55 protein-coding genes and 1 pseudogene (2 of these 56 only partly in view) are annotated in these 56,049 nt (G+C 65.8%); 38 read left to right on the top strand and 18 right to left on the bottom strand.

From position 1 onward, the window contains the following. The 3 genes in view from ACQCVD_RS00510 to ACQCVD_RS00520 are tightly spaced (each overlapping or abutting the next) and all read right to left on the bottom strand, a layout consistent with a single transcriptional unit that may run on beyond the window. Positions 1-546, bottom strand: the beginning of a protein-coding gene (locus ACQCVD_RS00510; RefSeq protein WP_426821730.1) for an ABC transporter permease. 1,089 nt of this gene lie to the left of the window's left edge; the window shows 546 of its 1,635 coding nt (coding positions 1-546); the start codon lies at positions 544-546; the stop codon falls past the left edge of the window. Next, positions 546-1,457: an ATP-binding cassette domain-containing protein gene (locus ACQCVD_RS00515; RefSeq protein WP_426821731.1), complete on the bottom strand. Its 912-nt coding sequence runs from the start codon at positions 1,455-1,457 to the stop codon at positions 546-548. Before ACQCVD_RS00515 ends, ACQCVD_RS00510 begins: the two co-directional genes overlap by 1 nt. Further along, positions 1,454-2,167: a TetR family transcriptional regulator gene (locus ACQCVD_RS00520; protein WP_426821732.1), complete on the bottom strand. Its 714-nt coding sequence runs from the start codon at positions 2,165-2,167 to the stop codon at positions 1,454-1,456. The genes ACQCVD_RS00515 and ACQCVD_RS00520 overlap by 4 nt, the downstream gene beginning before the upstream one ends. 131 nt (positions 2,168-2,298) lie before the next feature. On the opposite strand from ACQCVD_RS00520, the gene ACQCVD_RS00525 reads away from it, so the two are divergent. Further along, a complete protein-coding gene (locus tag ACQCVD_RS00525) occupies positions 2,299-3,189 on the top strand; it encodes a VOC family protein (RefSeq protein ID WP_426821733.1) in 891 nt (296 codons plus the stop codon). A gap of 8 nt (positions 3,190-3,197) precedes the next feature. On the opposite strand, the gene ACQCVD_RS00530 is transcribed toward ACQCVD_RS00525, so the two are convergent. After that, positions 3,198-4,667 carry a protein adenylyltransferase SelO gene (locus tag ACQCVD_RS00530; protein ID WP_426821734.1) on the bottom strand — a complete coding sequence of 490 codons (1,470 nt, stop codon included), beginning with the start codon at positions 4,665-4,667 and terminating at the stop codon, positions 3,198-3,200. Positions 4,668-4,780: 113 nt separating this feature from the next. On the opposite strand from ACQCVD_RS00530, the gene cobA reads away from it, so the two are divergent. The 5 genes from cobA (at position 4,781) to ACQCVD_RS00555 (ending at position 9,138) form a co-directional block, all read left to right on the top strand. Next, complete coding sequence (cobA, locus tag ACQCVD_RS00535; protein WP_426821735.1) at positions 4,781-5,539, top strand: uroporphyrinogen-III C-methyltransferase; 759 nt, start codon at positions 4,781-4,783, stop codon at positions 5,537-5,539. Between the two features lie 60 nt (positions 5,540-5,599). After that, on the top strand, positions 5,600-6,730 hold the full coding sequence (locus ACQCVD_RS00540) for a sensor histidine kinase (RefSeq protein ID WP_426821736.1): 1,131 nt from the start codon (positions 5,600-5,602) through the stop codon (positions 6,728-6,730). Continuing rightward, positions 6,727-7,407 carry a response regulator gene (locus ACQCVD_RS00545; RefSeq protein WP_426821737.1) on the top strand — a complete coding sequence of 227 codons (681 nt, stop codon included), beginning with the start codon at positions 6,727-6,729 and terminating at the stop codon, positions 7,405-7,407. The genes ACQCVD_RS00540 and ACQCVD_RS00545 overlap by 4 nt, the downstream gene beginning before the upstream one ends. Before the next feature lie 61 nt (positions 7,408-7,468). After that, on the top strand, positions 7,469-8,374 hold the full coding sequence (locus ACQCVD_RS00550) for an ABC transporter ATP-binding protein (protein ID WP_426821738.1): 906 nt from the start codon (positions 7,469-7,471) through the stop codon (positions 8,372-8,374). A 32-nt stretch (positions 8,375-8,406) separates the two neighbouring features. After that, complete coding sequence (locus tag ACQCVD_RS00555; protein WP_426821739.1) at positions 8,407-9,138, top strand: ABC transporter permease; 732 nt, start codon at positions 8,407-8,409, stop codon at positions 9,136-9,138. Between the two features lie 394 nt (positions 9,139-9,532). Here the strand turns inward: ACQCVD_RS00555 and yaaA are convergent, their stop codons facing one another. Beyond that, positions 9,533-10,270 carry a peroxide stress protein YaaA gene (yaaA, locus tag ACQCVD_RS00560; protein ID WP_426821740.1) on the bottom strand — a complete coding sequence of 246 codons (738 nt, stop codon included), beginning with the start codon at positions 10,268-10,270 and terminating at the stop codon, positions 9,533-9,535. A 153-nt stretch (positions 10,271-10,423) separates the two neighbouring features. On the opposite strand from yaaA, the gene ACQCVD_RS00565 reads away from it, so the two are divergent. Then, positions 10,424-12,181 (top strand): proline--tRNA ligase, encoded by a 1,758-nt coding sequence (locus ACQCVD_RS00565; RefSeq protein WP_426821741.1) that lies wholly within the window; start codon positions 10,424-10,426, stop codon positions 12,179-12,181. A 112-nt stretch (positions 12,182-12,293) separates the two neighbouring features. Continuing rightward, positions 12,294-12,653: a DoxX family protein gene (locus ACQCVD_RS00570; protein ID WP_426821742.1), complete on the top strand. Its 360-nt coding sequence runs from the start codon at positions 12,294-12,296 to the stop codon at positions 12,651-12,653. 44 nt (positions 12,654-12,697) lie between these two features. Here ACQCVD_RS00570 and ACQCVD_RS00575 read toward each other — a convergent pair whose 3' ends face one another. Beyond that, positions 12,698-14,692 (bottom strand): MMPL family transporter, encoded by a 1,995-nt coding sequence (locus tag ACQCVD_RS00575; protein ID WP_426821743.1) that lies wholly within the window; start codon positions 14,690-14,692, stop codon positions 12,698-12,700. 139 nt (positions 14,693-14,831) lie between these two features. Here ACQCVD_RS00575 and ACQCVD_RS00580 point away from each other — a divergent pair, with 139 nt between their 5' ends. Next, the gene (locus ACQCVD_RS00580; protein WP_426821744.1) at positions 14,832-15,353 is read left to right on the top strand and encodes a MarR family winged helix-turn-helix transcriptional regulator; all 522 of its coding nucleotides are present in this window, start codon (positions 14,832-14,834) and stop codon (positions 15,351-15,353) included. Here ACQCVD_RS00580 and ACQCVD_RS00585 read toward each other — a convergent pair. Then, on the bottom strand, positions 15,335-16,183 hold the full coding sequence (locus ACQCVD_RS00585; RefSeq protein WP_426821745.1) for a hypothetical protein: 849 nt from the start codon (positions 16,181-16,183) through the stop codon (positions 15,335-15,337). The two genes, ACQCVD_RS00580 and ACQCVD_RS00585, sit on opposite strands and share 19 nt — an antisense overlap. Positions 16,184-16,221: 38 nt before the next feature. Here ACQCVD_RS00585 and rimP point away from each other — a divergent pair, with 38 nt between their 5' ends. The 10 genes from rimP to ACQCVD_RS00635 all read left to right on the top strand — a co-directional run bounded on the left by rimP (position 16,222) and on the right by ACQCVD_RS00635 (position 26,693). Then, a complete protein-coding gene (gene rimP, locus ACQCVD_RS00590; RefSeq protein WP_426821746.1) occupies positions 16,222-16,776 on the top strand; it encodes a ribosome maturation factor RimP in 555 nt (184 codons plus the stop codon). Then, positions 16,773-17,774 carry a transcription termination factor NusA gene (gene nusA / locus ACQCVD_RS00595; RefSeq protein ID WP_426821747.1) on the top strand — a complete coding sequence of 334 codons (1,002 nt, stop codon included), beginning with the start codon at positions 16,773-16,775 and terminating at the stop codon, positions 17,772-17,774. Before rimP ends, nusA begins: the two co-directional genes overlap by 4 nt. Before the next feature lie 362 nt (positions 17,775-18,136). After that, complete coding sequence (locus ACQCVD_RS00600) at positions 18,137-18,466, top strand: YlxR family protein (protein ID WP_426821748.1); 330 nt, start codon at positions 18,137-18,139, stop codon at positions 18,464-18,466. A 102-nt stretch (positions 18,467-18,568) separates the two neighbouring features. Further along, on the top strand, positions 18,569-21,421 hold the full coding sequence (infB, locus tag ACQCVD_RS00605) for a translation initiation factor IF-2 (protein WP_426821749.1): 2,853 nt from the start codon (positions 18,569-18,571) through the stop codon (positions 21,419-21,421). Position 21,422: 1 nt separating this feature from the next. Then, positions 21,423-22,217, top strand: a complete 795-nt coding sequence (locus ACQCVD_RS00610) for a metallophosphoesterase family protein (protein WP_426821750.1) — start codon at positions 21,423-21,425, stop codon at positions 22,215-22,217. A 219-nt stretch (positions 22,218-22,436) separates the two neighbouring features. After that, entirely contained in the window at positions 22,437-22,874 is a 438-nt protein-coding gene (rbfA, locus tag ACQCVD_RS00615; protein ID WP_426821751.1) for a 30S ribosome-binding factor RbfA, read from the top strand. 4 nt (positions 22,875-22,878) lie between these two features. After that, positions 22,879-23,865, top strand: a complete 987-nt coding sequence (locus ACQCVD_RS00620; protein WP_426821752.1) for a DHH family phosphoesterase — start codon at positions 22,879-22,881, stop codon at positions 23,863-23,865. Beyond that, entirely contained in the window at positions 23,862-25,235 is a 1,374-nt protein-coding gene (locus ACQCVD_RS00625) for an MATE family efflux transporter (RefSeq protein ID WP_426821753.1), read from the top strand. Before ACQCVD_RS00620 ends, ACQCVD_RS00625 begins: the two co-directional genes overlap by 4 nt. Further along, entirely contained in the window at positions 25,235-26,044 is an 810-nt protein-coding gene (locus ACQCVD_RS00630; RefSeq protein ID WP_426821754.1) for a metallophosphoesterase family protein, read from the top strand. The genes ACQCVD_RS00625 and ACQCVD_RS00630 overlap by 1 nt, the downstream gene beginning before the upstream one ends. Further along, positions 26,037-26,693, top strand: coding sequence for a 4'-phosphopantetheinyl transferase family protein (locus tag ACQCVD_RS00635; protein WP_426821755.1), 657 nt, complete (start codon positions 26,037-26,039; stop codon positions 26,691-26,693). Before ACQCVD_RS00630 ends, ACQCVD_RS00635 begins: the two co-directional genes overlap by 8 nt. 7 nt (positions 26,694-26,700) lie before the next feature. On the opposite strand, the gene truB is transcribed toward ACQCVD_RS00635, so the two are convergent. Next, positions 26,701-27,594, bottom strand: a complete 894-nt coding sequence (gene truB, locus ACQCVD_RS00640; protein WP_426821756.1) for a tRNA pseudouridine(55) synthase TruB — start codon at positions 27,592-27,594, stop codon at positions 26,701-26,703. Positions 27,595-27,623: 29 nt separating this feature from the next. On the opposite strand from truB, the gene ACQCVD_RS00645 reads away from it, so the two are divergent. The 4 genes from ACQCVD_RS00645 to ACQCVD_RS00660 all read left to right on the top strand — a co-directional run bounded on the left by ACQCVD_RS00645 (position 27,624) and on the right by ACQCVD_RS00660 (position 32,648). Continuing rightward, complete coding sequence (locus ACQCVD_RS00645; RefSeq protein WP_426821757.1) at positions 27,624-28,583, top strand: bifunctional riboflavin kinase/FAD synthetase; 960 nt, start codon at positions 27,624-27,626, stop codon at positions 28,581-28,583. A 69-nt stretch (positions 28,584-28,652) separates the two neighbouring features. Further along, complete coding sequence (locus ACQCVD_RS00650; RefSeq protein ID WP_426821758.1) at positions 28,653-29,609, top strand: nucleoside hydrolase; 957 nt, start codon at positions 28,653-28,655, stop codon at positions 29,607-29,609. Positions 29,610-29,777: 168 nt separating this feature from the next. Continuing rightward, a complete protein-coding gene (gene rpsO / locus ACQCVD_RS00655) occupies positions 29,778-30,047 on the top strand; it encodes a 30S ribosomal protein S15 (RefSeq protein WP_426821759.1) in 270 nt (89 codons plus the stop codon). A gap of 354 nt (positions 30,048-30,401) precedes the next feature. Further along, positions 30,402-32,648, top strand: a complete 2,247-nt coding sequence (locus tag ACQCVD_RS00660) for a polyribonucleotide nucleotidyltransferase (RefSeq protein WP_426821760.1) — start codon at positions 30,402-30,404, stop codon at positions 32,646-32,648. A gap of 143 nt (positions 32,649-32,791) precedes the next feature. Here the strand turns inward: ACQCVD_RS00660 and ACQCVD_RS00665 are convergent, their stop codons facing one another. Then, on the bottom strand, positions 32,792-33,520 hold the full coding sequence (locus ACQCVD_RS00665) for an AMIN-like domain-containing (lipo)protein (protein ID WP_426821761.1): 729 nt from the start codon (positions 33,518-33,520) through the stop codon (positions 32,792-32,794). A 309-nt stretch (positions 33,521-33,829) separates the two neighbouring features. On the opposite strand from ACQCVD_RS00665, the gene dapB reads away from it, so the two are divergent. From dapB to ACQCVD_RS00695, 6 genes and pseudogenes are all read left to right on the top strand, one after another. Next, positions 33,830-34,576 (top strand): 4-hydroxy-tetrahydrodipicolinate reductase, encoded by a 747-nt coding sequence (dapB, locus tag ACQCVD_RS00670; RefSeq protein WP_426821762.1) that lies wholly within the window; start codon positions 33,830-33,832, stop codon positions 34,574-34,576. Between the two features lie 52 nt (positions 34,577-34,628). After that, positions 34,629-35,381: an FAD-dependent thymidylate synthase gene (thyX, locus tag ACQCVD_RS00675; protein WP_426821763.1), complete on the top strand. Its 753-nt coding sequence runs from the start codon at positions 34,629-34,631 to the stop codon at positions 35,379-35,381. Between the two features lie 56 nt (positions 35,382-35,437). After that, a complete protein-coding gene (gene dapA / locus ACQCVD_RS00680; RefSeq protein WP_426821764.1) occupies positions 35,438-36,343 on the top strand; it encodes a 4-hydroxy-tetrahydrodipicolinate synthase in 906 nt (301 codons plus the stop codon). Between the two features lie 224 nt (positions 36,344-36,567). Continuing rightward, a pseudogene (locus ACQCVD_RS00685) lies at positions 36,568-38,472 on the top strand (ribonuclease J); the annotation flags it as partial. Positions 38,473-38,534: 62 nt separating this feature from the next. Further along, positions 38,535-39,149 carry a TIGR03085 family metal-binding protein gene (locus ACQCVD_RS00690; protein WP_426821765.1) on the top strand — a complete coding sequence of 205 codons (615 nt, stop codon included), beginning with the start codon at positions 38,535-38,537 and terminating at the stop codon, positions 39,147-39,149. A 99-nt stretch (positions 39,150-39,248) separates the two neighbouring features. Then, complete coding sequence (locus ACQCVD_RS00695) at positions 39,249-42,476, top strand: DNA translocase FtsK 4TM domain-containing protein (RefSeq protein WP_426821766.1); 3,228 nt, start codon at positions 39,249-39,251, stop codon at positions 42,474-42,476. 91 nt (positions 42,477-42,567) lie between these two features. Here the strand turns inward: ACQCVD_RS00695 and ACQCVD_RS00700 are convergent, their stop codons facing one another. Next, complete coding sequence (locus tag ACQCVD_RS00700; protein WP_426821767.1) at positions 42,568-42,708, bottom strand: hypothetical protein; 141 nt, start codon at positions 42,706-42,708, stop codon at positions 42,568-42,570. Here ACQCVD_RS00700 and ACQCVD_RS00705 point away from each other — a divergent pair. Next, complete coding sequence (locus ACQCVD_RS00705; RefSeq protein WP_426821768.1) at positions 42,708-43,814, top strand: TerC family protein; 1,107 nt, start codon at positions 42,708-42,710, stop codon at positions 43,812-43,814. The two genes, ACQCVD_RS00700 and ACQCVD_RS00705, sit on opposite strands and share 1 nt — an antisense overlap. Before the next feature lie 183 nt (positions 43,815-43,997). On the opposite strand, the gene ACQCVD_RS00710 is transcribed toward ACQCVD_RS00705, so the two are convergent. Further along, positions 43,998-44,300, bottom strand: coding sequence for a YciI family protein (locus tag ACQCVD_RS00710; RefSeq protein ID WP_426821769.1), 303 nt, complete (start codon positions 44,298-44,300; stop codon positions 43,998-44,000). 73 nt (positions 44,301-44,373) lie between these two features. Between ACQCVD_RS00710 and pgsA the strand changes: the two genes are divergently transcribed. The 4 genes from pgsA to ACQCVD_RS00730 all read left to right on the top strand — a co-directional run bounded on the left by pgsA (position 44,374) and on the right by ACQCVD_RS00730 (position 46,843). Continuing rightward, complete coding sequence (gene pgsA / locus ACQCVD_RS00715) at positions 44,374-44,967, top strand: CDP-diacylglycerol--glycerol-3-phosphate 3-phosphatidyltransferase (RefSeq protein WP_426821770.1); 594 nt, start codon at positions 44,374-44,376, stop codon at positions 44,965-44,967. Continuing rightward, positions 44,964-45,530 carry a CinA family protein gene (locus ACQCVD_RS00720; protein ID WP_426821771.1) on the top strand — a complete coding sequence of 189 codons (567 nt, stop codon included), beginning with the start codon at positions 44,964-44,966 and terminating at the stop codon, positions 45,528-45,530. Before pgsA ends, ACQCVD_RS00720 begins: the two co-directional genes overlap by 4 nt. An 8-nt stretch (positions 45,531-45,538) precedes the next feature. Further along, complete coding sequence (locus ACQCVD_RS00725; RefSeq protein WP_426821772.1) at positions 45,539-45,877, top strand: helix-turn-helix domain-containing protein; 339 nt, start codon at positions 45,539-45,541, stop codon at positions 45,875-45,877. A gap of 123 nt (positions 45,878-46,000) precedes the next feature. Beyond that, positions 46,001-46,843: a PspA/IM30 family protein gene (locus tag ACQCVD_RS00730; RefSeq protein ID WP_426821773.1), complete on the top strand. Its 843-nt coding sequence runs from the start codon at positions 46,001-46,003 to the stop codon at positions 46,841-46,843. A 277-nt stretch (positions 46,844-47,120) separates the two neighbouring features. On the opposite strand, the gene ACQCVD_RS00735 is transcribed toward ACQCVD_RS00730, so the two are convergent. The 3 genes from ACQCVD_RS00735 to ACQCVD_RS00745 all read right to left on the bottom strand — a co-directional run bounded on the left by ACQCVD_RS00735 (position 47,121) and on the right by ACQCVD_RS00745 (position 49,115). Then, a complete protein-coding gene (locus tag ACQCVD_RS00735) occupies positions 47,121-47,732 on the bottom strand; it encodes an energy-coupling factor transporter transmembrane component T family protein (protein WP_426821774.1) in 612 nt (203 codons plus the stop codon). Next, on the bottom strand, positions 47,729-48,421 hold the full coding sequence (locus tag ACQCVD_RS00740; protein ID WP_426821775.1) for an energy-coupling factor ABC transporter ATP-binding protein: 693 nt from the start codon (positions 48,419-48,421) through the stop codon (positions 47,729-47,731). The genes ACQCVD_RS00735 and ACQCVD_RS00740 overlap by 4 nt, the downstream gene beginning before the upstream one ends. A gap of 76 nt (positions 48,422-48,497) precedes the next feature. Then, on the bottom strand, positions 48,498-49,115 hold the full coding sequence (locus tag ACQCVD_RS00745) for a biotin transporter BioY (RefSeq protein ID WP_426821776.1): 618 nt from the start codon (positions 49,113-49,115) through the stop codon (positions 48,498-48,500). 170 nt (positions 49,116-49,285) lie between these two features. Between ACQCVD_RS00745 and ACQCVD_RS00750 the strand changes: the two genes are divergently transcribed. The 3 genes from ACQCVD_RS00750 (at position 49,286) to recX (ending at position 51,552) form a co-directional block, all read left to right on the top strand. Next, complete coding sequence (locus ACQCVD_RS00750) at positions 49,286-49,492, top strand: DUF3046 domain-containing protein (protein ID WP_426821777.1); 207 nt, start codon at positions 49,286-49,288, stop codon at positions 49,490-49,492. 294 nt (positions 49,493-49,786) lie between these two features. Beyond that, entirely contained in the window at positions 49,787-50,926 is a 1,140-nt protein-coding gene (gene recA, locus ACQCVD_RS00755) for a recombinase RecA (RefSeq protein WP_426821778.1), read from the top strand. Between the two features lie 20 nt (positions 50,927-50,946). Next, positions 50,947-51,552 carry a recombination regulator RecX gene (recX, locus tag ACQCVD_RS00760; RefSeq protein WP_426821779.1) on the top strand — a complete coding sequence of 202 codons (606 nt, stop codon included), beginning with the start codon at positions 50,947-50,949 and terminating at the stop codon, positions 51,550-51,552. Between the two features lie 170 nt (positions 51,553-51,722). Here the strand turns inward: recX and ACQCVD_RS00765 are convergent, their stop codons facing one another. From ACQCVD_RS00765 to gluA, 4 genes are all read right to left on the bottom strand, one after another. Then, positions 51,723-52,661 (bottom strand): amino acid ABC transporter permease, encoded by a 939-nt coding sequence (locus ACQCVD_RS00765; protein WP_426821780.1) that lies wholly within the window; start codon positions 52,659-52,661, stop codon positions 51,723-51,725. After that, positions 52,661-53,347: a glutamate ABC transporter permease GluC gene (gene gluC / locus ACQCVD_RS00770; RefSeq protein ID WP_426821781.1), complete on the bottom strand. Its 687-nt coding sequence runs from the start codon at positions 53,345-53,347 to the stop codon at positions 52,661-52,663. Before gluC ends, ACQCVD_RS00765 begins: the two co-directional genes overlap by 1 nt. An 80-nt stretch (positions 53,348-53,427) precedes the next feature. After that, complete coding sequence (locus tag ACQCVD_RS00775) at positions 53,428-54,300, bottom strand: transporter substrate-binding domain-containing protein (RefSeq protein ID WP_426821782.1); 873 nt, start codon at positions 54,298-54,300, stop codon at positions 53,428-53,430. Between the two features lie 54 nt (positions 54,301-54,354). Then, positions 54,355-55,083 (bottom strand): glutamate ABC transporter ATP-binding protein GluA, encoded by a 729-nt coding sequence (gene gluA / locus ACQCVD_RS00780; RefSeq protein ID WP_426822073.1) that lies wholly within the window; start codon positions 55,081-55,083, stop codon positions 54,355-54,357. A gap of 412 nt (positions 55,084-55,495) precedes the next feature. On the opposite strand from gluA, the gene miaB reads away from it, so the two are divergent. Next, a protein-coding gene (miaB, locus tag ACQCVD_RS00785) for a tRNA (N6-isopentenyl adenosine(37)-C2)-methylthiotransferase MiaB (RefSeq protein WP_426821783.1) crosses the window boundary here: on the top strand, positions 55,496-56,049 show its 5' portion. 1,030 nt of this gene lie beyond the right edge of the window; 554 of the gene's 1,584 nt are visible here — the first part of the coding sequence; its start codon is at positions 55,496-55,498; its stop codon lies beyond the right edge, outside the window.

Here is a 56,049-nt window from a genome sequence, read left to right on the forward strand (position 1 = left end):
AATCAAGGTGGTGGCGACCCCGAAGGCCAGGGAGTCCGGAACCGCCAGCCCGGTGGCGATCAGCGCCAGGAACACCGCGGTGCCGACCAGGGTGGACAGGATCAGCACGAGCAGGAAGGCCGCCGACGGCGGTGCATAACGGCCGACGGGGAGGGCCCGTAGAATCTCCAGGCGACCGGACTCCTCCTCGGCGCGGGTATGCCGGGTCATGAACAGCACACCCATGATTCCGGCGGGCAGGAAGGTCCACAGGGACAGCTCATTGGCCACCATGGCCCCGAAAGTGTAGTCGTCCGCCCCGAACAACGGACCTGTCATCATGATCGCCGCTGGGTTGTTCAGCAGCATGGCGCGGGCCTGCAGGGATTCCCGGTCCGGGTAGGCCACCTCCATGGCCGCCACGGAGGCGTACACCAGGGCCAGGAAGGATAGCATCCAGACGATCAGCCGAACCCGGTCCCGGCGCAGATTCAGCCGCAGCAAGTGGGCGGTGCCGGTGAAATTCCCGCCACGGGACGGGCTTGCCGGCGCAGTTGGGGTGAACATCAGACCGTCTCCCGGTCCCCGGCGTCGCCGCCGTAATGGCGGAGGAAGAGATCCTCCAGCGAGGGCGGGGTGATGCGCAGGTTATCGACGCCCAGCTCGGCCAGCCGTGCGATCACGGCCGTGACGTCGTCGTCATCGACATCGAAGCGGATGTTCCGGCCGTCGACGCGGAACTCGTGCACGCCGTTGAGTTCGCCGAGGCCTGTGGGATCCGCCTGAGTGGTGGCGGTGACCGCGGAACGGGTCAGGTGGCGCAGTTCGTCGAGGCTGCCATGCTCGACGTCGGTGCCTTCCCGGATGATGGTCACCCGGTCACAGAGCTTTTCCACCTCGCCGAGAATGTGGCTGGACAACAGGACGGTGCGTCCCTGTTCCCGGAGACTGCGCACCTCCTTGGTGAAGATCGCCTCCATCAGGGGATCCAGGCCCGATGTCGGCTCATCGAGCAGGTACAGATCCACGTCCAGGGACAGGGCTGAGATGAGTGCGACCTTCTGCCGGTTGCCCTTGGAGTAGGTGCGTGCTTTCTTCCTGGGATCGAGCCCGAAGCGTTCGATCAGGTCCTCGCGTCGGCGCCGTTGGTGCTTCGAGCGCTGATGGCGGGTGAGCACATCAATGGCTTCGCCACCGGTGAGATTGGGCCAGAGGTTGGTGTCACCGGCCACGTACGCCAGACGCTGGTGCAGTGCCACCGACTCCCGCCGGGGATCCATGCCCAGGACGCTGGCGGAGCCGGACGTCGCCCGCAGCATGCCGAGCAGGACCCGGATCGCGGTCGACTTGCCGGCGCCGTTCGGACCCAGGAAACCGTGGACTTCTCCGGAACGCACCGTGAAGTTGAAGTTGTCCAGGGCCCGGGTGGAGCCGAAGGATTTGGTGAGGTCGGTCGTGGTGATGGCGGTGTCGGTCATGAGGGCTCCCGGTCTCGGTTCTCGGGTTTTTCTGCGGTGGACCGGCCATGCGGATTTTTCCGGTCCCGGTTCGCCAGATAGGCGTCGAGCAGCGTGGAGTCGGTCAGGAGGGGTTCTGTGTAGTACTCCAGGGCGGGCCCTACGATCCGGTCGGCGTAGGTGCTCAACCTGATCGGTAGCTCCGCCAAGTCCAGGGGCTCGCCAGGGGCGGGGAGCTGCAGCAGGAGCCCACCGAGGGCCTGCTCAGTGAGCAGCCGGGCGCGGGCGTCGGTGTCTCGGCTCCGGCTCACGGTGCCTTCGCGTTCCGCCTGCCGGAGGTACCGGCCGGCCTCGGCGACGAATCCATCCACCAGTGTCCGGGCCGGCGGGCCCCCGGCCTGGAGTCGGCGCAATACATAACCGATCAGCGGGACGTATTCGGTGAGCTGAGCCAGTTGGGCCAGCAGCGCCGCCGCCCCGATTCCGGGGGTCAGTACCTCTGCTTTGCTGCGCCCGGTCTCCGTGACCACGTGGTGGTCACACGCCTGACGCAGGCCGTCCGCGGAGGTGAAGTGGTGGATGATCAGGCCCGGACTGACCCCGGCGTCCGCGGCGATGCTGCGCAGGGGCGCACCGAGCCCGTCGGTGGCGAAACGTTGGAGCGCGGCACGCAGGATACGGGCCCGGGTGGACAGCTCGGGGGATCCGGAGGACTGGCGTGTTGAACCCATGTTCAATATGTTAAACGCTTGTTCAGCCCCTGTCGAGAGGGAGATATGACCTAGTCACAGAGGTCGACCAGTGCCGCGGTCAGGAGTAATGTGGTCTGCATCATAATCGCCGACAGTAGGGAGGACGTGCCATGCAACGGATCGTTCCCAACATCTGGTCCAACCGGGAGGCTGACGAGGCAGCGGCGTTTTACCTCAAGGCCTTCCCCGAGGCTCGCGTGGTGGAGAAAACCACCTATCCGAGCGAGGGGCTCCTGGACTTCCAGGAGGAGTTTGCCGGACAGACCCTGACCGTGACCATCGAGATCAACGGCTACCGATTGACTCTGATCAACGCCGGTGATGAATTCTCCCCTAATCCGAGTGTGAGCTTCTTCCTCAACTTCGATCCGGCGTTCCGGGCCGACGCCCGCGGCGACCTGGATCGCGTGTGGCAGAGTCTGTCCCGGGACGGCTCCGTTTTCATGGAACTGGGGGAGTACCCGTTCAGCAAGCGGTACGGATGGGTGGAGGACAAGTACGGGGTCAGCTGGCAGATAATGCTGACGGACCCGGCGGGCGAGGAAAGACCCTTCATCCTGCCGTGCCTGATGTTCTCCGGGGAGGCGCAGAACAAGGCCACGGAGGCCGTCGACTTCTACCTCTCGGTCTTTCCCGATGCCCGGTTGGGCACTCGCGTGACCTACCCACAAGCCCAGGGGCCGGCAGAGGCTGGCGCAGTGATGTACTCGGACTTCCAGCTCTACGGGGAATGGCTCACCGCCATGGACTCAGGTGCTGAGCAGTCCTTCAACTTCGGCGCCGGCGTGTCACTCCAGGTCAATGTCTCCGGCCAGGCGGAGCTGGACCGGATCTGGGGGTCGTTGTCCGCTGTGCCGGAGGCCGAGCAGTGTGGCTGGCTGTCCGACCGCTACGGATTGAGTTGGCAGATCACCCCGGACAACCTGGAGGAACTGATGCAGCGCCCAGGTGCCTACGGAAAGTTGATGGCGATGCACAAGATCGAAATTGACCGGTTCTAGCGGGCCCGCTAGGTTCCGCAGTAGGTGATGAAATCCCCGAAGTCCTCGGGGGCGGGGAACTCGAACCGCTCCCATCCCGTCCGCCGCTCGAAGGGTGAGGTGACGGCCGCCAATAGCTCACGGAACAGCTCGTAGTCCCCGGTCTCCGCGCCCTTCAGTGCCTCGTCCACCAGGTGGTTGCGGGGGATGTAGACCGGATTGGTCTGCCGCATGGCGGCGGTGTCCGGGTTTCTCCCCCACCAGCGCTGCAGCCAGACGGCGGCCGCCTCTGCGGCCGCTTCCTGGGGGAACAGGTCCAGCACCGGGGAATCCGCCGGGGAGGTGGTTTCCGCGAGCAGCCGGTGGAAGCGGGTGAGGTCGGGGGAGTGGGCGTTCAGCAATTCCAGGAGATCATCCAGCAATTGCGCCTGCTCCGTCGAAATGTCCGTCCGGGGCAGCCCGGTCGCCTTCGACATCTCCACCAGCCAGGCTTCGCGATAGCGCTGGCCCAGGGAATTCATGACGGGCTGGAGGATTTCGGCGGCCTGGTTGAAGTCGGGGTCGATCAGCGGCAGCAGGGATTCCGCGAAGCGGGTGAGGTTCCACCCGATGACGGCCGGCTGGTTCTGGAAGGCATAGCGGCCCCGCTGGTCGATCGAGCTGTAGACCGTGGCCGGATCGAAGGCGTCCAGGAAGGCGCATGGCCCGTAGTCGATGGTCTCCCCGGAGGTCGTGGTGTTGTCAGTGTTCATCACCCCGTGGATGAAACCGATCCGGCTCCACTGGGCGATGAGCCGAACCTGCCGCTCCAGCACGGCCTCGAAGAACAGTCGGTACCGATCCGTGCTGTCGGCCAGCTCCGGGTCGTGGCGCGAGATCGCATGGTCGGCGGTCCGGGTCAGCACCTCCGGCTTGTCATCCTCGTCGAGCAGGCGGGCGTACTGGAAGGTCCCCACCCGCAGGAGACTGGAAGCCACGCGCACCAGGAGCGCGCCGGGCTGGACATACCCGCGGACCACCTTCCGGCCCGTGGTCAGCACCGCCAGGGAGCGGGTGGTGGGGATACCGAGGGCATGGACGGCCTCGCTGACCAGGTATTCGCGCAACATCGGGCCAATCACGGCCCGCCCGTCGCCGCCCCGGGAAAAGGGCGTGGGTCCCGAGCCCTTGAGGTGGATGTCGCGGAGGTGGCCCGCGCGGTCAGCGATCTCGCCCAGCAACAGGGCGCGCCCGTCGCCGAGACGGGGGACGAACTGTCCGAACTGGTGCCCGGCATAGGCCTGGGCCACCGGGCGGGCGTCCTCCGGCAGTTTCCGGCCCAGCAGGAATTGGATCCCCTCCGGCGTACGGAGCCAGTCCGGATCCAGTCCCAGTTCCGTGGCGAGATAGTCATTGAGCACCACCAGCTCGGGGTCCGGGCCCGGCTCGGCCTGCCACGGGACCGAGAGTTCCGGGAGATCGTCGGCGAAGTGGGAGGTCAGGTGCGGCAGTGCGGTCATGCCTGCAGTCTAGTCGCGCAGATCGGGGACGAACAGGGCGGAAGCCACCTTCCGGACGGGATGAGAAACACTCGGTTCATAAAAAGCATACCGCATGGTCTAGAGTGATCTCCATGAACGCTACTCTCCACGGAAGACAGTCCAGCGATCCGGCGGGGGTGACTCTGGTCGGCGGGGGGCCTGGCGCATGGGACCTCATCACCGTGCGCGGTATGCACGCGCTGCAGGAGGCGGATGTCATCCTGACGGACCACCTGGGGCCCACCGCGGAGCTCGAGCGCCTCTGTGACACCGCCGCCAAGAAGGTCATCGACGTCTCCAAGTTGCCCTACGGCCGGCAGGTGACCCAGGAGAAGACCAATGAGTTGATCGTCTCCTACGCGCGGGCCGGGAAACGGGTTGTCCGGCTCAAGGGCGGGGACCCGTTCGTGTTCGGTCGCGGCTTCGAGGAACTCACCGTCTGCCGGGAGGCGGGCATCCCCTGCGAGGTGGTGCCCGGAGTCACCAGCGCGGTGTCGGTTCCCGCGGCGGCAGGTGTGCCCGCGACTCAGCGGGGGCTCGTCCACTCCTTCACGGTGGTCTCGGGCCACCTCCCACCGGAACACCCGAAGTCGCTGGTGGACTGGTCGGCGCTCGCCCGGGTCGGCGGCACCGTCGCGGTCATCATGGGGGTCCGGCACGCCGCAGCGATCGCCACCGCGCTGCTCGCGGGAGGGCTGAGCGCTGAGACCCCGGCCGCCGTGATCCAGGAGGGCACCACGGCCGGGCAGCGGGCCTTCCGCTGCACCCTGGCCACGCTCGGGGAGACGATGCGGCGTGAGCGGATCGCCGCCCCGGCCGTCTACGTCATCGGTGAGGTCGCGGGCCTGTAACCGCCGGAATCATCCCCAGGGCTGAGGGAACCCGTAGGGGAAGCGACTAACTTGTAGGACATGAACAAGCTGCGCTGGCCGAGGACCTGGGTGGGCGGCCCCCTACGGGTGCTGCTCATCCTGGCGGTGAGCTTCCAGGCCGGCAATGCCATGCGCGTGTCCGGGGGGCTTTCGCTGCCGGAGATTCTTTTCCTGGTGGTGCTCACGGCCGCCTTTCTGCTGCATCCCAGACGGCCCGACGCCGCCATGGCGGTCATCGCCTGCGGGTTGACTGCGGCGGCGGTGCTTCCCACCCTGAGCGAGACCCCGGAAGTCGTACTGCCGACCCTCTACGCCACCTACCTGGCCAGCGCCTATGCCACGGTGCGGCTGCGCCCGGTGTGGCTGGTCTGGCTGCTGGCCGGAACCGCCTTCGTCGCCGCCTCCGATGCCGCGGCCGTACGCTCCGGTTCGGCCGCCCCATCCGGATGGTACGTCCCGCTTCTGCTGGTTGGCGCGGTGTGGTGCGCGGTGGGGTTCTTCTGGATGCTGGGTGCGCAGACCCGCCGCCGTCGCTCGAACCTGCGCACCCTCAAGGAGCAGGCGGAATTGGCGGGAGTGGTGGAACGCACCCGGATCGCCCGGGAGATGCACGACATCGTCGCCCACAGCCTGTCCGGGGTGATTGCGCTCGCCGACGGCGCACGGTTCGCCGCGGCGAAGAACCCACAGGTGGCCGTGGATACACTGGAGACCATCTCGCAGTCCTCCCGGGAGGCGCTGACCCAGATGCGCGGCCTGCTCTCCGTCCTCCGCGATGACACGGACCGAGAGGTGCAGGCGGCTCCCGGGGTGGTCGACCTCCATGGGCTGATTGACGACGCCCGCCGCTCCGGGCTGGGTATCGAGGTCACCGGGCTAGCCGAGATCCCCGAAGAACTACCTACTCTGACCCAGTTCACCGTCTACCGCATCATCCAGGAGATGCTGACCAATATGCTCCGTCACGCCAGCGCACCGGAAGGCACCATCATGATCCAGGCCGCCGGCAGAGACCTCAAAATCACCGCCCGAAACCCCGCCACCGCCGCAGATTCCCCGGGCGGCTTCGGACTGGTGGGCATGCGCGAACGCGTTCGCGCCCACGGCGGGCGGTTGCGCCGGGATCACTCCGAGGACTACTTCACCGTCACTGCGGAGATCCCGGCATGATCCGCGTGGGATTGGTCGACGACCAACCGCTGGTCCGCGCCGGGTTCGGCATGCTCATCGGCTCACAGGAGGACATGACCGTGGCCTGGGAAGCCGGTGACGGTGCGGAAGTTCCTGACAGGACACCCGTTGAGGTGGTGCTCATGGACGTGCAGATGCCCGTCGTGGACGGCATCACCGCCACCCGCCACCTACTGGCCGCTGACGATCAGGTGAAAGTGATCATGTTGACCACCTTCGATGACCGTGAGTTCGTCTCCGGGGCTATCGAAGCCGGGGCCAGTGGTTTCCTGCTCAAGGACGCCCAGCCCGAGGAACTGCTCGAGGCGGTACGGGTGGTGCACGGGGGCGACGCCGTCCTCGCCCCGAAGGTCACCGCCCAGGTGCTGCGTGGCCTGCGCAGCCCGGAAATCTCCACGGGAGAGAGCATGCCCCGCAACCACGGTGCGCTGTCGGCGCTGACCCCGAGGGAGCTGGAGATCCTCCGTCTGATCGCGCTGGGGCTGAGCAATGAGGAGATCGCCGCCACCGAGTTCGTGTCCATGGCCACGGTGAAGACACACGTCCGCCACCTTCTGCTCAAGACAGGGTCCCGGGACCGCGTCCAGGCGGTGCTCTTCGCCTACCGCACCGGACTGGTCTCCACCGCCGAGCTGCTGGATCATCCCCAGGGCTGAGACCCGGGATTCATCCCCGGGGGCGATGTTTTGGGTCGGCGCCTCGACGAGCATGAAACGCATGCTCAAAGTTGAAAACCTGACCAAGACCTACCGAAACCACGCGGCAGTCAACGATCTCTCCTTCACCGTCCCCGACGGCCAGGTGACCGGCTTCCTCGGCCCCAACGGCTCGGGCAAGTCCACCACCATGCGCATGTGCGTCGGTCTGGAGAAGCCCACCTCCGGCAGCGCGACCTTCGACGGCGCGGAGTTCCGTGGCCTGAGCGATCCCGCCGCGGTCGTCGGCACGCTGTTGAACTCCACCTGGTTCCACCCGGGACGCACCGCCCGAGCACACCTGATGGTCATGGCACGCCTGGCCGGGATCTCGGGTGAGCGCGTCGACGAGGTTCTCGATCAGGTCGGCATTCTCCAGGTGGCGGGCCGCAAGGTCGGGGGCTACTCGCTCGGCATGAAACAGCGCCTGGGCCTGGCGTGCGCCCTGCTGGGCGATCCCCGGCACATCCTGCTGGACGAGCCGGTCAACGGCCTCGACCCGGAAGGCGTGCACTGGATGCGGGACAAGATCCGCGAGTTCGCGGCCGAGGGCCGGGCCGTGCTCGTCTCCTCCCATCTGCTGTCCGAGATGTCACTGACCGCGGACCGCCTGGTCGTGATCGGCCGGGGAGAACTGATCGGCACCGGCACCGTCAGCGAATTCATCGGCGCCGCCGGGGAGGCGGTGATTGAGGCGAAGGTGGACAAGCCCGAGATGCTGCGTTCCGCACTCGCCGCCCAGGGCATCTCCGCCGCGCAGGACGGCCGATCCGTCACCATCACCGACTCCGGCATTGACCCTGCCACCATCGGAGAGCTCTGCCTGGAGTATCACATCGTCCTCAGCTCCCTGACCCGTACCACCCCGAGCCTGGAGCAGGCCTTCCTGGGGGCCACCTCCCAGGCAGTGGATTACCGCGCCATCTGATCGACCCCCGCCACCACCTAAGTGAAGGAATCATGTTCAACACCATCGCCAGCGAAACCATCAAACTATTTTCCCTGCGATCCACCTGGATCTACCTCATCCTGAGCGCCGGAGCCATGTTCGGCTCCGCCCTGCTGACCGCCCTCGCCTTCGGGCCCGACACCCCGCTCGACCTGACGTATCTCTTCACCGGAGCCGATCTGTCCCTGATCATCGTCATCTTCGCGGCCGCCATGATGGCCAGCGCCGACCTGACCAAGGGCACCGTCGCCTGGTCGTACCTGATGAGCAATAACCGCCTGGGGCAGCTGGGTGCCCAGGTGCCCATCATCGCCCTGGCCGTCACCCTCGCAGCGACGGTCGGCGTGGCCCTCTCGGTGCCGGGAGTCTATCTCCTCGGCGGATCCCTCGATTTCACCGTGACCACGGACGTACAGGCCGTGATCACGTCCTCCTATGCACAGTGGCTGATCTTCACTCTCCTGGCGGCGATGCTGGCCGTGCTGCTGCGCAGTGGCGCCTTCTCCGCGATGATCCTGATCGCCGATATCTTCGTGGTGGAAGCCATGCTGGGCATGGCCGGTATCGCTGCCCTCAAACCCTTCCTGGACCTGTTGCCGCTGGCCAATATCCGGGTGCTGGCGGCCGGCGAATTCGGCGACGTGAGTCATGGCCCGCTGGCCGCCGGGATCATCCTGGCCATCACTGTCGCGGTGTTCTTCGGCGTGACGGGATGGGTGGCCAATCGCCGCGCCGTGCGCTGAACGAACCTCCCCGGTCAGTACAGCTGGCGCAGCCTCTTGATCCGCACGGCCACCACCGCCCCGAGGGTGGACAGGATCGACAGCTCCGGCCCCGCCCCGGAACCACGCGGATCAAGGTGGCCGGCAGCGGGATGAACCCGGTCAGCAGCAGCACCAACGAGAAATACCTCGCCTGCTCACCGGGATAGCGACTACCGATCGGGCAGACCACCAGCATCGGCAGAACTCCGCAGGCCAGTACGAGGGGATCCGGCCAGTGTTAGCGCTGCGGCTCCTCTCGCGGGGCCGGAGGCGCCGCCGATTGCCCGTGTGATACGCGTTGGTTCATACCCCGAAAGGTAGTGGATGCCGAGGAGACGGGCAGCGGGTGCTGCACCCAGCCCGGGCCACCCCGTCACACCACGAGAGTCAGCGTCTCTGTCTTCGCCGTGCCTTCCTCGACCGTCATGCCGGCCTGCCGGGCGATCTCGGCCACACCGGTCGCGTCCACGGGAGCTTTGTCCGCCTGCGCCAGAACCCGGGCCAGCTGCCCCTTGTAGAACTTGTTGAAGTGGCTGACCACCTTCCGGGTGCCGTCCGCACGCAGCGATTCCACCCGGACCGTCACGGCGTCGGCAAGCTTTCCCAGCTGCTGATAGGCGCCACTGCGCAGATCCACCACCAGGCCGTCCACGCTGGCCAGGGCCTCGGTGATCGCCGTGCCCCACCGGGCCTTCATCGTCGGGGTGGCACCGTCGGCGGTGGGGAGTTTCGTGCTCCCGGACAGCCGGTAGTGCGGAATCAGGTCAGCAGCACCGACCACCCCGAACAACGCCGAACCGATGGCCAGCCGCGACAGCGCGGCATCGGACAGCGTCGCCGCATCCAATGCGTCATACAGCACCCCGGTGTAGCGGTGGATCGCCGGCATCGTCGGCGACTCCCGCAGGGAGTGGTTCGCCTCGACCTCCGGACGCAGCCGGTCGCTGAGCTCCAGCACCTCCTGCATCCGGTCCGGTGACAGCGCCACCAGATCCGTGGCGATGGCGTGCCGGGTGTCATTGAGCTCGGGGAAGGTCAACGACGCCGCGGACAGCGCCGGTCCGTGGCCACCGAAGGCCTTGGTTTCGGAGGGGGGAAGCACGATGAGCATACCGCTGAGCCTAGTTTCCCGGCCCGTCCGCTCTGCACCGGCCTCCCGTTGGCGGCCCATGGAATGGAGACAGAATTTCCACCCGGGGAAACGCCGGGGAAAAAGTGCCCCCGTACGCGGCACACCCCAGCTAAGGCGGTATATTAATGCTTCATGATCTCACGTCTGTCCACCCTGTTCCTGCGTACGCTGCGAGAAGATCCAGCGGACGCGGAAGTGCCGAGCCACAAGCTGCTCGTGCGAGCTGGTTATATCCGACGGGCGGCCCCCGGTGTCTACACCTGGCTGCCCCTGGGACTCAAGGTGCTGCGCAAGGTGGAACAGGTTGTCCGCGAAGAAATGGACAACATCGGCGGCCAGGAGCTGAGCTTCCCGGCACTGCTCCCGCGTGAGCCCTACGAAACCACCAACCGGTGGACGGAGTACGGCGACGAACTGTTCCGGCTCAAGGACCGACGTGACGTCGACATGCTACTGGGCCCCACCCACGAGGAGATGTTCACCTCCGTGGTCAAGGACCTGTACTCGTCCTACAAGGACTTCCCGGTCACCCTCTACCAGGTGCAGACCAAGTACCGGGACGAGGCCCGCCCACGCGCCGGGGTGCTCCGGGGCCGCGAGTTCATCATGAAGGATTCCTACTCCTTCGACATGTCCGACGAGGGCTTGGACGCGTCCTACCTCCGCCACCGCGGTGCCTACCAGCGCATCTTCGACCGCCTGGGACTGGACTACGTCATCTGTGCCGCCACCTCCGGCGCGATGGGCGGCTCGGCTTCCGAGGAGTTCCTGGCCGTCTCCGCGACGGGTGAGGACACCTTCGTGCGCGCCACTGACGGCCCCTACGCCGCCAACGTCGAGGCCGTGGTGACCCAGCCCGGCCAAGAGCTGCCGATCGCGGGGCAGCCCGAGGCCGTGGACCATGTCACCCCGGACGCCGAAACCATCGATGCCCTGGTGGACTGGGCCAATGATGCGGGCGTCACCGTCGGTGGCCGGGCCGTCACCGCCGCCGACACCCTCAAGTGCGTGATCGTCAAGCTGACCCGACCGGGCGAGGAGCCGGAACTGGCCGGCATCCTCGTCCCGGGGGACCGCGAAGTGGACATGAAACGTCTGGAGGCGGCCGTGGAGCCCGCCACGGTGGAGCTGGCCGCCGACGCCGATTTCGCCAGGTCCGGCTTCCTGGTCAAGGGCTATGTCGGTCCCCGCGGCCTGCAGGCCAATGGTGTGACGGTGTTGGCCGATCCGCGGGTGGTCACCGGCACCTCATGGATCACCGGCGCCGACGCCAAGAACCGCCATGTCGTCGGGCTGGTCGCCGGCCGTGACTTCACCCCGGACGGCTTCATCGAGGCCGCGGAGGTCAAGGAGGGGGACCCGGCACCGGCGGGCCAGGGCACGCTGACTCTGCGCCGCGGCATCGAGATCGGACACATCTTCCAGTTGGGGCGTAAGTACACCGAGGCATTTGACGTCCAGATCCTGGACGAGAACGGCAAGCGCTCCATCCCGACCATGGGTTCCTATGGCATCGGGGTTTCCCGCCTGGTGGCGGCCCTGGCTGAGCAGCGCCACGATGACAAGGGGCTGAGCTGGCCGGTCGAGGTGGCCCCGTTCGAGGTGCACGTGGTCATCGCGAACAAGGATGAGGCGGCGCGGGAGGCAGCCGAGCGGCTGGCCGGGGACCTGGACGCCGCGGGCATTGAGGTGCTGCTCGATGACCGTCCCAAGGTCAGCCCGGGTGTGAAGTTCAAGGACGCCGAGCTACTGGGAATGCCGTTCGCCGCGATCCTCGGCCGCAGTTTCGCCGACGGCATCGTGGAGCTGCGCATCCGTGGGGGAGAGACCCTGGAGGTACCTGCCGGCGAGATTGTCGCGAAGATCACGGAGCTGGTGCGCGAACGCTGACCGGCGCATGGAATCACCACTGCAGGGAGGAGCCGGACCGGTTCCTCCCTGCAGTGTTTCCCGCGGGGTGCCGCTGGCACAATGGCGTGGTTTCGGCCTACGCTCGGGAAACATGCGCAAACTACTGACCGCCACCTTCCTCGGCGCGGGTGTCCTGCACTTCGTCCGGCCGAAACCCTTCGACTCGATCGTCCCACCCCAGATTCCGGGGCCCGCCCGATGGTGGACCTACGCCAGCGGTGTGGCGGAACTGAGCGCCGCGACTCTCCTGATTGTGCCGCGGACCCGACGCCTGGGCGGCCTGTTCTCTGCGGGCCTTCTCACCGCGGTCTGGCCCGCGAATTTCTACATGACGTGGCAATGGCGGAAGAAGGTGTGGTGGAAGCAGGCCGGGGTATGGCTGCGTCTGCCGCTGCAGCTGCCCATGATCCAGGGGGCGTGGCGGATCTGGGAGGACACTGACCGGCGCTGATGTGCCCCGACCGGCGCTGAGCGGCGTCAGCCGCGCAACGGGGTCTAATCGGCCCCGGGCTCCGTGGCAGACATCGGATCCCCGCTCCGGAGGCTCTGGGCCCCCAGTTTCGCGGGCCACCAGAACCGGTCGCCGAGCAGCTGCACCACCGCGGGGATCAGCAGTGTGCGCACCACGAGGGTGTCCAGCAGCACGCCGAGGAAGATCACGATGCCGACCTGGGCCAACGCCACCAGCGGCAGCACGCCGAGTGCGGCGAAGACCGCGGCCAGCAGGATGCCGGCCGAGGTGATGACCCCGCCGGTGGAGGACAGTGCCCGCAGCACACCTTCCTTCGTGCCGACCCGTCTGGTCTCCTCCCGGGTACGGGTGATGAGGAAGATGGTGTAGTCGATGCCGAGCGCCACCAGGAACACGAAGGCGTACAGGGGAGTGGTGTCGGCGAAGTTGTCGAAGCCGAAGACCCCGGAGGAGATCCACCAGCCCAGCCCCAGTGCCGCGACATTGGTCAGCAGCACGGAGGCCACCATGATCACCGGTGCCAGCAGGGAGCGCAACAGCGCGATCAGGGCGACCAGCACCACCAGCAGGACCAGCGGGAAGATGAGCATGCGGTCGTCCGCGGAGAATTCCTCAGTGTCCTGCAGCTCGGCGTCGGAGCCGCCGACCAACGCGTCGGTGCCTTCCAGCTGGCTCCGCAGTTCGGTGGTCTCGGTGCTGGCGTTGGGCACGCCCGAGACGTTGAACACGGCCCAGTCGCCGGCGGGTTCCGCCGCCGTGACGGTGGCGCCGGTGCGTTCCAGCAGGGCGCCGACATCCTCCGGCTGCTGGGTCACCACGATGGCCGGGGTGGCGTCCTGACCGGGAAATGCCTCGGCGAGATCCGCGGCGGCGGTGATGGACTCCGGCGTGTCGATGAACTGGTCCTCCTGCTTCAGTCCGATCGACATCTGGGTGGCGCCGATGCAGCAGATGGCCAGTGCCAGCAGGGACACAACGGTGACCGCGGCGGGGCGGCCGCGGACAAGAGAGCCGACCCGGTCCCAGAGCCGGTGGGTGACCTCGGTGCCGGGTTCCGGTCGCCGTGGCCAGAAGATCCACCGGCCGAAGGTCACGAGGGCGCCGGGCAGGGCGAACAGCGCGAAGAGCACCGCCACCGAAATACCGACCATGGTGGCCGCCCCCAGTCCACGGGTGGCCGGGGTGTCGGACAGCAGCAGGCAGGCGACGCCGATGATCACCGTCACGGCGCTGGCCACCACGGTTTTGGCGGTCGGGAGCCAGGCCCGGGACATGGCGGTGAAGCGGTCGGCGGTGCGGTGGAGCTCATCGCGGTAGCGGGAGATGAGCAGCAACGCGTAGTTGGTGCCGGCACCGAACACCAGCACCGACAGAATGCCGGCGGTGGATTCGTTCCAGGTCATGCCGAACGCGTCGAGGATCCAGGTGAACACCGTCGCGGCCACCCGGTCAGCGATGCCGATCACCAGCAGCGGGATGACCCACAGGACGGGAGAACGGTAGGTCACGATCAACAGGACCGCCACGATAATGCCGGTGACGCCCAACAGCAGGAAATTCGCGCCCTCGAAGACCCCGGCGAGATCGGCGTTGATGGCGGCGGGACCGGTGACGCGGGCACTAATGTCGTCGGGCAGATCCGCCGACGCCGCGGCCCGTAGCTCGGCGACGGCCTCGGAATTTCCGCTCAGGGAATCGGCGGAGACCTCGACCGGCACAATGGCGGAGCTGCCGTCCTCGCTGGGAACCGGTCGGCCACCCAGCTCCTCGGCCCTGGCCCCGACGGCGGCCATGTCGAGGGGGCCGTCCTCGGACTTGAAGAACACGATCGCCGCGCCGCTGTCCTCACCGGGCCGTTGTTCGAGGAGGCGGGAGACCTCGGTCGAGTCGGCGTCGTCGGCGAGCATGCCCTGGGCGTCGTCAGGCAGCCCGGCGGCGCCGATTCCCATGACTACTCCGCCGAGTAGCAGGAGCAGGAGGGTCAACCAGCGGAAGCGTCGGAGCACGGATGCGCTCATAGCGGCACCTTTCAGCGGTGTGTCAGTTCCTCGAACGATAGGATTTACGGGAAGTGACGTACGGCACGTTATTCGATAACCGTACAATGTGAACTTCGAAATATAAAGTCAACGGTTTAGTGAAGGAGACGGGATCACCGTGGCCCCAGCCCATACCCCGGATGATGGCCGGCCGGAACCGTCGCAGCCCGGCCAGAGTTCCCACGCGCCGCTGCATGAGGCCTCGCGTCTGCTGCGGCGCGTCCTGGTGCTCAATGACGCCGTGGAATACCTAGCCCGCACCCAGCTCGAGACCAATGACACTGACCTGCAGGCCATGCAGATTCTGATGAACCAGGGAGAGCTGACTCCCACCCAGCTGTCCGAGCAGCTCCATCTCAGTGCCGCGGCCACCACCACCGTGATCGACCGGCTGGTCCGGCGCAAACACGCCGAGCGCGTCCCGCATCCGGCTGACCGCCGGCGGACCCTGATCCGCCCCCTGCCGGCGGCCGCGGAGAAGGTGATGAACGTCATCTGGCCGATGATCCTGAGAACAGATGAGGTGGTCCACGACATGTCCGTCTCGGAACAGACCGCGGTCACGGACTACCTGCGCGGTGTCGTGGCAGCAATGGAGACGTTCATCGACACCGTCCCGGATCAGGCCGCCGGCAGCTGACCGGCTCCGGCATGGGCTGCCGCGGCCACGGCGAAGTCGCGCCACTCCAGGGACTGGGCATTGGCTGCGGCCGCTTCCCACCGTGCCTCCTCCCCGGTCCTCACGGCCGTGAGGAAGTCCTCCGTCGATGCCTCATCGACGGGCGCGGGAGCGGCGGTGAACTCGTATCCCGGCTGGGCGGACGGGACGTCGTCACTCGGCTGCAGGAGCAGCTGCAGCGCCAGGATGCGCTCGCGGGTCGCCGCGAGCGTGTCCTCGAGCAGCGCGGCATCCCCCGCGGCGACGAAGGCGGCCGCCACGCCGAGCCCGTATTCGATGGCGTACTCCTCCTCCAGCAGCGTCCGGGCGGCGGCGAGATCCTCCTCGTCGCTGATCACCGGCGGTTCCGGCAGCCTCGTGTCGCCGTCTGCGGTGGCCAACTCGACCGCCTGGACGGTCAGCAGATCCACCGAGTCCTCGGGAACGTCCTCGACCGCGGTCAACACCTGGGACAGGGCCTGCGCCGGAATGTCGGCGGCCGGGCTGTTCGCCTGGTCGCTGAGATCGAGGTTCTGCTCGGTGACCTCGCAGGTGGAGGGGAGCTTTCCCGCCGGGTCCGTGCCGCAGAGCCGGGTGATCTCGGCAAGCAGCTCCTCGGCCTGGTTGCCGCGTAGCTCGGCCAATTCCGGATCGGTCTCTGCCGCCGAACGCTCGTCCTTGAGCGCCTGCTCCGCCAGCTCCAATAGGTCGGCATCGGGTCGGGGGCCGAGTACGTCCACGAGCGAACAGGAGCTCACCGCCGCTGCAATTGCGGTGATGAGCGCGGTTAGAGGGAGCAGACGTCGGTACACGTGCAGTGATGTTACCGGCCCAGGATAAGCTGGACAGCATGGCATTCCCCAGCGTCGAGCAGTTGACAGAACTCATCACCCCGGTCGCGGAGCGGCACCGCATGGACGTCGAGACGGTACGGATCACCCGGGCCGGCAGGAAGTCGGTCGTCGCCATCGGTCTGGGCTCCGATTCCCGGCCGGACCTGGATCAGCTGGAGGTGGTCTCCCAGGAGGTTTCCACGGTGCTCGATGACGCGGAAACCCACGGGCGGTACAACTTCGGTGCCGGTTACACCCTGGAGGTCTCCACACCAGGCGTGGATCTGCCGCTGACGGCACCGCGGCACTGGCGTCGCAACCGCCACCGGCTGGTGAAACTGACCATCGAGGGCAAGTCCGAGACCTGGCGGATCGGAGCCCTCCGCGCAGATGAGGGCGCTGTTGTCCTGGTGGGTCGGGACAAGAAACAGCCGCAGGTGAAAATCCTGGAATTTACGGAAACTCCCGCCGCAGTGGTAGAACTTGAATTCGCGAAACCGCCGGCGCAGGAGCTTGACCTGACCGGCCTGAACTTTGAGGATGCCCTGGAACGGGGAGAGGACGACAAGTGAATATTGATCTGCGCGCGCTCAAGGCCATCGAGACCGAGAAGGGAATTGCGGTCGATGACCTGCTCGGAACCATCGCCGGAGCGCTGTTGCACGCCTACCGCGAATTTCGCGGGACCGGGGAGGTGGGGACCGAATCCAAGGCGCGCGTCGACATTGACTCAGTGACCGGATCAGTCAACGTCATCGTCACCGAGTTCGATGCTGACGGTGAGGTCGACAGCGAGTACGACGACACCCCGGCCAACTTCGGCCGGGTGGGAGCCCAGGCCGTACGCGAGGCCATCGTCGCCCGCATGCGTGAAGCTGAGGCGGGCCGCGCCTTCGAGGCCTACACCGGCTACGAAGGCAAGGTCGTCTCGGGCATCGTCCAGCGGGACGCCCACGCCAACCAGCGGGGAATGGTCGTGGTGCAGCTGGGCACGGAGATCGACGCCCAGGACGGCATCCTGCTGCCGGCGGAGCAGATCCCGGGCGAGCGGCTGAACCACGGCGACCGGGTCAAGAGCTATGTCGTCGGCGTCAACCGCGGCACCCGCAACATCCAGGTCAACCTCTCCCGCACCCACCCCGAACTCGTGCGCGGCCTCTTCGAGCTTGAGGTTCCGGAGGTTGCCGACGGCTCCGTGGAGATCATCGGCATCGCGCGAGAAGCCGGCCACCGCTCCAAGGTTGCCGTGGCAGGCCGGGCCCGCGGCCTCAACGCCAAGGGCGCCTGCATCGGTCCGCGTGGCCAGCGGGTGTCCAACATCATGAAGGAACTCGGCGGGGAGAAGATCGACATCATCGACTACTCCGAGGACCCGGCGGTCTTCGTCGGCAACGCCCTGGCCCCGTCCAAGGTGGTGCGGGTGGAGATCACCGATGCCGAGGCTCAGACCGCCAAGGTCACCGTGCCGGATTACCAGCTCTCCCTGGCCATCGGCAAGGAGGGGCAGAACGCCCGGCTGGCTGCCCGGCTGACCGGTTGGAAAATCGACATCCACTCTGACGTGAACTAGCGGCTACGGGCCGGGGAGGACCCCGGAGAGCGGTGCCCGGTCGGCAGGGTGTTTCCCGCCGGCCGGGTTTTCCGGTTCGCCGCACCGGCCCATGAAGTCGGGGTGGCGGTGCACGCGGGCTACCGGACCCGGTGGGGGACATCGCCCCACCGCAGCAGACCTGCGGACACACGGGAGACGGTCAGTTGCGGGGGTAAGTTCAAATTTGAGTGACTTTAGCGTAAACTCCTAGACGGCCCACATGCGATGGTGGTCCATTCCAGCTGCGTCGGCTCGTCGGTCGGGCAGCGGGAATGAATCCGGCAAGGCCGAGGTTGAATACTTAGGGACCCGAAGAGTACGGGTCCGGTGAGAGGAGTCGAATGACGGAGATCTGCCGAGGTGAACGATCACCCCAGCGCATCCGTCTTCGTACTTGTATCGCCTCTAAAGAGCGGAAGCCTGACTCTGAGCTTCTGCGGGTGGTCGTCGATCCTGAGGACCATGCCCGGTTGATTCCGGATCCTGCCCGCCGGTTACCCGGTCGGGGAGCCTGGATCACCCCGGACCTCGCCGCACTCGAGCTGGCGGTTCAGCGTCGTGCCTTCGGGCGGGCGCTTCGGGTGTCCACAACCGTGGACACCGGTCAGGTACGAGCCTATCTCGCGGCTCAAGCTGCGGGAACAGACATTATAAGGAAGACCGAACACTGATGAGCACACGATGAAGCATCAGCGATGAACGTCAACTATCGAGTCTAGGTGTCAAGGCCGCTTTCCCGGCCTTCGGCTCCTAGCAATACACAGAGGAGAGAAGTGCCCGGAAAGCTACGCGTACATGAGCTCGCAAAGCAGCTCGGCGTAACCAGTAAGGAACTGCTCGCCACGCTCAAGGAGCAGGGCGAGTTCGTCAAGACCGCATCCTCGACCATCGAACCACCGGTGGTCAAGAAGATGCGGACCCACTATGCCAAGGACGATGCGGCAGCAGCCCCGTCCGCCCCGAAGCCCGGCGCCAAGGCCGCTGCCCCGAAGCCGGGGCAGGCCCCCAAGCCCAGCCAGGCCCCCAAGCCCAGCCAGGCCCCCAAGCCGGGACAGGCTCCCAAGCCCGGCCAGGCGCCGAAGCCCGGCGCCGCTGCAGCTGCGCCCAAGTCCGACGAGAAGCCCGGCCAGGCCCCCAAGCCCAGCCAGGCCCCCAAGCCGGACGCCAAGGCCGCTGCCCCGAAGCCGGGGCAGGCTCCCAAGCCCGGCCAGGCGCCGAAGCCCGGCGCCGCTGCAGCTGCGCCCAAGTCCGACGAGAAGCCCGGCCAGGCCCCCAAGCCCGCCCCGAAGCCCGGTCAGAACATGCCGCGGCCGATGGCGAAGCCGGGTCCGAAGCCCGGTGGCCGTGCTCCCCGCGTGGCCAACAACCCGTTCTCCAGCGGCGGCGCCGGTCGTCCGGCACCGCGGCCGGGCGGCGGTCCGCGCCCCGGTGGCGGCCCGCGTCCCGGTGGCGGCCCGCGTCCGGGCGGTGCCCAGGGCGGTCGTGGCGGTCAGCGCACCGGTGACAGTCGCCCGCAGCAGGGTGGCGAAAAGCAGGGTGGCGGAAGCCGCCCGAGCCCGGCGATGATGCCGGCGCACCCGAACCCGGCGCAGATGCCGAAGAAGTCCGCACCCGGTGGCCGTGGCCGCCCGGGTGGCGCCAGCGGTCGCCCCGGTGGCGGCTTCAAGAGCGGCGGAGGCGGCGGCCGCGGTGGCCGTCGCGGCGGTACCGCCGGTGCTTTCGGACGTCCGGGTGGCGCACCGCGTCGCGGCCGGAAGTCGAAGCGGCAGAAGAGGAATGAATACGAGGCACTGAACGCGCCGAAGGTCGTCGGCGGCGTCCACCTGCCCGACGGTCGCGGCGAGAGCATTCGCCTGCGCCGTGGCGCCTCCCTGTCCGATTTCGCGGAGAAGATCGGCACCGATCCGGCCGCACTGGTGCAGGCACTGTTCAACCTGGGTGAGATGGTCACCGCCACCGCCTCGGTTGCCGACGAAACCCTGCAGCTGCTCGGCGACGAGATCAACTACAAGGTTGAGGTCGTCTCCCCCGAGGACGAGGACCGGGAGCTGCTGGAGAAGTTCGACCTGCAGTTCGGCGAGGACGAGGGCGAGGAGGAAGAGCTCGCGAAGCGTCCCCCGGTGGTCACCGTCATGGGTCACGTCGACCACGGTAAGACCCGCCTGCTGGACACCATCCGTAAGGCGAATGTCGGTGGCCGTGAGGCCGGCGGCATCACCCAGGGCATCGGTGCCTACCAGGTGGACGTCAACATCGACGATTACGACCGGAAGATCACCTTCCTGGATACCCCGGGTCACGAGGCCTTCACCGCCATGCGTGCCCGTGGTGCCAAGTCCACGGACCTGGCGATCCTGGTCGTCGCAGCCGATGACGGTGTCATGCCGCAGACGGTGGAGGCGATCAACCACGCCAAGGCCGCGGACATTCCGATCGTGGTCGCGGTGAACAAGGTGGATAAGCCGGAGGCACAGCCGGAGAAGATCCGTGGCCAGCTGACCGAGTACGGACTGGTGCCGGAGGAGTACGGCGGCGACACGATGTTCGTCGACATCTCCGCCAAGCAGGGCACCAACATCGACGGTCTGCTGGAGTCTGTCCTGCTGACCGCCGACGCTGCTCTGGATCTGCGCGCCAACCCGGACATGGACGCCCAGGGTGTCGCCATTGAGGCGCACCTGGATCGCGGCCGTGGTCCGGTGGCCACCGTGATCATTCAGCGCGGTACCCTGCGCGTCGGTGACTCCATCGTCGCCGGTGACGCCCACGGTCGTGTCCGTCGCATGGTCGACGAGTACGGCGAGGACGTCGACGAGGCGGGTCCGTCCCGTCCGGTGCAGGTGCAGGGTCTCAACGGTGTCCCGGGCGCCGGCGACAACATCATGGTCGTCGACGACGACCGTGTCGCCCGGCAGATCGCCGACCAGCGCAACGCGCGCCGTCGCAACGCATTGGCTGCCCGCTCCCGCAAGCGGGTCTCCCTGGAGGACCTGGACAAGGTGCTCAAGGAGACCAGCACCCTCAACCTCATCCTCAAGGGCGACAACGCCGGCTCGGTGGAGGCCCTGGAGGAGTCCCTGCTCAAGATCGAGATGGAGGACGAGGTCGAGCTCAACATCATCGACCGTGGTGTTGGCGCAGTGACCCAGACCAACGTGACGTTGGCGGCGGCGTCGGACGCGATCATCATCGCGTTCAACGTCCGCTCCGAGGGCAAGGCCACCGAGGAGGCCAACGCCGAGGGCGTGGATGTCCGGTACTACACCGTCATCTACAAGGCCATCGAGGAGGTCGAGGCAGCGCTCAAGGGCATGCTCAAGCCGATCTACGAGGAGCGCGAGGTCGGTACCGCGGAGATCCGTGCGATCTTCAAGGCCTCCGCCATCGGCCTGATCGCAGGCTGCATGGTCGAGAGCGGCAAGGTCCGCCGCAACGCCTCTGTCCGGCTCATGCGTGACGGCAACGTTGTCACCGACAAGGCGACGATCAACTCGCTGCGCCGCGAGAAGGACGACGTCACCGAGGTCTCGGCCGGTTACGAGTGCGGTATGGTGCTGTCCTACCCGGACATCGCCGTCGGAGACAAGATCGAGGTCTTCGAGATGGTCGAGGTTCCGCGCACCTAACATGGCGCGCACCCTCTGGTTCGCCTCGGACCTGCACGTCACCTGGCCCGCCAACCGCGAGCGCATCGCGCGCCTGCAGCCGGCGGGGCCGGGGGACTGGCTCATCGCCGCCGGAGATGTGGCCGAGCGTATCGACGTCGTCGTCGACACGCTCGCCGCTCTCCGGCGGCGTTTTGCGCGCGTCATCTGGACCCCGGGCAACCATGAACTCTTCTCCCGCCCGAGCGACCGGTTCAAGGGGCGGGCGAGGTACAGGCGACTGGTGGAGCTGCTCCGCGACGTCGGGGTGGACACCCCGGAAGACGAGTACCCCGTGTTCGGGGAGGTAACGGTGGCCCCACTGTTCACGCTCTACGACTACTCGTTTCGTCCCCCGGAACTCGACGCCGCGCAGGCGCTGGCGGCGGCCAACCTCGCCCGGGCGACCCTGGACGATGAACTGCGCATCGCCCCCTACGTGGATATCCCGGCCTGGTCCGCCGAACGCGTCGCGTATTCCCGACGCCGGTTAGGTGACGTCACTGGCCTGACCCTGTTGGTCAACCATTGGCCCCTCGTGGTCGAGCCGACGCAACGCCTGGGAAAACCGGAGATGGCGTTGTGGTGCGGCACCACCGCCACCCGCTCCTTCGCCCGGGAATTCAACGCCATCGGTGCGGTCCACGGCCATCTCCACATGCCGGGGGAAATCCGGGTTGACGGCATTCCGCATCTCGACGTCTCCCTGGGCTATCCCTTCGAACAGGAGCGCATGCCCCGCCGTGCCTGGCCGGTCCCCGGGCTACGCACCGACTGACTCCGGGCAGCGGCATCTCCCAGTGGCCGGACCGGGACCACCCTTCCCGGAACGGGGAGAATCACCGGCAAAATAGACTCGATCGGTGCCTTCCACCACGTTGTCCTGACCTGGACCACCCCGGCCGGGGATAGAAGACAGGGAACTTCCGGGCGGGTTTGCGGGTCGGGGTAGAATCTGCGGGAAGTCCATACCCGCCCCAAGAAGGAGAGGTCCGACATGGCTGACAAAGCCCGTGCCGCCCGGATGGCCAAACGTATCCAGACCGTTGTGGCCAATGCGATTGAGCGACAGATCAAGGACCGTCGCCTGGAACTGGTCACCGTCACCGACACCCGGATGACCGGAGACCTGCATGACGCCACGATCTTCTACACCGTGCGGGGCGCCACCCTCGAGGACGAGCCCGACTACGAAGGTGCCGCCGAGGCCCTGCACCGGGCCCGCGGCCAGCTGCGTAAGATCGTCGGTGATGACCTGAACGTCCGCTATACGCCGACCTTGACCTTCGAGGTCGACACCGTCCCAGAGGCCTCCGCCCACATGGAGGAACTGCTGGCCAAGGCCCGCGCGCGGGACGAGGAGCTGGCGGAACTGAAGAAGAACGCGAAGCCGGCCGGTGACGCGAACCCCTACAAGACCGACGGGGAAGAGTAGCGCGTTGACACAGTTTTCCCCGGAAGTGCTCACCCGGGCCGCCGATCTGATCCGCGCGGCGGAGAGCGTCGCGGTGGTCGGGCACGTCCGCTCCGATGCGGATGCGGTCGGTTCCGTCAGCGCCATGCTGCTCTCGCTGCGGCGGCTGGGTAAGCAGGCGGTCGGGGTGGTCGGCCAGCCCATGGCGTTCTCAGCCAACCTGCTGAGCATCCCCGCGGCCCGGGAGATCGAGCTGGCGGACACCCTGCCCGAGGTCGACCTGGTCATCACGGTGGACTGCGGGTCCATCGACCGGACGGGACTGCTCAGCCGGGAGATCGCGGAGAAGTGGGAACAGACCCTGGTCATCGACCATCACGCCTCGAACCCCGGTTTCGGGATCGTCAACCTCCTGATCCCGGGAGCGGAGTCCACCACCACGGTCATCCGGGAGCTGCTGCGGGAACTTGACGTGGAGTTGGACCGGGACATCGCCCATTGCCTGTACGCGGGTCTGGTCACCGACACCGGCAGTTTCCGGTGGGGTAGGCCGGCCATGCATGAGCTCGCTGCCGAATTGATGCGCACCGGGATCGACAGCCGTCAGATCGGGGTGGACCTGATCGACAGCACGTCCCTGGTGGATCTGCAGATGATCGGTCGCGTGCTGGCCGGAGTGGAGACTGAGCGCATCGGGGCGCTGACCGCCGCGGTGCTGGTGGCCGAACGCGACGTGATCGCCGGGCACTCCGACGCCGCGGTGGAGTCGCTCGTCGATTTCGTGCGCGCCCTGGAAGGCACGGACGCAGGCGTGGTGTTCAAGGAGATGGCCCCGGGCTTCTGGGCGGTGTCACTGCGTTCCAGCGTGATCAACGTCAGCCGCGTCGCGGTCGCCCTCGGCGGCGGAGGCCATGTGCCGGCGGCCGGTTACACCGCGCAGGGCAGCATCGAGAGTGTGCGCGCCGATCTCACGGCGGCACTGGCGCGGATGGGAGTGCCTGATCCCGCGTGACCGAGAGTGAGGCCACCACCGCATCCTCCGCAGCCGCCGGTCGGGTCTCCGCCCGGCAGATTCTCACGCTCGCGGTGCCCACGCTCGGTGTGCTCGCGGCCAATCCGCTCTACCTGCTGTTGGACACCGCCGTGGTGGGCAGACTGGGTGCCTTCGAGCTGGCGGCCCTGGCCGCCGGCACCGCGATCCAGTCGACGGTGACCACCCAGCTGACGTTCCTGTCCTACGGCACCACGGCCCGCTCCTCCCGGTTGTTCGGGGCGGGCCGCCGCCGTGACGCCATCGCCGAAGGTGTGCAGGCCACGTGGGTGGCACTGGCCGTCGGCGTGATCATCGCCGCGGTTGTCATCACCGCCGCCCCGTGGTTGGCGTTCTGGCTGACCGGGGATCAGACGGTGGCCACCGAGACCACGTCCTGGCTGCGGATCGCCGCTTTCGGGGTGCCATTGTCACTGGTCACGATGGCCGGTAACGGTTGGCTCCGGGGGATACGCAACACCCGGTCCCCGCTGTACTACACGCTGGCCGGCGTCATCCCCGGGGCGATCCTGGTGCCGGTCCTGGTCGCCCGGTTCGGCATCCAGGGCTCGGCGATGGCCAACCTGGTCGGCCTGTCGATCACCGCCGCCTGTTTCCTGGCGAAGTTGCTCCGCAGTCACGACGGCGGGTGGGCACCGAATGGCGGGATCATCCGGCGGCAGCTGGTGCTGGGCCGTGACCTGATCCTGCGTTCCCTGTCGTTCCAGATCGCCTTCCTGTCCGCCGCCGCCGTCGCGGCGCGGTTCGGTGCCCCTTCGCTGGCGGCCCACCAGATCCTGTTGCAGCTGTGGAACTTCATCACGCTGGTGCTCGATTCCCTGGCCATCGCGGCGCAGACCCTGACCGGGGCCGCGCTGGGCGCGGGCTCGGTGGGGGCCGCCCGGGCCGTCGGCAAGCGGGTGACCGCCTATTCCATCATCTTCGCGGCGCTTCTGGGCGTGGTCTTTGCCGTGGGGGCCGGGGTGATCCCCGGGATCTTCACCACCGACGATGCGGTGCTGACCGCGATCACCTCACCCTGGTGGCTGCTGGTGCTCATGATCATCCTCGGCGGGGTGGTCTTCGCCCTGGACGGCGTGCTGCTGGGCGCCGCCGATGCCGCCTTCCTGCGGAATGCGACGATTGCGTCCGTGCTGTTGGGCTTCGTGCCTGGTGTGTGGCTCGCGCTGCTCTTCGACTGGGGGTTGACCGGAGTCTGGTGCGGTCTGCTGGCCTTCATCAGCATCCGGCTGATCGCCGTCGTCTGGCGGTTCCGGTCGATGCGGTGGGCTGTGGTGCACGTGGAGCGAACCGGGGACGGTCCGGTCGGGGAGAAGGGCGACGAGAACTGATGGGCAGAACTCTGTGGGCGGTGGCGGACCTGCACGCCGCGGTCAAGGCCAACGGGCAGCGGATCTCGGCGATCCAGCCGGAGGACCCGGGGGACTGGCTGATCGTCGCCGGCGACGTGGCCGAACGCACCGATCTGGTGCTGCGGACTCTGGCCGAGTTGCGCGAGCGTTTCGCCTGTGTGATCTGGGTTCCCGGGAATCACGAGTTGTTCTCCCGTTCCCAGGACCGTTACCAGGGCCGGGACAAGTACACCGAACTGGTGGACGGCTGCCGGCAGATCGATGTGCTCACTCCCGAGGACCCCTATCCCGTGTTCGACGGCGTGACCATCGTGCCGTTGTTCACGCTCTACGACTACAGCTTCCGCCCCCGGGGGATGACCGTGGAACAGGCGGTGGCGGCCGCGAAACAGCGGCAGGTGATGATGACCGACGAATTCGCCATCGCACCGTTCGTCGACGTCCGCGCCTGGTGCTGGGACCGGCTGGCGTACTCGATCAAGCGCCTGTCGCGGATCAACGGCCCGACCGTGCTGATCAACCACTGGCCCCTGGTGCAGGAGCCCACCCAGGACCTGCACTGGTCGGAGCTGGCCCTGTGGTGCGGGACGCGTCACACGCGCAACTGGGCGGAGCGTTACGGAGCCCGCGCGGTGATTTACGGTCATTTGCATCTGCCGGGCATCGTGGATGTCACGGGCATCCCGCACATCGAGGTCTCGCTAGGCTACCCGCGGGAGTGGCAGCGGCACGGTGATGTCCAGCAGTGGCCGTACCCGGTGTTGGGGGAGGGGGCGGACCGTGCTTGACCACAGCCTCTTCCCCCCGGCGGCGCGTTTCTGTTACGTCAAGACCGCCCCGGATGAGATTGACCTGAGCAATTACCGGAATCTGCATCCGCTCGAGCAGTCCCTCGTCTCGCATTCGGTGGACGTGCGCAAGTCGGAGTTCGGTGATGCCCGCTGGTGCGCGCATCAGGCTCTCAGCCAGCTGGGCTATGACAGCGGGGATCCCATCCTGCGCGGGGAACGCGGCGTTCCGCTGTGGCCCGGGTCCGTGTGTGGTTCCATGACGCACACCCGGGGATTCCGGGCGGCGGTGGTCGCCCCGCGTCTGCTGGTCCGTTCCATGGGGCTGGACGCTGAGCCGGCGGAGCCACTGCCGCCGGAGGTGCTCGGTTCGATCGCACGGGTGGGGGAGATCAGTCAGCTCCAGCGACTGCGGGACAACGGCGTTCCTGCGGCTGACCGTCTGCTCTTCTGCGCGAAGGAGGCGACCTACAAGGCGTGGTTCCCGTTGACCCACCGGTGGCTCGGCTTCGAGCAGGCGGAGATCGACATCCGCGAGGACGGCACCTTCATCTCCTACCTGCTGGTCCGCCCGACGCCGGTGCCCTTCATCAACGGCCGGTGGATCGAGCGGGACGGCTTTTTCGTGACGACCACCGCTGTGGTCTGAGCGGTTCTCAGAGTGTGGAGGGCCGGGCGACGAAGACCGTCGCCAACCGTTTCCCCTTCTCCTTGATCAAGGCCACGGCCTTGCCCTCGGGGGTTACAGCGGCGTGCACGCCCTTGAGCCCCCGCGGCTCCAGCCACTTTCCCATGGCCAGTGCCGCGCCCTCTTCCGCGGTGACATCGAGCACCGGGAAGCTGCGCGTCAACGCCTCGTCCAGCGTCAGGGACAGCCGGGGGGCGTCCGCGAGCTGCTCCAGCGTCTGCGCGTCGGCCAGCTCGAAGGGGCCGACCTCCGTGCGGCGCAGGGCGGTCAGGTGGCCACCGACTCCGAGATCTTCGCCCAGGTCGCGGGCCAGGGAACGGATGTAGGTGCCCGAGGAGCACCGCACCTGCACCTCCAGATCCAGGAAATCGCCCTCCCGACGGCTCCTGAGCACCGTGAATTCGCTCACCGTCACCGGCCGCGCGGGCAGCTCCACCGTCTCACCCTCCCGGACGAGCTGGTGGGCACGTTTACCGTCGATCTTGATGGCGCTGACTGACGCGGGACGCTGCATGATGTCACCGGTGAGAGCGGCGACGCCCGCGGCAACCGCGGCGTCGTCGATGTCTGCTGCAGAGGTGGTCGAGAGTACCTCGCCCTCGGCGTCGTCGGTGGTGGTGGCAGCGCCCAGGCGGATGGTGGCGTCGTAGGCTTTGGTGGCCGTGACCAGGTGGGCCAGGAACCTGGTGCCGCGCTCGATCCCGAGGATCAGCACCCCGGTGGCCATCGGATCCAGCGTACCGGCGTGGCCGACCCGCTTGGTCGAGAAAAACCGTCGGAGTTTGCCCACCACATCATGGGAGGTCAGGCCGGCGGGCTTGTCCACGACGACAAGGCCGGAACGGGAGAGCGCATCAGTCATACGGGCAGTCTATGCCTTAGTATGGAGCGGTGGACATTTGGCACGGACTAGAAGAAGTACCCCGGGACCTGGCAGCATCCGTCGTGACGATCGGCGTCTTCGACGGGGTTCACCGGGGCCACCGGCGGTTGATCTCCACGGCGACCGACTGTGCCCGGGAGCGGGGGCTGCCCAGCGTGTTGGCCACCTTTGACCCTCACCCGCTGGCCGTGGTGCGTCCCGACAAGATGCCCCCCATGCTCGGTTCGGTCGCCGGTCGCGCTGACCTGGCCGAGGAGATGGGGGTGGATCACATGCTGGCCTTCCGCTTCACCAAGGAGATGGCAGATCTGCCGCCGGAAGAGTTCTTCACCCACATTCTGGTGGACAAACTCAAGGCCAAGGCCGTGGTGGTGGGGCAGAACTTCACCTTCGGGCACCTGGCCGCCGGCAACTCGGAGACCCTGCGTGAACTGGGGGAGAAGTACGGCGTCGAGATCCACATCGTGGACCTGTTGACGGAGGAGGGCATTGTCCTGTCCTCGACGGAGACCCGGCGGGCCCTGCAGCAGGGGGACGTGGAGAAGGCCTCCTGGATTCTGGGGCGGGACTACTCCGTGAAGGAGACGGTGGTCCGCGGCGCCGGCCGGGGCGGTAAGGAACTGGGATATCCCACCGCCAACATGTACTTTCCGGACTCGGTGGCCCTGCCCGGGGACGGGGTCTACGCCGGCTGGTTCGAGATCACCGGTGACGCCCCGGTGCAGGGCGACATGGAAGCCGGGGTCAAGTATCCGGCGGCCATCTCGCTGGGCACCAACCCGACCTTCGGCGATGAACGCCGCAGCGTCGAGTCCTTCGTCCTCGACCGCACCGCTGATCTCTACGGCCACCCCGCCATCGTGACCTTCGTGCGGCACCTGCGGGGAATGGAGAAGTTCTCCTCGGTGGAGGAACTGCTGTCGGCAATCGCCAGAGACGTCGACGACACCCGGGACGCGCTGAACTAATACACTGGCCGGGGCCACACCACGCGGTGTGGCCCCGTTTTTGCATTCATCTGATTGAGGAGTTTTCCCGTGGCCAAGAAGATTATTCTGGACCTGGACACCGGCGTCGACGACGCACTCGCCCTGTCCTACGCACTCGCCTCCGAGGAACTGGACGTCATCGGTGTCACCGGCACCTACGGCAATGTGCTGCTGGAGACCGGCGCCCGCAACAACCTGGCCATCCTGGAACTTTTCGGCCGCACCGACGTCCCCGTCTACGCGGGGTTGCCGCACGCCTCGACCAGGGACGGTTTCGAGGTCCTGGAGATCTCCGAGTTCATCCACGGCAAGAACGGCATCGGTGAAGCAGAGCTGCCGGAGCCGGCCGGCGAGGTCGCCGACGGCTCGGCCGTGGACTTCCTGATCGACTCGGTCAAGCAGCACGGTGATGACCTGGTGATCGTGGCCACCGGCCCGATGACCAACCTGGCGGCCGCCATCAGGCAGGACCCGGGCTTCGCGGACAACGCCCACATCGTCATCATGGGCGGCGCCCTGACCGTGCCGGGCAATGTCGCACCCTGGGCGGAAGCCAACATCAACCAGGATCCGGACGCTGCCGATGAGCTGTTCCGGGCGGCCAGGGACGTCACCATGATCGGCCTGGACGTCACCCTGCAGACCCTGCTCACCTATGAGGAGACCGCCAAGTGGCGGGAGCTGGGTACCCGTGGCGGCGACTTCCTGGCGGTGGCCACCGACTACTACATCAAGGCCTACGAGACCACCGCGCCGCACCTGGGCGGCTGCGGCCTGCACGACCCGTTGGCCGTCGCCGTGGCGGTGGACCCGTCGCTGGTGACCTGCCTGGACATCAACATGAAGGTGGACACCGAGGGGGAGACCCGGGGCCGCACCATCGGCAACGAAGAACGCCTCAACGATCCCGTCAAGACCGCCAAGGTGGCCGTCGGTGTGGACGTCGAGCGTTTCCTGAACGAGCTGATGACCCGCCTGACCAAGCTGGCGGAGTCCGCGAAGTAGGGGCCCCTCCGGGCTGACGTGTGGGAGACCTGGTGGGAATAGGGGATTGCGGCCGGCATCTGCTAAGGTGTTGCGAGGTTTAAGCGACTGTGGTCCACAACAGTTGCGCCACGCTGGGAACAGCGGATTCTTTCATGTGGACTGAAATAAACACCAGGAGATAATCTCATGGCTCTGAGCACCGAGCAGAAGAAGTCCATCCTGTCGGAGTACGGTCTGCACGAGACCGACACCGGCTCCCCGGAGGCACAGATCGCGATGCTGACCTCGCGTATCAACACCCTGACCGAGCACCTGAAGTTCCACAAGCACGATCACCACTCCCGTCGTGGTCTGCTGCTGCTGGTCGGTCGTCGTCGTGGTCTGCTGCAGTACCTGGCCGACAACAACGTCAGCCGTTACCGTGACCTGATCTCCCGCCTGGGTCTGCGCCGCTAAGGCGCCTCCGCCGGGCTCGAATCACCGGGACAACCCGTGTCCACCGTACTGCGGTGGACACGGGTTTTCTGTTGCCCGGACACCCGGACGGGAGGCGGTGGTGGAGAGCCGGGGCACGAGGCGCTCCGGGGCCCGGATTCTCGTCCTGCGTCGCCCGCGGTACCCGCCCAGCAGGAAATGCGCGGCGGCACACCCGGGTGCTTCCTCACCCGCTCGCCGGGTGGTGCTCCCGCGGCCAACTGGGGAAGATGCCCTCAACCTGCTAGAATCCCGGATAGTTGTAGATATGACAGCACCAAAGCGGCGGCACCGATGATCGCCGGAAGAACAACCCTGCAAAGGAGCAACTCGCGCATGAGCGATGTGCAGTTTATTGAGGATGACGACTACGGCGTCATCGAAGCCGTGGCCACCATCGATAACGGTGATTTCGGCACCCGTACCGTCCGGTTCGAAACCGGACAGCTGGCCCGGCAGGCCGGTGGTTCCGTCACCACGTACCTGGACGATGACACCATGCTGCTGACCACCACCACCGCGTCGAATCAGCCGCGCGAGGGACTGGACTTCTTCCCGCTGACCGTGGACGTGGAGGAGCGGATGTACGCCGCCGGCCGGATCCCCGGCTCCTTCTTCCGTCGTGAGGGCCGCCCCTCCACCGACGCGATCCTGGCGGCCCGCCTGATCGACCGCCCGATGCGCCCGACCTTCGTCAAGGGGCTGCGCAACGAGGTCCAGATCGTGGTCACGGTCCTCTCCCAGGACCCGGAGGACTTCTACGATGTCGTCGCCATCAACGGCGCCTCCGCGGCCACCCAGCTCTCGGGACTGCCGGTTTCCGGCGCCGTCGGCGGTGTTCGTGTCGCGCTGATCGCCGATGAGAATCACCCCGAGGGGCAGTGGGTCGCCTTCCCGAACCACGAGCAGCACGAGAACGCCATCTTCGAGATGGTCGTCGCCGGTCGCCTGGTCACCCGTAAGCAGGGCCGCAAGAACGTCGAGGACGTGGCCGTGATGATGGTGGAGGCCGGTGCCACCGAGTCTGTGGTGACGAAGGTCGCCAACGGTTCTCCGGCCCCGACCGAGTCGGTCGTCGCCGCCGGTCTGGAGGCGGCCAAGCCCTTCATCGCCACGCTGTGCCGGGCCCAGGCGGGCCTGGCGGAGCGCGCCGCCAAGGAGACCGCCGAGTTCCCGCTGTTCCCGGCGTTCACCGATGACATCTTCGCCGCCGTGGAGAAGAAGGCCCGCAAGAAGCTCACCGACCTGATGACCATCAAGGGCAAGCACGAGCGTGAGGACGCCGCCAACGAGCACATGGTGGCCGTCGAGGCGGAACTTCTCGACCGGTTCTCCGAGGAGGACGGCGCCGGCAAGCAGATCCGGGCCGCCTACAACGCCCTGATGAAGAACATCGTCCGGGAGAAGATCCTCACCGAGCAGTTCCGCATCGACGGTCGTGGCGTCACCGACATCCGTGACCTGGGCGTCGAGGTCGACCTGATCCCGCGCGCTCACGGCTCATCCCTATTCGAGCGTGGTGAGACCCAGATTCTCGGGGTGACCACTCTGGACATGCTCAAGATGGAGCAGCAGATCGATTCGCTGTCTCCGACGAAGTCCAAGCGCTACATCCACCACTACAACTTCCCGCCCTACTCCACGGGCGAGACGGGCCGCGTCGGTTCCCCGAAGCGCCGCGAGATCGGCCACGGTGCCCTCGCCGAGCGGGCCGTGCTGCCGGTGATCCCCTCCCGGGAGGAGTTCCCGTACACGATCCGGCAGGTCTCCGAGGCGCTGGGCTCGAACGGTTCGACCTCGATGGGTTCGGTCTGCGCCTCGACCCTGTCCCTCTACAACGCCGGCGTCCCGCTGAAGGCACCGGTCGCCGGTATTGCCATGGGCCTGGTGTCCGATGAGGTCGACGGCGAGATGAAGTACGTCGCGCTGACCGATATCCTCGGCGCCGAAGACGCCTTCGGTGACATGGACTTCAAGGTCGCCGGCACGACCAACTTCATCACCGCGCTCCAGCTGGACACCAAGCTCGACGGCATCCCGTCCCAGGTACTGGCCGACGCCCTGGAGCAGGCCCGCGACGCGCGTCTGACCATCCTGGACACCATGGCTGAGGTCATCGACCAGCCTGATGAGATGAGCGAGCTCGCCCCGCGGATCACCACCGTGAAGATCCCGGTCAACAAGATCGGTGAACTGATCGGTCCGAAGGGCAAGACCATCAACACGATCACGGAGGAGACCGGCGCCGACGTCTCCATCGAGGACGACGGCACCGTCTATGTCTCGGCCACCACCGGGGCCGCCGCCGACGCGGCCATCGAGAAGGTCAACGCCATCGCCAACCCGCAGCTGCCGAAGACCGGCGAGCGCTTCCTCGGAACCGTCGTCAAGACGGTACCGTTCGGTGCTTTCGTCTCGCTGCTACCGGGCCGTGACGGCTTGGTGCACATCTCCAACCTTGGTGGCGGCGAACGCATCGACAAGGTCGAGGACGTCGTCAAGGTCGGCGACAAGATCCAGGTCGAGATCGCCGATATCGACAACCGCGGCAAGATCTCCCTGGTTCCGGTCGAGGAGAACTAACCGGCGGCAGCCGGGACAGAGCGGCGACGCGAAAGGCGCCCCGGGCAGCTGGAACCAGCTGCCCGGGGCGCCATCTGCGTTCCCTCCGATGACCCGTCCGCAGTGGTGTGCTGTCACGGTCCCACCGAGGAGGAGGGAGCCGTTTATCCGCGGGCGAAGTCGATGACCAGACGAGTGGGGTTCTCGAGCGGGGTGACGGAGTAGGGCACCTGCTCCTCCAGTCCGATGACGAACTCGGTGCGTCCCTCGAAGAGGCTGGAGTAGGTCACTTCAGTGACGTTGCCGGCACCCGGGAACGTCCCGAGCATCGGCGGTTCCGTGCCGGCGTCATTGGGGTAGGGGGTCCCCTCCACCCCAACCTGGAGAGCGATGTTGCCCGTGTAGTCGATCGGGTGCCCGGAACCCTGCTGCGTGGGGGTCTCCGTGTACATCGTGATCCAGCCCGGAGCGCCTTCACCCTCCAGGTCGAAGACCACTCGGTCGAAGCCGTCGTGGCTGGCGGTGCGCACTCCGGTGACCATGAGGCTGGCACCGTCAGGCTGGACCCACTGGTCCTCGGTTGAGGGATCCCCCATCGGTCCCGTCGCGGGTTCGACATCGGAGACCGGACTGGACACCGACGAGGACTGCTCGGGCCGGGTTTCCTCCCCGGTGCCGGTGCCGGCGGTGCCGTTGGCGGGCTCATCGGTGGGTTCCGTGGTCACGGTGGTGGTGGTGGATTCATTCGCTCCCGGATCCTCCGGCTGCTCCTCTGCGGTGCCGCACGCGCTCAGTCCCAGGGCGAGGGCAGCGCCCAGAGCGGTTACTGTGGCAGCGGCGAGCGGGCGTCGCCGGGGTCGCTGGGTGCTGGATTGTCGTGTGAGGTATCGCATACCTTGAGGATACCTTCCGGCCCACCGTGAGAAGAGGCTTAAAGCTGCTCACCGGATGATTGTGAACAGATCGTTGTGAACGTGCCCCACCTCCGCCCCGATGGCTCCGGGTCGGTGCTCCACGTACCGCCGGAGCCGCTCCGCGACGCCGCGGTCCCCGCCGGTTGCACGGACGAGACGGTTCCCGCCTGCAGCGGGTCACCGGCACGGGGCGGGGGAGACTAGACTGTCAGGCAATCGGTCGGTGGACTGCGGCGCAGTCCGCCGATTCACCGGGAACCGCAATCATCAACTCAAAGGAGCAGACCGTTGGGCATCAAGGTGGGCGTGCTGGGCGCCAAGGGACGGGTCGGTCAGACGATCGTGGCCGCGGTACAGGAGACGACGGACCTGGAACTGGTGGCGGAAGTCGATCACGATGATGATCTGCAGACACTGGTGGACAACGGCGCAGACGTCGTCGTGGACTTCACCACCCCGGGGGTGGTGATGGCCAACCTCGAGTTCTGCATCAACAACGGAATCTCTGCGGTCGTCGGGACCACCGGTTTCGATGAGGATCGACTGGCACAGGTGCGCAGCTGGTGTGAGTCCAATCCCGGGGTCGGGGTCCTCATCGCCCCGAACTTCGCGATCTCTGCGGTGCTGACCATGGTCTTCGCCAAGCAGGCCGCGCGCTTCTTCGAGTCGGCCGAAGTGATTGAGCTCCATCACCCGAATAAGTTGGACGCTCCCTCGGGCACCGCGATCCACACCGCCCAGGGGATCGCGGAGGCCCGCCGCGAGTCAGGTCTGACGAGACAGCCCGATGCCACGGAGCAGGCGCTCGACGGTTCCCGCGGGACCGACGTCGATGGCGTGCCGGTCCACGCCGTGCGGATGACCGGAATGGTGGCGCACGAGGCCGTCATCTTCGGCACGCAGGGACAGACCCTGACAATCAAGCAGGACTCCTATGACCGTAATTCCTTTGCGCCGGGTGTACTGGTGGGGGTACGCGGCGTCGGTGAGCACAAGGGGCTCACTATCGGCCTGGAACACTACCTGGGCCTGTAACCCGCCCTGTGACACGCTCAGCCCTACCGGCTAGACAAGGAGTTTGGAAAACGTGGCCGAACAGGTCAGCCTCAACGTGGAACTGATCGCCAGCACCCAGTTCAACCCGCCTTCCACGGTGGATTGGGACACCGACGCAGTAGATGCCGAGGCCCTGGTCGAGTTCGCCGGTCGGGCGTGCTACGAAACCTTCGACAAGCCCAATCCACGCACGGCGAGTAATGCCGCCTACCTGCGCCACATCATGGAGGTGGGGCATATGGCACTGCTGGAGCATGCCTCGGCCACGCTGTATGTCCGGGGGATCTCCCGCTCGGCCGCGCACGAACTGGTCCGCCACCGACACTTTTCATTTTCCCAGCTCAGCCAGCGTTTTGTGCACTCAGAGGAAGCGGAGGTGGTGCTTCCTCCGGTCATTGATGAAGACCCGGAGCTGCGCCGGCTGATGCTGCGCGCGGTCGATGAGTCCAGGTTCGTGTACCGGGAGTTGCTCGACGCGCTCGAGGAGAAGCTCGTCGATGAGCCGAACGCGCTGCTCCGTCGGAAGCAGGCGCGGCAGGCGGCCCGGGCGATCCTCCCCAACGCCACCGAGTCCCGGATCGTGGTCACCGGCAACTTCCGCACCTGGCGCCACTTCATCGGGATGCGTGCCACGGAGCACGCCGACGTCGAGATCCGGACACTGGCTGTCACATGTCTGAAGATCCTGCGGGAGCAGGCGCCGGTGTTGTTCGGCGACTTCCAGATTTCGGAGCTGGGGGACGGGTCCGAAATGGCCGTCAGCCCGTATGTCACAGATTTCTGAGGACAGTTCGGCGGGGATTCCCCGATAACCAGCCAAACCGGGTAACCTTGAGCACTATGAGCACAGGTTTGACAGCGAAGAACGGCACCGAGATATTCGGAACCGTGAGCGTGGCAATGGTCACTCCCTTCGACCGGAACGGCAAACTTGATGTTGCCGCTGGCCGGCGTCTCGCGACTCATCTCGTCGACAGTGGCCTGGATGCCCTGGTCCTGGGGGGAACCACCGGTGAATCACCGACGACAACCCTCGACGAGAAACTCGACCTGCTCAAGGCCGTGAAGGACGAGGTCGGCGACCGGGCGAAGGTCATGGCGGGGGCGGGCACCAATAACACCGCCGTCTCCATAGATCTCGCCCGCGCGTCGGCCGCCGCCGGAGCGGATTCTCTGCTGGTGGTCACGCCGTACTACTCCAAGCCCAATCAGGAGGGTGTGTTCCAGCATTTCAAGGCGGTTGCCGAGGCCACGGAACTGCCGATCTGTCTCTATGACATCCCTGGACGTTCGGGCATCCCGATCGAGACCGACACCATCCGTCGGCTCGCCGAGATCCCCACCATCCAGGCGGTCAAGGACGCGAAGGGCGATTTCAACGCTGCCGCGTACCTGATGCAGGAGACCGGTCTGGCCTGGCTCTCCGGTGATGATCCCCTGAACCTGCCCTGGCTTTCCATGGGGGCGATCGGTTTCATTTCCGTGATCGGGCACGCTGCACCGCGTGCCCTGCGTAACCTCTACACCGCATTCGAGGAAGGCGACCTCACCCGTGCGCGGGACATCAACGCCACACTGACCCCGCTGGTCAACGCCCAGGCCCGCCTGGGTGGGGCCAGCCTTGCAAAGGCTGCCCTGTGTCTGCAGGGCATCGAGGTGGGGGATCCCCGACTGCCGGTCATCGCGCCGAATGAGCAGGAAATCGAGGACCTCCGCCGTGATATGGAAAAAGCTGGAGTCCTATAAATATGAGTGAACCCCGTAATCGTTCCCGGAAAGTCACCCGAAAGGCTGGCCCGCCGGAAACGGCGGAAACCCCGGTCTTCCAGGCTCCGGAAGCGTCATCCGAGTCCGCACCTGCGGCTGACTCCCAGCAGGAGTCCCGCGGCGGGGGAAATGAATCCCGCCCCGCCAAAGCGGACAGCGGATCTGAAAAGTCGGGATCCGGAAACTCCGGAGCCAACAACGACGGTTCCCGCTCCCGCTCGGGCAACCGACGCGGCGGCCGCGGCCGACGTGGTGGCCAGGGCGGTGGCGCCAACAACGGCAACAGCCGCGACAACAACAAGGGCGGGAACAGCAGCCGGGGTGGCAACCGCCGGAATGTGGTCAAGTCCATGCAGGGCGCGGACATGACCAAGCGGCTGCCCGAGCCGCCGAAGGCCCCGAAGAACGGTCTGCGCATCTACGCGCTGGGCGGAATCTCCGAGATCGGCCGCAACATGACGGTCTTCGAGTACAACAACCGGCTGCTGATCGTGGACGCCGGAGTGCTCTTCCCGTCCTCCGGTGAGCCGGGAGTGGATCTGATCCTCCCGGATTTCGGCCCGATCGAAAAGCAGCTGGACCGGGTGGAGGCCCTCGTGGTCACCCACGGTCACGAGGACCACATCGGTGCCATCCCGTGGCTGTTGAAGCTGCGTCCGGACCTGCCGATCATCGCCTCCCGTTTCACCCTCGCGCTGATCGCCGCGAAGTGCAAGGAGCACCGTCAGCGCCCGAAGCTGATCGAGGTCAACGACAAGTCCAATGAGAACCGCGGGCCATTCAACCTGCGATTCTGGAATGTCAACCACTCGATCCCGGACTGCCTGGGTCTGGCCATCAAGACCGGCGCCGGCCTGGTCATCCACACCGGCGACATCAAGTTGGACCAGACGCCCACGCACGGCCGTCCCACGGACCTGCCGGCCCTGTCGCGCTTCGGCGACGAGGGCGTCGATCTGATGCTGTGTGACTCCACCAACGCCACCACTCCCGGTATCTCCGGTTCGGAGGCCGAGGTGGCCCCGACCATCAAGCGGCTGGTCGGCGAGGCCCGTCAGCGGGTGATCCTGGCGTCCTTCGCCTCGAACGTCTCCCGCGTGCAGGCCGCGGTCAACGCCGCCGTGGCAGCCGGCCGTAAGGTCGCCTTCAACGGTCGTTCCATGATCCGCAACATGGAGATCGCGGAGAAGATGGGTTACCTCAAGGCTCCGCGCGGCACCATCGTCTCCATGGACGACGCCTCCAAGATGGCCCCGCACAAGGTCATGCTCATCACCACCGGCACCCAGGGTGAGCCGATGGCCGCCCTGTCGCGCATGGCCCGCCGGGAGCACCGTCAGATCACCGTCCGTGACGGCGACCTGATCATTCTGTCCTCCTCGCTGGTGCCGGGCAACGAGGAAGCCGTCTTCGGCGTGATAAACAACCTCGCCCAGATCGGTGCGACGGTGATCACCAGCAAGGACGCGAAGGTCCACACCTCCGGACACGGCTACTCCGGGGAACTGCTCTTCCTGTTCAACGCCGCCCGGCCGCGCAACTTCATGCCGGTCCACGGCGAGTGGCGCCACCTGCGGGCCAACAAGGAGCTGGCAGTCTCCACCGGGGTGCAGGAGGACCATGTGGTGCTCGCGCAGAACGGTGTCGTCGTGGATCTCGTCGACGGTCGTGCCAGCGTCGTCGGACAGATCCCGGTGGGCCATCTCTACGTCGACGGCACCACCATGGGTGAGGTCGACGCTGATGTGCTCGCGGACCGTACTTCGCTCGGGTCCGGCGGTGTCATCTCGATCACCGCGGTCATCGACAGCCGTACCGGTCGCCTGATGGAGTCGCTGAAGGTGCAGTCCAAAGGCTACTCCGATGACTCCCGCGAGGTCACCACCGAGGTGGCTGAGCTCGCCGAGACGACCATGAATGACCTGGCGGCCGAGGGGGAGAATGATCCCTACCGCATGGTGCAGCAGCTGCGTCGCCGCATCTCCCGTCTCGTGGAGCAGAAGTGGCGCCGTGAGCCGATGATCCTGCCGACCGTGATCCCGATGACCTCCAACGCCACACGGGGTGTGGACGACTCCGAGGTCAACGCGAGCCTCGAGAGTCTCTGACTCCAGAAGCAGTAGACCGTGCACCCCAGCATCCACCGGTTCCGGTGGTTATGCTGGGGTGCATGTCTTTTGTCGCCGCTGAACGTGCCCGCCTCGCCCACCTGCTGCTGGAGCTCGGGCCTGATGCCCCGACGCTGTGTGAGGGCTGGGCGACGAGGGATCTGGCCGCCCACCTGTTGATCCGGGAGACGAAGCCGGCGGCAGCCGCGGGCATCGTCCTTCCGGTGGGACAGCAGCGCCTGGAGCGCGAGACCCGGCGGCAGCTGGAGCGGGACTATGGCGACGTGGTGCGGGAGTGGGCGGCCGGCCCGCCCCGGTTTTCGCCCTTCGCCGCCCTTGATGGTGTCGTGAACACGGTCGAGTACTTCGTTCATCACGAGGATGTGCGCCGGGGCGGGGGAGTGGTGGTTCCCCGTGACTTCAGCGCGGTGGTCTCGGACCTGCTGTACACCTGGCTGCGTCGGATCGCGCCCCGGTTGCTGGCCAAGAGTCGCGTTCCGGTGGTGTTGACCGCAGAAGGCTATCCTCGGGTGGTCTGCGCGGATCGGCGTGGGGTGGCAGAGCAGGGGAACGAGGTGGTCCGCGTCACCGGTGACGTGGGGGAGGTGCTGTTGTGGGTCTTCGGCCGGGACGCGATTGCGGCCTCCGTGGAAGGCAACGCAGAGTTGGCTCGCTGAATCAAGCCTGAAACCTTGTTCTTGTTCAACCTCAAGTTTATGTTGAGATAACGGTGTGGGAGATGTGAACAGTGGTGCCCCGACGGCTATTCTGGGGCCATGACTGTCAGAAGCGCCGCCTCCAAGCGTCCCAAGAGTACGGCTAAACGTACCCGGGACGGTGAACGTGACCGGGAGAAGAGCCCCAACCGGACTCGTCCGGCCGGCCGGACGATGGCTTCGGCACCAGTGGCGAATCGCGCGGCGGACACATCCGCGGAGCGCACCGGCAGTGCCGTCGGAGCAGTGGCGAAGGGCATCAGCACCGTGTTCGGTGCGTCCGCGAAGGGCGTGGGGAATCTGACGCGGGGCGTCGGCCGCCGCCGCGACCGGCAGGACAATCTGTATGACGAGGACGCCCCCAAGGGCACGGAGGATATGACGGACAGCAGTTCAAAGAAGAAACGCTCCACCGCCGGCGGCGATCAGAAGCCGGCCCGGAAGCGTCCTACCGCGGCGAAGAAGACCGCACCGCCGGAGGACTCCGAAGCAGGTGAAACCCCGGAACTCGACGAGGGGGGTGGATTCGCCGGTACTCTCACGCAGATCGCCGACTGGGTGGAGGAGCACTCGGACGGCCTGGGGCTCTCGCTCATCGGTCTGGCCGCGGTGCTCGGTGCCTCAGTGTGGCTCGACATCGCCGGCCCGATCGGGGAGTTCATCGCCCTGATCACCCACACCGTGATCGGCGCGGGCGCGGTCATTCTGCCGGTCGCCCTCGTCGGCCTGGCCATTGTCCTGATGCTGAGGCTCAAGAGCGAGTCCACGGAACGGCTCCGCATCACCTTCGGCATCGCGATCATCATCGTGGCCATGCTGGGGCTGGTGCATGTCCTGGCGGGCAATCCCACCGATTGGGAGGGCCGCCGGATCGCGGGGGGTGTCATCGGCACCTACACCGGCGGCATCCTGGCCGCCGGCTTCAGCAGCTATCTGGCCATCCCCATCCTCGCCCTGGTCATCATCTACGGGGCGTTGAAGGTGACCGGCATCAGTGTCCGGGAGGCCTGGGGTTACTTGAGTGGTGCGCTCGGCGGCCGGCTCTCCGACCGCTGGGAAGAGGACCCCGACGAAGATGACCTCTACGGCCACGTTGACCGTGAGCTGGATGCCCGGGCCACCGATGGGGAAGAGGAACAAGCGCCTCGACGGTCCGCGGCCCGTCGCCCGGCCGCAGCCTCACGCCCCCGGGCCAACTCCCGCCCGGCCCGGCCGACCCGACCCGCAACCCGGACTCCGGAGCCCACCCCGATGGACAACTACCCGGTTGAGGGTGGGGACGAGGACCACAGTCAGCACACGTTGTTCCAGTCGCCGGATAACGCCACCGCCAAAACGACGGCCATGCAGCGACCCAGCACCCCGGCCCAGAGGCCGGCGCCGAAGAAGCGGAGTGCGGAGGTCGCCGATACCGACGAATTCCCGGCGGTGAGCGGCGCGGTCGCCACCGGGGCGTCGGCAAGCGGCGCGTCCGCTGCTGGACAGCAGCCGGCCGATGACGCCAACGACACCGTCGCCGCCAGCCGGGAGGCCATGCGGGCGGCGATCGTCGCCCGTTCGGGTGTCGATGCTGCGGCGGTCCCGGCCAGTACCCCCAAGAGCGAGATTGCCGCGGCAGAGGCTGCGGCGGCGGGCTCCCCGGCCCCGGCCGTCCGCGAGCCGGAGTTCGCTGGTGACTATGAGCTACCGAGCACGGAACTGCTGATCCCCGGAGAACCGGCCAAGACCCGTTCTGAGGTCAATGACCGCATGATCGAGGCGATCACCGAAGTATTCAGCGAGTTCAAGGTCGATGCCGCCGTGACCGGGTTCTCCCGTGGTCCGACGGTCACCCGTTACGAGGTGGAACTGGGGCCCGGGGTGAAGGTCTCCAAGATCACCAACCTCCAGTCGAATCTGGCCTATGCTGCCGCCACGGACAACGTCCGGCTGCTCACCCCGATCCCCGGCAAGTCCGCCGTGGGTATCGAGGTGCCCAACGCCGACCGTGAGATGGTCCGCCTGGCGGATGTGCTCGAGGCGCCTGCGACCATGGCCAATGAGGACTCGATGCTGATCGGGTTGGGCAAGGACATTGAGGGTGAGTTCGTCTCGGCGAGCGTGCAGAAGATGCCGCACCTGCTGGTGGCAGGTTCCACCGGCTCCGGTAAGTCCGCCTTCGTGAACTCCCTGCTGGTGTCGCTGCTCACGCGGGCGACCCCGGAGGAGGTCCGCCTGATCCTGGTGGATCCGAAGATGGTGGAGTTGACGCCCTATGAGGGAATTCCGCATCTGATCACTCCGATCATCACGCAGCCGAAGAAGGCCACGGCGGCCCTGCAGTGGCTCGTGGAGGAGATGGAACAGCGTTACATGGACATGAAGTCCACGCGGGTGCGCCACATCAAGGACTTCAACCGGAAGGTACGGTCGGGGGAAATCCAGGCGCCCCTGGGATCGGAGCGGGAGTACCGCCCCTACCCGTTCATCATCTGTGTGGTCGACGAGCTCGCCGACCTGATGATGACCGCGCCGAAGGAGATCGAGGAATCGATCGTGCGTATCACCCAGAAGGCCCGTGCCGCCGGCATCCACCTGGTGCTGGCCACGCAGCGGCCGTCCGTCGACGTGGTCACCGGTCTGATCAAGACCAACGTGCCGTCCCGTCTGGCGTTCGCGACCTCCTCGTTGACCGACTCCCGCGTCATCCTGGACCAGGGCGGCGCCGAGAAGCTCATCGGCATGGGTGACGCCCTGTTCATCCCGCAGGGCGCCGGCAAGCCGCAGCGACTGCAGGGCGCCTTCGTCACCGACGATGAGATCCAGGCGGTCGTGGAGGCCGCCAAGGAGCAGCGCGAGCCCGAGTACACCGAGGGTGTCACCGAGGAGAAGGCTTCCGAGGCGAAGAAGGAGATCGACGACGACATCGGCAAGGACATGGACGACCTGCTCGAGGCCGTCGAGCTGGTGGTGACCTCCCAGCTGGGGTCGACCTCCATGCTGCAGCGCAAGCTGCGCATCGGCTTCGCCAAGGCGGGACGCCTGATGGACCTGATGGAGTCCCGTGGCGTCGTGGGCCCCTCGGAGGGGTCCAAGGCCCGCGAGGTGCTGGTCAAGCCGGAGGAGCTGGACACGATCGTCTGGATGATCAAGGGTGCTGACCCGGCGGAGGCTCCAAGGGAGGAGCCCGCGGGAACGGATCCCGGGGACGCCGCCGGGGGCCTGCCTGCGGGTGGCGAGGACACCGGACTGCAGGACGACACCCGGACCGTCCAGGCCACCTACAATCCCACCCAGGGAGCGTTCTAGGGGAAGGTTCCCGGCCTATCCCGCCCTGCCGTCCCGCGAGGGTGCCACCCAGGTGACACCAGGGGGCGGCATCGGCTATAGTTGCGGAGCGTCAGGAGGGGAGTACCCCGGAAACGGCATTGATCGTCAGCACGGCGACCACCATTGGTCCCCCGGTCATGTCGGCCCGTCCAGTGGTGGACCGGGTGGGGGAGACCTCCGGCTCATTCGAGACCGGAGGTTTGTTTAACAATGTCTGTCCCCTTGTGGATCTGGGCGGTCACGATCATCGTGATCGCCGGGTTCTTCGTCTTTGACTTCTACTCCCACGTCAGGACCCCGCACGAGCCCACCATCAAGGAATCCACGTGGTGGTCTATCTTCTACGTGGCCCTGGCCCTGTTGTTCGGCCTGTTTATCTGGATCGTCTGGGATCACCAGCACGGCATGGAGTACCTGACCGGTTATGTGACCGAGAAGGCCCTGAGCGTGGACAACCTGTTCGTCTTCGCACTCATCATGGGGGCCTTCCAGATTCCCCGCCAGTTCCAGCAGAAGGTGCTGTTGATCGGCATCGCCCTGGCCCTGTTCTTCCGGCTCATCTTCATTCTGATGGGCGCCGCGGTCATCGAGGCCTGGTCAGACGTCTTCTACCTGTTCGCCGCTTTCCTGCTGTTCACCGCGGTGAAGATGATCTGGGACGAATTCGCGGACCAGCCGGAGAAGGACCCGAAGGACATGCTCGTGGTCAGGGCGGCCTCGAAGGTCCTCCCGATCACCGACAAGATCGACGGGGATCACCTGTCCCTGAAGAAGAACGGCAAGCGGTGGTTCACTCCGCTCATGATCGCCCTGGTTGCCATCGGTCTGATCGACATCATGTTCGCCCTCGACTCCATCCCGGCGATCTACGGCATCACCACTGAGGCCTACCTGGTGTTCACCACCAACGCCTTCTCTCTGCTGGGGCTGCGGCAGATGTACTTCCTGCTGGACGGGTTGCTGGACCGCCTGGTGTACCTATCCTACGGACTGTCCATCATCCTGGGCTTCATCGGTGTGAAACTGCTGCTGCACGCGCTCCACGAGAACAACCTGCCGTTCATCAACGGCGGTGAGAACGTGGCGGTGCCGGAGGTCTCCACCCAGTTGTCCCTGTCTGTCATCGTCGTGGTCCTGGTGGTCACCGTGCTGCTGTCCATCTGGAAGAACAAGCACGACGAGGCCCAGGGTGCGATCGACATCTCGGTCTACGCCCGTGATGAGGAGCGTCGCCAGCGGGAGTCGCAGTCTGCGGCGTCCGAGGTTCCGGAAGAGATCGCCACTGGCGATCAGACTCCTGACGACGGCAGGAAGTGACGCCGGAGATATGCGTTCGTGACGGGGTGCTTCGACGGGCCCGATGACTGATGTGAACGGCTGTGGGGCCGGGGAGGACCATGTGATCCTCCCCGGCCCCACCGGCATCAGGAGGATCGGAGTCCCCGTGGCGTGCGGGGCGTCCTCCGGAAAATGACGGACATGCGGGCTGCGACGGTGGGTCTATTCGCCTGGGGCGCGGAAGACGTTCTTGACCGGATTCCAGGACCGGATCTGACGCCCAGTGATGATGCCGTGCCGGTTGAACGGATCGGCGTCCATGAGCTGTTCGGCATCGGTGATTCCGGCCGGCTCCGGTAACCGGATGATGATCAGGGCGCCGCCGTTCTCGTCGGTGAACGGTCCGGAGCCGATCAGCTGCCCGTTATCCTGCAGCTCACTGAGGAATGCCCGGTGCTGCGGACGGTGGCTAGCCACCTGATCGGCATCAGTGATGTATTCATAGAGAATCGCGAAGGTGTTCATGGGGTGATTCTACGGCAGGCGGTGGGCCGGGGGCCGAGTAACGAAGCGAAACATACCGGGTAGGGTTGGGGATGTGAATCGACCTGGAGCAAATGTGAACCACGCTGGGGAGCCGGTGGCGAAGCCGTCCAACTTCAACCTCCCTAACGTGCTCACGAGCCTGCGGATAATTCTGATCCCGCCGTTCGCATGGCTCGTGCTCCGGGCGGATAATGAGCACCTGGGCTGGATGTGGGCGGCGTTCGGGCTCTTCGCCGCGTTGATGATCACCGACAAGCTCGACGGGGACATTGCCCGCGCCCGGGGTCTGGTCACCGATTTCGGCAAGATCGCCGACCCCATCGCGGACAAGGCGCTGATGACCACGGCTCTGGTGTGCCTGAATCTGGTGGGGGTCCTCCCGTGGTGGATCACCGCGGTGATCGTGGTCCGGGAGTTCGGCATCACGGTCTGGCGGATGATCCAGCTGCGTCGGGGCCGCGTGGTCCCCGCCAGCAAGGGGGGCAAGTTGAAGACCGCCCTGCAGACCCTGGCCGTCGGTCTCTACCTCTGCCCGCTGCCGGGGTGGATGGACCTGCCGACCTTGATCGTCATGCTTGCTGCTGTTGTGGTCACCGTGGCCACCGGAGTCCAGTATCTCCTGGACGCGAGGAAGCTGCAGCAGTGACCGCGCCACGGGTTCCGGAGGAGGATCGGGTCGCGCTCGTGAGCGCCCTGGTGGCCGCCGGTCAGAGCGTGGCCACCTGTGAGTCCCTCACAGCCGGCTTGGCCGCGGCGATGATCGCCGATGTCCCCGGGGCATCCGCCGTACTCCGCGGCGGCCTGATCACCTATGCCACTGATCTCAAACAGACGCTGGCCGACGTCGACCCTGCGCTGTTGGGCACCCAGGGACCCGTGTCGCAGGAGACGGCCGCCCAGATGGCGCTCGGTGCCCGGCACCGCTGCGGTGCTGATTGGGCGGTGTCTCTGACCGGGGTGGCTGGCCCGACCCCCCAGGACGGCCACCCGGTGGGCGAGGTCTTTCTCGGCATCGCTGCGCCCGACGGTACCGTGGAGAGCCTGCGGGTGCTGCCCGAACCCGATGATGACAACGACGAGGCAGCGGACGGGATTGCAGGGGAGGTGTTGCAGGGCACCCGGTGGGAAATCCGCCGACAGTCCGTTGATTTCGCGCTGCACCAACTTCTTTTACGCGTGGTGGAACAAAATTCCCGAAAGAACCGTTGAGGATAATGATGGCAACTAACACAGCACTTTTAGACCAGCCGGTTGTCGCGCCGGCCAGGCGAATCCGCCCGCAGCCCCTGCTGCGGGAGGCGCTCGGCGGTGCCCTCCGTTCATACCGAACCGACCAGAACGTCACCCTCCGTGAACTCGCGGAGTCGGCCCGGGTGTCCCCGGGTTACCTCTCCGAGTTGGAACGCGGGCGCAAGGAAGTATCCTCGGAGCTTCTCGCCTCCGTCTGTCACGCCCTGCAGGTCTCGGTGGCTGATGTCCTCATCGAAGCCGCCGGTTCCATGGCACTGCGCTCCGCGGTCGAGGAGATGACGGCTTCCGAGGCAGCCGCCCGGTAGCAGGCGACTGTCACCTGCCGGGATCGTTTCAGCTACCATGGTGGCGAATAACCGCCCCTGAGCTGTCCCGCAGTGCACGGAGCTAAATCAAACTCGTGAACTATTCCTAGGAGGGCCCGCGACATGGCTAATCCCTTTGTCAAGGCATGGAAGTACCTGATGGCGCTGTTCGACTCGAAGATCGAGGAGAATGCTGACCCTAAGGTGCAGATCCAGCAGGCTATTGAGGATGCCCAGCGTCAGCACCAGGAGCTGTCGCAGCAGGCTGCAGCGGTGATCGGCAACCAGCGTCAGCTGGAGATGCAGCTCAACCGCCGTCTCGGCGAGATCGAGAAGCTGCAGGCGAACACCAAGCAGGCCATTCAGCTGGCAGATAAGGCCCGGGCCGAGGGTGACGAGAAGAAGGCCCTGGAATACGAGAACGCTGCTGAGGCCTTCGCCGCGCAGCTCGTCACTGCGGAGCAGTCGGTGGAGGACACCAAGCAGCTCCACGATCAGGCCCTCCAGCAGGCTGACCAGGCCAAGCAGGCGGTGGAGCGCAACTCGATGGCTCTCCAACAGAAGGTGGCCGAGCGAACCAAGCTGCTCAGCCAGTTGGAGCAGGCCAAGATGCAGGAGAAGGTATCTGAGTCCCTGCAGTCCATGAACTCCCTCGCAGGCTCCGGCAACACGCCGAATCTTGATCAGGTGCGGGACAAGATTGAGCGCCGCTACTCGAATGCACTGGGGCAGGCTGAGCTGGCCCAGAACTCGGTGCAGGGACGGATGGCCGAGGTACAGCAGGCGGGAATCCAGATGGCCGGCCACTCCCGCCTGGAACAGATCCGCGCGGAGATGGGCGGCGGAGGCAGCAAACAGGTTGATTCCGGTGCAGCACAGGAATCCATCGAGCCCGGCAACAGCACCCAGCAGAATGTTTCCAGTGATGCTGTCGCACAGCGGATGCGTGAGCTGCGGGGCGAATAGTCACCGGCTCCGGCCCGTGACCGAGGCCATCGGAAATTCTTGGCCAGTGCCGCGATCACCCCCGACTCCCCGATGAGGGAGCCGGGGGTGATCTGCTTCTAGTACCTCCCGCCTCCGTCCAGCAGGCCGCCGGCGACACCTCTTCGGGAGGTCAACTCACTGCCGGATGGGAATCGGCGGCAGCGGCCCTCTGCCGGGACCGGTTGAGGTGGGAGACATTTCTTCCGGTAGGCGACCCGCCCGGTGTCCGGAACCACCGAGGTGGTTTCCAGCGCCGCTAATCTCCCACGCCGCGGGCGTGAAGTGCTTCGCCGATACCGCGCGCCCGTCGCAGACTGCGGATCAGTACCGGAGTGGTGAAGGCCCGGATGGAGAAGGACGCCCCACGCGCCTTACGGGCGTTGAGCACTTCCTGGACCGTCGCCAGCTGCAGCGGTATCAGCCGGATGGTGAGGGAGATGGCGAGACTGATGGTCTCCACCGGTAGCCCGAATCGGGCGAACGGGGCCATCATTTTTTCCACCGCATCCATCAGCTCGGAAATGGTGGTGGTGAGCGTCAGCAGCGTCGCCGCCATGATTGCGGCGAATATGGTGAGGACCGTGACCAGCGCTGTGTCGCCTCCACGCTGCCACCACTGGAACAGACCGAGCACGGTGAGAATCGGTAGCGGAGGCCAGAGCTGCCCCAGGGCGATACGCAGGGGAATCCGGGCGGTCAGATAACCCAGTGCAGGAATGGCGACGGCTGCGACCGCGACGCCGACCGTCTTGGCGAAGATGGCACTGATCAGGATGAATAGAATGAGCAGACCAAATTTCCAGCCGGCGGGAGCACGGTGGACCAGCGTGGAACCCGGGACATAGACCCCGAGGGGGAGAGAGTTCACAGCACCCGCTCCTGCATGAGCCGCACATAGTGATCGATGACGTCATCAGGGTCTCCGTCGGCCTCGATACGGTGGTTGTCGATGCACAGCACCCGGTCGAACCCCCGGAGGAAATCGAGATCGTGGGTGACGACGATCAGCTGCTGATCCAGGGCCTCGAATTCCCGCTGGATCCGGATCCGATTTCGGAGATCAAGCAAGGTAGTGGGCTCATCGGCGACGATAATCTCGGGCTCGAGGACCAGCACAGCAGCCAGCGCGAGCAATTGTTTCTGGCCTCCGGACAGGAGGTGGGGGGATTGCTCCGCATGCGCGCTCAGACCAAAGCGCTCCAACATCTCATCCACCCGATGCCGTCGCTCAGATCGTGGCAGCTTGAGCTTGCGGAGGGAGAAGTCCACGTCTTCCCGTACCCGCGGCATGACAATCTGGTTTTCAGCGTCGGAGAAGACGAAACCGACCCGGCGCCGGATCTGGCGGCCGTGCTCAGCGACATCCACGCCGTCGACGAGAACCTGCCCCTGGCTGGGTTCACCCAGTCCGTTGATGAGCCGGGCGAGGGTGGACTTGCCGCCACCGTTGGCCCCGATGACGCCGATGCGCCGCTCGGTGAGGTTGAGGTTGATATCGGACAAGACGGTGGTGCCGTCGTAGTCGACGCTTACGTCCCGGAAGGTGATCTCAGACATGGGTTCTACATTTCCAGATGCGCAGGGGGAAAGAGGGAAATAGCTCGGGCCGTGATACGGCAGGCGGCCGGCACAGCTACCGGGCACCAGTGGGAGCGCCGATTCTGTTGCCTGAACGGGTGGGGCGCCGCCTGCGCATGAGGTCGGGAAACGCGGTGTGGACACCGAGTGCGATCGCGACCATCAGGGCGAACTTCGCGAGGTCCGGGATGATGAAGGGGGACTGAGCCAGAACTGCCTCGGCGAAGGACAGGTCTGCCCGCAAGACCAGACCCGCTGAGCCGCAGAGGTACTGGACAAGTAAACCGACCACCGCAGCAAGAGCGAACACGAGCGTCTGACCGACCCGGTTCCTCCGCGGGGCACGGTATGCGACTGCTCCGGCGAGGGCCGCGGAGATGATGTATCCGACAATATAGCCGATGGTGGGGCCAGCGAGCGCCTGGACCGTGGAACGACCTCCGGCGAGCACCGGCAGGCCGAGCAATCCGAGACCGACGAATAGGAGAGCCGCCAGCCCGCCACGTCGCCCACCGAGCACCAGTCCGGCGAGCACGACCGCTGCGTTCTGCAGGACGACGGGAACACCCGCGGTCCCGATGGGAATCGAGACGAACGCCAACACGATGATGAGAGCGGCGAAGACGGCGATGTAGGCCAGGTCCACAGCAGTTCCGAGACGATTTCGTTTCATGTCCCGAAAGCTTACCTTGAACGGTGTTTAAGCACGTAAGAACCGAGGTTGAACACCGTTTAGGGGTGGCAAGCCAGTGGCGTGGGGGCCGGACGCCCAGGCAGGGGTGGGCATGTGGGATCTATTGCCCGCGGTGACCTTCGCGGTGGGGGCAGCGGTAGTATCAGGGCATGCGCTTGACGGAATTTCACCAACTGGTGGTCGATGAATTCGGAGAATCCGAGGGGAAGTGGATCGTTCATTCCCACGTGCTCGCAGGTTTGGGAGGTACCGCAGAGGAGCTCATGGAGACGGGTGAGGATCTACGGAAGATCTGGCGCGGTCTCTGCGATGATTTCGATGTCCCAGAGGAGCGTCGGCTCGGCAGGGACGAATGACTTTCCCCCCTTCCTTCCAGCGGAAGGGGTTGATCGTGAAAGCGCGGTTCACGTGCGACAGTGGGGTTTCGGCATTCGAATTCCGGGCGTTGCATTCGAACAGTTGTGCGTGTAACTTCAAAGGCAATGTTCCGGGGGAGAGGTACCTTCGGTAGTCAGAGTCGGCGCCAGGAACCCGCGGGATCCTGCAGTCGCATCCCCAGGTCTAAACAGTTGAGAGGTGGCGGATCGGGAAACGGGCCCGGTCGTCACCAGCATCGTCCCCGGAAAATGAACGAGATTAAGGAACATAAGATGGCACCGAAGAAAACTAAGGCAGCGGCCGGCACGGCCACGAAGGATGACCGGCAGAAGGCGCTCGATTCTGCTCTGGCAATGATCGAGAAGGACTTCGGCAAAGGTGCGGTGATGCGTCTGGGCGATGAGAATCGCCCGCCGATCAGCGTCATCTCCTCAGGTAATACCGCCATCAACGTGGCTTTGGGCATCGGCGGTTTCCCGCGGGGACGTGTCGTCGAGGTCTACGGTCCGGAATCCTCCGGTAAGACCACTGTGGCCCTTCATGTCATCGCCGAGGCTCAGCGGGCCGGAGGTATCGCGGCCTTCATCGACGCGGAGCACGCGCTCGACCCTGATTACGCCCGCAAGCTCGGTGTGGACACCGACGCCCTCCTCGTTTCCCAGCCGGACACCGGCGAACAGGCCCTGGAGATCGCGGACATGCTGGTCCGCTCGGGGGCGATCTCCATCATCGTCGTGGACTCCGTGGCAGCCCTGACCCCCAAGGCTGAAATTGAGGGGGAGATGGGTGACAGCCACGTCGGTCTCCAGGCGCGCCTGATGAGCCAGGCGCTGCGGAAGATGACCGGTGCCCTGTATAACTCCGGCACCACCGCGATCTTCATCAACCAGCTTCGTGAGAAGATTGGCGTGATGTTCGGCTCACCGGAGACCACCACCGGTGGTAAGGCGTTGAAGTTCTACGCTTCAGTCCGCTGTGACGTCCGGCGCATCCAGACCCTCAAGGACGGCCAGGATGCTATCGGAAACCGCACCCGCATGAAGATCGTGAAGAACAAGGTTTCCCCGCCCTTCAAGATCGCCGAGTTTGACATCATCTACGGCGAGGGAATTTCCCGGGAATCCTCGTTGATCGATATGGGCGTGGAAAACGGGGTCATCAAGAAGTCCGGATCGTGGTTCACTTACGAGGGAGACCAGCTCGGCCAGGGCAAGGAGAAGGTGCGCCTCCACCTCAAGGAGAACACTGACCTGGCGGATGAGATCGAGAAGAAGATCCTGGTGAAGCTGGGCATCGGCCCGGAAGCCGCGCAGGAAACTGATGATCTCAGCGACGACCCGGTGGATATGGTTCCCAGTGTTGATTTCGCCGATGACGATGATGCGGAAGAGCCCTTGGCCGAGAACCAGTGATGCAGATGGGTGCTTCGGACGTGCCCTCAGGGGATGATGAGGTTCGCGCCGCCAAGCTCGACCAACTCCGGAAGGCCGTGGAGGCGTATGAGGCTGGTGAAGGCCCCACGCTCTTCGATCACGCCGCGGAGGAGGCCAAGGCTGAGGTGAGAAACCGCGCCCTCCGCCTGCTCGACCAACGCGCCCGCTCCCGAGAGGAATTGAATAGTCGGCTGACTGCCCTGGAATTTGAACCACGGGTCATTGCTGAGGTGCTTGATGATCTTGAGTCCGCCAGGTTGATCGACGATCGGGAATTCGCCCGGGAGTGGGTGCGGCAACGTCATCAGCGGCGCGGTAAATCCGCCCGAGTGCTCGATCGGGAACTCAGCCAGAAGGGCGTATCCGCCACTGTGAGGGCCGAAGCCCTGGAGCAGATCGATGCAGCGGACGAGGAAGCCATGGCCCGCCAGCTGGCAGCGAAAAAGGCACGGTCCATCAAGACCGCACCTGCTGACCGGACAGAGCGGGACAAGCAATTACGTCGGATCGTCGGAGTACTGGCGCGTCGTGGATTTCCGGAAGGCATGGCGCTTCGTGTGGCGAGGGAAGCTCTCAAGGAGCGGCTGCAGGAACTCGAACTGTGAGCAGTCATGCGCCCGAGGCACGGGGAAACCTGTCGCATTTTCTGCGCTTCATTGGAGACGCCGCCACACAACCTGACAGCGCTTGCCTATCCGGATGCCAACACACCCCAGGGCCCTGCTACCGGCCGGGCACTGGGGTGTGTGAAGCAGTGGGGTGAGGGCAGCCGAGACTAGCGCTGCTGGGCGTCCGGTTGGATGATGCCGGCTTCCGACAGCCCCACGGTGGCACTGCCGGTAGCCTCCGCTTCCTGGGAGTGGCCCGGCCGGGCTTTGCCCAGGATATTGCGTCGTCTGCGTCCAGACCGCAGCTGTCCTTCGATGCGCTGCGCCAATCCGGACAGTAGATAGTTAATGAGAATCATGATGACCGCAACCACAGCGAGGGCGGCAAGGTAGTTCTGGTTGGAGGACGCCGACTGGATTCCGGAGCGGACCACTTCCACGTAGCCGATCTGGTATCCCAGTGCGGAGTCTTTCAGGGCGATGACCATCTGCGCGACGAGTGCCGGCAGCATCGCCGCGACGGCCTGCGGCAGCTGAATCGACCAGAGGGTTTGTCGGTGGGAAAGGCCCAGAGCCTTCGAGGCCTCGACCTGCCCCTTGGGAAGACTCCGGATGCCGGAGCGGAGAATCTCCGCGATCACCGAGCCGTTGTACATGGTCAGCCCGAAGACTACGGCACCAAAAGCCAACTGCCGGGGTGGCAGGATGGAGTACACGGCAAAGAGCTGATAGGCGAAGATCATCAGGAGCAGCACCGGGATGGCACGGAAGAATTCCACGATGGCGGCGCAGACCCAGCGGATCACCGGGTTCTCGGCCAGTCGTCCGAGGCCGAGCAGCACACCCATCACCAACGCCAGCAGGATGGATACGAAGGCCGATTTCAGGGTTCCCCAGAGTCCGGGGAGCAGATAGGTCTGCCAGGTCCTGGAATCCAGGAAGGGAGCCCACTTCTCTGCTGTCAGCTGCCCGTTTCCGGCGAGCGTGTCGAGGACCCACCAGAGCGCGAGAGCGACGACCACGACGGTCAGAACAGTGTAGATCCGGTTGTTGCGGCGCCCCCTGGGGCCGGGCGCGTCGTAGAGAACGGTGGCACGAACGCTCATTATCTCTTCACCGCCCATCGGGTGGATAGATTCCCCAGGGCCAGGCCCATGGGGAGAGTGAGGATCATGAAGCCCACAGCAAAGATGCCGAAGATGATGAACAGCATGTTGGCGTGATTCTCAATGGTTTCCTTCATCAGCAGTGACGCCTCCGCCACCCCGATGACTGAAGCGATTGTGGTGTTCTTGGTCAAAGCGATCAGCGTGTTTCCCAGCGGGACGATTGACGAACGAAAAGCCTGCGGGAAAACGATGTTGCCGAACAACTGCCGGAAATTCAGACCCAGGGAGCGGGCAGCTTCGGCCTGTCCGAAGTGGACGGTGTTGATGCCGGAGCGTAATGATTCGGCGACGAAGGTCGAGGTGTAGAGAATGAACCCGAGCACCGCCAGGCGGAAGTTGTTGTCTGACACGAAGGTCGCGCTGTCCCGGCCCGCCAGCGTCAGTCCGAGGTTCTGGTAGAGGCCGAAGGAACAGAACAGGATGATCAGGGTGAGCGGGGTATTGCGGACGGTGTTGATGTAGAAGGTCGCGATGCCGCGCATGATCCGCACCGGGGATACCCGCATGGCGGTCAGAATGGTGCCCAGGATCATCGATCCGATCGCGGAGAACACGGTCAGTTTGATGGTGATCCAGAAGGCGGGCCAGAGTTGCGGACCGAGGTCGGCCCAGAAGGCTTGCATGTGTTCAGCCCCCTCCCGAGGGTGTCGGCGAATGAGCCCGCCACGGCGCCATCACAGCGGCACCGTGGCGGGCGACGGAATTACTCCTCCATGAAAGACAGGTCGCCCGGCGTACTTTCGGTGATGCCCTGACCCTCGCCGAGGTTGGCGCTGATGAACTCATCGAACGCACCGCTGGAGAGCATCTCCTCCAGCGCGGCATTGATCGCGTCCGTGCCTTCCTGATCGTCCTTGGCCAGGCCGATCCCGTAGTACTCGTCGGTGAAGGCGGAACCGTCGTCCTTCTGCATCTCCACCACGCGGAACTGGCCCGGAGACTGCGCCGCGTAACCGTTGAGGATGGTGGCGTCGGTGGTCATCGCGTCAATGTTGCCCTGGCGCAGTGCCTCGACGCAGGAGGAGTAGGTGTCGTATTCCTGGAGCTGCACACCCGGCAGCACATCCTTCACGGTCTGAGCCGGTGTGGAGCCGGTGACGGAGCAGAGGATGCGGCCATCCAGGTCCTCGACGGCGTTGATGTCGGAGTTCTCCTCCTGGACCAGCAGTGCCTGGTGGGTCAGCAGATAGGGGCCGCCGAAGTTGACGGTTTCAGAACGAGCGGTGTTGATTGAGTAGGTGGCGGTGATCATGTCCACTTCACCGTTCTGGATCAACGTCTCACGCTGGGCGGAAGGGGTCTCCCGCCAGGTGATCTCAGGGCTGTCCCAGCCGTTGGTCTCGGCGATGTGGTCCACGACGTACTGCGCGACGTCGACGTCGAGTCCGGACATCGAGTCATCGGGGTTGCGCAGGCCGAGTCCGGGCTGATCGTACTTCGTGCCGAGGGTGACCTGGCCGGACTCGATGTTGGCCAGCAGGCCTTCCGAGGAACTCGAGCCACAGGCAGCGAGAGTCACACCCGATAGCGCGGCGACGGCGAGGGCGGCGGTGATACGGCGGGTGAAGCGGGACATGGTGTTCTCCTTGAGGGGGGTCAGAAAGGGGAGGCGTGCGCGTGTGACGCGTCGCTAGTGGGCCAGGATCTTGCCCAGGAAATCCCGGGCACGGTCGGTCTTGGGGTTGCTGAAGAACTCGTCGGGGGCGGCGTCCTCGACGATGGCTCCGTCGGACATGAACAGGATCCGGTCCGCCACTTTGCGGGCGAACCCCATCTCATGACTGACGACGATCATCGTCATGCCCTCCTTGGCCAGCAGGGCCATGACGTCGAGCACCTCATTGACCATCTCCGGGTCCAGCGCTGAGGTGGGCTCGTCGAAGAGCATGATCTTCGGATCCATCGCCAGAGCCCGGGCGATGGCCACGCGCTGCTGCTGTCCGCCGGAGAGCTGGGCGGGATACTTGTCCGCCTGATTGGCGATGCCGACCCGTTCGAGGAGATGCATCGCCCGCTCAGTGGCATCTTTTTTCTTCTTGTGCCGTACCTTGATCGGGCCGAGGGTGATGTTGTCCCGGACCTTCAGGTGAGGGAAGAGGTTGAAGGACTGGAATACCATGCCCACATCCGCCCGGAGCTTGGCCAGGTCGCGGCCTTCCTCAGGGAGGGGAACCCCGTCAATCTCGATGACGCCGGACTGGATGGTCTCCAGCCGGTTGATGGTGCGGCACAACGTGGATTTGCCGGAACCGGAAGGGCCGAGCACCACAACCACCTGGCCGCGGGGGACCTCAAGGTTGATGTCCTTGAGGGCCTGGAAATCGTCGAAGTACTTCTGGACGTCGGTCATGCGGATCATGGTCTGCTGGCCGGCTCCGCCACCGTTCTCGGGAGGGGGTGTTCCCGGCCTGGAGAGTGGACTTTCGCTCATGCAAAGTACGTTAATGTATTCCAGCTCACAGGGGGAGGTTTTGATGAAAAAGTTATACCCGGCTGAGAATTTCTCACACTGACACTCATCAGCCGGGCACCGGAAGCCGCCTCGAAAGACAGGGAATCGCTGGTGGAGCGCCAGTTATCCGGCGCCGGTGTCCGGTCCCCGGCCGCGGCGCCGGGCATAACCGCACGTCTCCGGACCCCAGAGTGGGGGCATGCACGGTGAGAGGGATAGGCGGAGCGGGGCAACCGCTGCTCAACGTGCTGAACGGCATCCGACTTCCTCCTGACACGTGGTTATGATGCTGGCCAGGGGCGGAATACAATGAGTAGACATGTCGCAGCTTATTCAGGATTTCCCGGCCTCCGGTACCGAAACGGAAGGTCAGGCGCAGCAGGCCTCGCGCACCTATGAGGTCAAGACCTTCGGATGCCAGATGAACGTCCATGATTCCGAGCGACTCTCCGGTCTCCTGGAGGAAGCCGGCTATATCCCGGCCGGGGCGGAGACGGAGCCCGACCTGGTGGTGTTCAACACCTGCGCGGTCCGGGAGAACGCCGACTTGAAGCTCTACGGCACCCTCGGCAACCTCAAGCAGACCAAGGAGAACCACCCCGGCATGCAGATCGCCGTCGGCGGCTGTCTCGCGCAGAAGGACAAGGACACGGTGGTCAAGAAGGCTCCGTGGGTCGACGTCGTCTTCGGCACACACAACATCGGTTCGCTGCCCACCCTGCTGGAGCGTGCCGCGCACAATGAACGTGCGGAGGTTGAGATCGTCGATGCGCTCGAGCAGTTCCCCTCGGTGCTGCCGGCCAAGCGGGAGTCCGCGTACGCCGGCTGGGTATCGGTGTCCGTCGGCTGCAACAACACCTGCACCTTCTGCAT

The sequence above is a fragment of the Corynebacterium halotolerans genome, from assembly GCF_050107895.1.
In the GTDB taxonomy this organism is placed as follows: domain Bacteria; phylum Actinomycetota; class Actinomycetes; order Mycobacteriales; family Mycobacteriaceae; genus Corynebacterium; species Corynebacterium halotolerans_B.

What these genes read in the sequence shown, in the direction of transcription:
- ACQCVD_RS00515 (WP_426821731.1), bottom strand. Translation starts at nt 1,457, where the DNA reads ATGACCGACACCGCCATCACCACGACCGACCTCACCAAATCCTTCGGC.
- ACQCVD_RS00520 (WP_426821732.1), bottom strand. Translation starts at nt 2,167, where the DNA reads ATGGGTTCAACACGCCAGTCCTCCGGATCCCCCGAGCTGTCCACCCGG.
- ACQCVD_RS00525 (WP_426821733.1), top strand. Translation starts at nt 2,299, where the DNA reads ATGCAACGGATCGTTCCCAACATCTGGTCCAACCGGGAGGCTGACGAG.
- ACQCVD_RS00530 (WP_426821734.1), bottom strand. Translation starts at nt 4,667, where the DNA reads ATGACCGCACTGCCGCACCTGACCTCCCACTTCGCCGACGATCTCCCG.
- cobA (WP_426821735.1), top strand. Translation starts at nt 4,781, where the DNA reads ATGAACGCTACTCTCCACGGAAGACAGTCCAGCGATCCGGCGGGGGTG.
- ACQCVD_RS00540 (WP_426821736.1), top strand. Translation starts at nt 5,600, where the DNA reads ATGAACAAGCTGCGCTGGCCGAGGACCTGGGTGGGCGGCCCCCTACGG.
- ACQCVD_RS00545 (WP_426821737.1), top strand. Translation starts at nt 6,727, where the DNA reads ATGATCCGCGTGGGATTGGTCGACGACCAACCGCTGGTCCGCGCCGGG.
- ACQCVD_RS00550 (WP_426821738.1), top strand. Translation starts at nt 7,469, where the DNA reads ATGCTCAAAGTTGAAAACCTGACCAAGACCTACCGAAACCACGCGGCA.
- ACQCVD_RS00555 (WP_426821739.1), top strand. Translation starts at nt 8,407, where the DNA reads ATGTTCAACACCATCGCCAGCGAAACCATCAAACTATTTTCCCTGCGA.
- yaaA (WP_426821740.1), bottom strand. Translation starts at nt 10,270, where the DNA reads ATGCTCATCGTGCTTCCCCCCTCCGAAACCAAGGCCTTCGGTGGCCAC.
- ACQCVD_RS00565 (WP_426821741.1), top strand. Translation starts at nt 10,424, where the DNA reads ATGATCTCACGTCTGTCCACCCTGTTCCTGCGTACGCTGCGAGAAGAT.
- ACQCVD_RS00570 (WP_426821742.1), top strand. Translation starts at nt 12,294, where the DNA reads ATGCGCAAACTACTGACCGCCACCTTCCTCGGCGCGGGTGTCCTGCAC.
- ACQCVD_RS00575 (WP_426821743.1), bottom strand. Translation starts at nt 14,692, where the DNA reads ATGAGCGCATCCGTGCTCCGACGCTTCCGCTGGTTGACCCTCCTGCTC.
- rimP (WP_426821746.1), top strand. Translation starts at nt 16,222, where the DNA reads ATGGCATTCCCCAGCGTCGAGCAGTTGACAGAACTCATCACCCCGGTC.
- ACQCVD_RS00600 (WP_426821748.1), top strand. Translation starts at nt 18,137, where the DNA reads ATGACGGAGATCTGCCGAGGTGAACGATCACCCCAGCGCATCCGTCTT.
- ACQCVD_RS00610 (WP_426821750.1), top strand. Translation starts at nt 21,423, where the DNA reads ATGGCGCGCACCCTCTGGTTCGCCTCGGACCTGCACGTCACCTGGCCC.
- rbfA (WP_426821751.1), top strand. Translation starts at nt 22,437, where the DNA reads ATGGCTGACAAAGCCCGTGCCGCCCGGATGGCCAAACGTATCCAGACC.
- ACQCVD_RS00630 (WP_426821754.1), top strand. Translation starts at nt 25,235, where the DNA reads ATGGGCAGAACTCTGTGGGCGGTGGCGGACCTGCACGCCGCGGTCAAG.
- truB (WP_426821756.1), bottom strand. Translation starts at nt 27,594, where the DNA reads ATGACTGATGCGCTCTCCCGTTCCGGCCTTGTCGTCGTGGACAAGCCC.
- rpsO (WP_426821759.1), top strand. Translation starts at nt 29,778, where the DNA reads ATGGCTCTGAGCACCGAGCAGAAGAAGTCCATCCTGTCGGAGTACGGT.
- ACQCVD_RS00660 (WP_426821760.1), top strand. Translation starts at nt 30,402, where the DNA reads ATGAGCGATGTGCAGTTTATTGAGGATGACGACTACGGCGTCATCGAA.
- ACQCVD_RS00665 (WP_426821761.1), bottom strand. Translation starts at nt 33,520, where the DNA reads ATGCGATACCTCACACGACAATCCAGCACCCAGCGACCCCGGCGACGC.
- dapA (WP_426821764.1), top strand. Translation starts at nt 35,438, where the DNA reads ATGAGCACAGGTTTGACAGCGAAGAACGGCACCGAGATATTCGGAACC.
- ACQCVD_RS00690 (WP_426821765.1), top strand. Translation starts at nt 38,535, where the DNA reads ATGTCTTTTGTCGCCGCTGAACGTGCCCGCCTCGCCCACCTGCTGCTG.
- ACQCVD_RS00695 (WP_426821766.1), top strand. Translation starts at nt 39,249, where the DNA reads ATGACTGTCAGAAGCGCCGCCTCCAAGCGTCCCAAGAGTACGGCTAAA.
- ACQCVD_RS00705 (WP_426821768.1), top strand. Translation starts at nt 42,708, where the DNA reads ATGTCTGTCCCCTTGTGGATCTGGGCGGTCACGATCATCGTGATCGCC.
- ACQCVD_RS00710 (WP_426821769.1), bottom strand. Translation starts at nt 44,300, where the DNA reads ATGAACACCTTCGCGATTCTCTATGAATACATCACTGATGCCGATCAG.
- ACQCVD_RS00725 (WP_426821772.1), top strand. Translation starts at nt 45,539, where the DNA reads ATGGCAACTAACACAGCACTTTTAGACCAGCCGGTTGTCGCGCCGGCC.
- ACQCVD_RS00730 (WP_426821773.1), top strand. Translation starts at nt 46,001, where the DNA reads ATGGCTAATCCCTTTGTCAAGGCATGGAAGTACCTGATGGCGCTGTTC.
- ACQCVD_RS00740 (WP_426821775.1), bottom strand. Translation starts at nt 48,421, where the DNA reads ATGTCTGAGATCACCTTCCGGGACGTAAGCGTCGACTACGACGGCACC.
- ACQCVD_RS00745 (WP_426821776.1), bottom strand. Translation starts at nt 49,115, where the DNA reads ATGAAACGAAATCGTCTCGGAACTGCTGTGGACCTGGCCTACATCGCC.
- ACQCVD_RS00750 (WP_426821777.1), top strand. Translation starts at nt 49,286, where the DNA reads ATGCGCTTGACGGAATTTCACCAACTGGTGGTCGATGAATTCGGAGAA.
- recA (WP_426821778.1), top strand. Translation starts at nt 49,787, where the DNA reads ATGGCACCGAAGAAAACTAAGGCAGCGGCCGGCACGGCCACGAAGGAT.
- ACQCVD_RS00765 (WP_426821780.1), bottom strand. Translation starts at nt 52,661, where the DNA reads ATGAGCGTTCGTGCCACCGTTCTCTACGACGCGCCCGGCCCCAGGGGG.
- gluC (WP_426821781.1), bottom strand. Translation starts at nt 53,347, where the DNA reads ATGCAAGCCTTCTGGGCCGACCTCGGTCCGCAACTCTGGCCCGCCTTC.
- ACQCVD_RS00775 (WP_426821782.1), bottom strand. Translation starts at nt 54,300, where the DNA reads ATGTCCCGCTTCACCCGCCGTATCACCGCCGCCCTCGCCGTCGCCGCG.
- gluA (WP_426822073.1), bottom strand. Translation starts at nt 55,083, where the DNA reads ATGATCCGCATGACCGACGTCCAGAAGTACTTCGACGATTTCCAGGCC.